This window comes from Solemya pervernicosa gill symbiont (genome assembly GCF_002020875.1).
In the GTDB taxonomy this organism is placed as follows: Bacteria; Pseudomonadota; Gammaproteobacteria.
Genome location: NZ_MPRL01000055.1, coordinates 1 through 53121, shown reverse-complemented (window position 1 = coordinate 53121; position 53121 = coordinate 1). Strand labels below are relative to the sequence as shown.

63 protein-coding genes and 3 pseudogenes are annotated in these 53121 nt (G+C 53.4%); 19 read left to right on the top strand and 47 right to left on the bottom strand.

Annotated elements, in window-relative coordinates:
- A partial coding sequence (locus BOW52_RS17435; RefSeq protein ID WP_236725731.1) for a hypothetical protein occupies positions 1 to 224 on the top strand: 224 nt, incomplete at its 5' end.
- A gap of 324 nt (positions 225 to 548) precedes the next feature.
- Here BOW52_RS17435 and BOW52_RS12305 read toward each other — a convergent pair.
- From BOW52_RS12305 to BOW52_RS12285, 5 genes are read right to left on the bottom strand one after another with little or no spacing between them, the layout of a single operon-like run.
- Entirely contained in the window at positions 549 to 1091 is a 543-nt protein-coding gene (locus BOW52_RS12305) for a hypothetical protein (protein WP_078484373.1), read from the bottom strand.
- A 2-nt stretch (positions 1092 to 1093) separates the two neighbouring features.
- Positions 1094 to 1327: a hypothetical protein gene (locus tag BOW52_RS12300; RefSeq protein WP_078484372.1), complete on the bottom strand. Its 234-nt coding sequence runs from the start codon at positions 1325 to 1327 to the stop codon at positions 1094 to 1096.
- A gap of 34 nt (positions 1328 to 1361) precedes the next feature.
- Positions 1362 to 1703: a TraR/DksA family transcriptional regulator gene (locus BOW52_RS12295; protein ID WP_078484371.1), complete on the bottom strand. Its 342-nt coding sequence runs from the start codon at positions 1701 to 1703 to the stop codon at positions 1362 to 1364.
- Positions 1700 to 2071, bottom strand: coding sequence for a hypothetical protein (locus tag BOW52_RS12290; protein ID WP_078484370.1), 372 nt, complete (start codon positions 2069 to 2071; stop codon positions 1700 to 1702). Before BOW52_RS12290 ends, BOW52_RS12295 begins: the two co-directional genes overlap by 4 nt.
- Positions 2072 to 2130: 59 nt before the next feature.
- Positions 2131 to 3726, bottom strand: a complete 1596-nt coding sequence (locus BOW52_RS12285) for an ABC-F family ATPase (RefSeq protein ID WP_078484369.1) — start codon at positions 3724 to 3726, stop codon at positions 2131 to 2133.
- Between the two features lie 194 nt (positions 3727 to 3920).
- On the opposite strand from BOW52_RS12285, the gene BOW52_RS12280 reads away from it, so the two are divergent.
- The 3 genes from BOW52_RS12280 to BOW52_RS12270 are packed head-to-tail and all read left to right on the top strand — an operon-like array spanning position 3921 to position 5241.
- Positions 3921 to 4496 (top strand): TetR/AcrR family transcriptional regulator, encoded by a 576-nt coding sequence (locus tag BOW52_RS12280; protein WP_078484368.1) that lies wholly within the window; start codon positions 3921 to 3923, stop codon positions 4494 to 4496.
- A gap of 30 nt (positions 4497 to 4526) precedes the next feature.
- Positions 4527 to 4727, top strand: a complete 201-nt coding sequence (locus BOW52_RS12275; protein WP_078484367.1) for a hypothetical protein — start codon at positions 4527 to 4529, stop codon at positions 4725 to 4727.
- Between the two features lie 16 nt (positions 4728 to 4743).
- A complete protein-coding gene (locus BOW52_RS12270) occupies positions 4744 to 5241 on the top strand; it encodes a DsrE family protein (RefSeq protein ID WP_078484366.1) in 498 nt (165 codons plus the stop codon).
- Positions 5242 to 5258: 17 nt separating this feature from the next.
- Here BOW52_RS12270 and BOW52_RS12265 read toward each other — a convergent pair whose 3' ends face one another.
- Together BOW52_RS12265 and BOW52_RS12260 are read right to left on the bottom strand one after the other, a co-directional pair.
- Positions 5259 to 5624 carry a DUF6164 family protein gene (locus BOW52_RS12265; protein WP_078484365.1) on the bottom strand — a complete coding sequence of 122 codons (366 nt, stop codon included), beginning with the start codon at positions 5622 to 5624 and terminating at the stop codon, positions 5259 to 5261.
- 21 nt (positions 5625 to 5645) lie between these two features.
- Positions 5646 to 6035 (bottom strand): Rossmann-fold NAD(P)-binding domain-containing protein, encoded by a 390-nt coding sequence (locus tag BOW52_RS12260; RefSeq protein WP_078484364.1) that lies wholly within the window; start codon positions 6033 to 6035, stop codon positions 5646 to 5648.
- A gap of 161 nt (positions 6036 to 6196) precedes the next feature.
- Here BOW52_RS12260 and BOW52_RS12255 point away from each other — a divergent pair, with 161 nt between their 5' ends.
- Positions 6197 to 6619, top strand: a complete 423-nt coding sequence (locus tag BOW52_RS12255; protein WP_320416272.1) for a glutathione S-transferase N-terminal domain-containing protein — start codon at positions 6197 to 6199, stop codon at positions 6617 to 6619.
- A 69-nt stretch (positions 6620 to 6688) separates the two neighbouring features.
- Complete coding sequence (locus tag BOW52_RS12250; protein ID WP_078484378.1) at positions 6689 to 7822, top strand: BaiN/RdsA family NAD(P)/FAD-dependent oxidoreductase; 1134 nt, start codon at positions 6689 to 6691, stop codon at positions 7820 to 7822.
- A 163-nt stretch (positions 7823 to 7985) separates the two neighbouring features.
- Here BOW52_RS12250 and BOW52_RS12245 read toward each other — a convergent pair whose 3' ends face one another.
- Positions 7986 to 9689: a glycosyltransferase family 2 protein gene (locus tag BOW52_RS12245; protein WP_078484363.1), complete on the bottom strand. Its 1704-nt coding sequence runs from the start codon at positions 9687 to 9689 to the stop codon at positions 7986 to 7988.
- 65 nt (positions 9690 to 9754) lie between these two features.
- Positions 9755 to 10591, bottom strand: coding sequence for a glycosyltransferase family 2 protein (locus tag BOW52_RS12240; RefSeq protein WP_078484362.1), 837 nt, complete (start codon positions 10589 to 10591; stop codon positions 9755 to 9757).
- A gap of 208 nt (positions 10592 to 10799) precedes the next feature.
- Between BOW52_RS12240 and BOW52_RS12235 the strand changes: the two genes are divergently transcribed.
- Positions 10800 to 11078, top strand: coding sequence for a hypothetical protein (locus BOW52_RS12235; RefSeq protein WP_135622343.1), 279 nt, complete (start codon positions 10800 to 10802; stop codon positions 11076 to 11078).
- Positions 11079 to 11450: 372 nt separating this feature from the next.
- Here the strand turns inward: BOW52_RS12235 and BOW52_RS12230 are convergent, their stop codons facing one another.
- The 3 genes from BOW52_RS12230 to BOW52_RS12220 all read right to left on the bottom strand — a co-directional run bounded on the left by BOW52_RS12230 (position 11451) and on the right by BOW52_RS12220 (position 14096).
- Positions 11451 to 12569, bottom strand: a complete 1119-nt coding sequence (locus BOW52_RS12230; RefSeq protein ID WP_078484360.1) for a DNA alkylation repair protein — start codon at positions 12567 to 12569, stop codon at positions 11451 to 11453.
- A 6-nt stretch (positions 12570 to 12575) separates the two neighbouring features.
- Positions 12576 to 13460 (bottom strand): PDC sensor domain-containing protein, encoded by an 885-nt coding sequence (locus BOW52_RS12225; protein ID WP_078484377.1) that lies wholly within the window; start codon positions 13458 to 13460, stop codon positions 12576 to 12578.
- A gap of 216 nt (positions 13461 to 13676) precedes the next feature.
- On the bottom strand, positions 13677 to 14096 hold the full coding sequence (locus BOW52_RS12220) for an SRPBCC family protein (protein WP_078484359.1): 420 nt from the start codon (positions 14094 to 14096) through the stop codon (positions 13677 to 13679).
- A 181-nt stretch (positions 14097 to 14277) separates the two neighbouring features.
- Here BOW52_RS12220 and BOW52_RS12215 point away from each other — a divergent pair, with 181 nt between their 5' ends.
- On the top strand, positions 14278 to 15225 hold the full coding sequence (locus tag BOW52_RS12215) for a tRNA dihydrouridine synthase (RefSeq protein ID WP_078484358.1): 948 nt from the start codon (positions 14278 to 14280) through the stop codon (positions 15223 to 15225).
- Positions 15226 to 15227: 2 nt separating this feature from the next.
- On the opposite strand, the gene BOW52_RS12210 is transcribed toward BOW52_RS12215, so the two are convergent.
- The 3 genes from BOW52_RS12210 to BOW52_RS12200 form a co-directional block, all read right to left on the bottom strand.
- Positions 15228 to 15989 (bottom strand): sulfotransferase domain-containing protein, encoded by a 762-nt coding sequence (locus BOW52_RS12210; protein ID WP_078484357.1) that lies wholly within the window; start codon positions 15987 to 15989, stop codon positions 15228 to 15230.
- A 68-nt stretch (positions 15990 to 16057) separates the two neighbouring features.
- Complete coding sequence (locus tag BOW52_RS12205; RefSeq protein WP_078484356.1) at positions 16058 to 17632, bottom strand: bifunctional aminoglycoside phosphotransferase/ATP-binding protein; 1575 nt, start codon at positions 17630 to 17632, stop codon at positions 16058 to 16060.
- Between the two features lie 40 nt (positions 17633 to 17672).
- Complete coding sequence (locus BOW52_RS12200) at positions 17673 to 17948, bottom strand: hypothetical protein (protein WP_078484355.1); 276 nt, start codon at positions 17946 to 17948, stop codon at positions 17673 to 17675.
- Between the two features lie 279 nt (positions 17949 to 18227).
- Between BOW52_RS12200 and BOW52_RS12195 the strand changes: the two genes are divergently transcribed.
- Positions 18228 to 18806: a DUF302 domain-containing protein gene (locus BOW52_RS12195; protein WP_078484354.1), complete on the top strand. Its 579-nt coding sequence runs from the start codon at positions 18228 to 18230 to the stop codon at positions 18804 to 18806.
- A 61-nt stretch (positions 18807 to 18867) separates the two neighbouring features.
- Here BOW52_RS12195 and BOW52_RS12190 read toward each other — a convergent pair whose 3' ends face one another.
- The 3 genes from BOW52_RS12190 to BOW52_RS12180 form a co-directional block, all read right to left on the bottom strand.
- Positions 18868 to 19266: a DUF3617 domain-containing protein gene (locus tag BOW52_RS12190; RefSeq protein ID WP_172840330.1), complete on the bottom strand. Its 399-nt coding sequence runs from the start codon at positions 19264 to 19266 to the stop codon at positions 18868 to 18870.
- Between the two features lie 366 nt (positions 19267 to 19632).
- The gene (gene trpB / locus BOW52_RS12185; RefSeq protein WP_078484352.1) at positions 19633 to 20856 is read right to left on the bottom strand and encodes a tryptophan synthase subunit beta; all 1224 of its coding nucleotides are present in this window, start codon (positions 20854 to 20856) and stop codon (positions 19633 to 19635) included.
- Between the two features lie 117 nt (positions 20857 to 20973).
- Positions 20974 to 21168, bottom strand: coding sequence for a hypothetical protein (locus BOW52_RS12180; RefSeq protein ID WP_078484376.1), 195 nt, complete (start codon positions 21166 to 21168; stop codon positions 20974 to 20976).
- Between the two features lie 97 nt (positions 21169 to 21265).
- Here BOW52_RS12180 and BOW52_RS12175 point away from each other — a divergent pair, with 97 nt between their 5' ends.
- A complete protein-coding gene (locus BOW52_RS12175) occupies positions 21266 to 21829 on the top strand; it encodes a thiamine phosphate synthase (RefSeq protein ID WP_172840329.1) in 564 nt (187 codons plus the stop codon).
- A 6-nt stretch (positions 21830 to 21835) separates the two neighbouring features.
- On the opposite strand, the gene BOW52_RS12170 is transcribed toward BOW52_RS12175, so the two are convergent.
- The 3 genes from BOW52_RS12170 to BOW52_RS12160 form a co-directional block, all read right to left on the bottom strand.
- On the bottom strand, positions 21836 to 22618 hold the full coding sequence (locus tag BOW52_RS12170) for a methyltransferase domain-containing protein (protein WP_078484350.1): 783 nt from the start codon (positions 22616 to 22618) through the stop codon (positions 21836 to 21838).
- 121 nt (positions 22619 to 22739) lie between these two features.
- Entirely contained in the window at positions 22740 to 23327 is a 588-nt protein-coding gene (locus tag BOW52_RS12165) for a pentapeptide repeat-containing protein (RefSeq protein WP_078484349.1), read from the bottom strand.
- A gap of 305 nt (positions 23328 to 23632) precedes the next feature.
- Positions 23633 to 23977, bottom strand: coding sequence for a hypothetical protein (locus tag BOW52_RS12160; RefSeq protein ID WP_078484348.1), 345 nt, complete (start codon positions 23975 to 23977; stop codon positions 23633 to 23635).
- Between the two features lie 132 nt (positions 23978 to 24109).
- On the opposite strand from BOW52_RS12160, the gene BOW52_RS12155 reads away from it, so the two are divergent.
- On the top strand, positions 24110 to 24310 hold the full coding sequence (locus BOW52_RS12155; RefSeq protein WP_078484347.1) for a YgaP family membrane protein: 201 nt from the start codon (positions 24110 to 24112) through the stop codon (positions 24308 to 24310).
- A gap of 25 nt (positions 24311 to 24335) precedes the next feature.
- Here BOW52_RS12155 and BOW52_RS12150 read toward each other — a convergent pair whose 3' ends face one another.
- The 24 genes and pseudogenes from BOW52_RS12150 to BOW52_RS17430 form a co-directional block, all read right to left on the bottom strand.
- On the bottom strand, positions 24336 to 24695 hold the full coding sequence (locus BOW52_RS12150; RefSeq protein ID WP_078484346.1) for a VOC family protein: 360 nt from the start codon (positions 24693 to 24695) through the stop codon (positions 24336 to 24338).
- A gap of 386 nt (positions 24696 to 25081) precedes the next feature.
- Positions 25082 to 25549 (bottom strand): Cys-tRNA(Pro) deacylase, encoded by a 468-nt coding sequence (ybaK, locus tag BOW52_RS12145; protein WP_078484345.1) that lies wholly within the window; start codon positions 25547 to 25549, stop codon positions 25082 to 25084.
- Between the two features lies 1 nt (position 25550).
- The gene (locus tag BOW52_RS12140) at positions 25551 to 26105 is read right to left on the bottom strand and encodes a carboxymuconolactone decarboxylase family protein (RefSeq protein ID WP_078484344.1); all 555 of its coding nucleotides are present in this window, start codon (positions 26103 to 26105) and stop codon (positions 25551 to 25553) included.
- 154 nt (positions 26106 to 26259) lie between these two features.
- A complete protein-coding gene (locus BOW52_RS12135; protein ID WP_269087655.1) occupies positions 26260 to 27498 on the bottom strand; it encodes a sensor domain-containing diguanylate cyclase in 1239 nt (412 codons plus the stop codon).
- Between the two features lie 15 nt (positions 27499 to 27513).
- Entirely contained in the window at positions 27514 to 27822 is a 309-nt protein-coding gene (locus BOW52_RS12130; protein WP_078484342.1) for a PAS domain-containing protein, read from the bottom strand.
- Between the two features lie 296 nt (positions 27823 to 28118).
- Positions 28119 to 28460 (bottom strand): hypothetical protein, encoded by a 342-nt coding sequence (locus BOW52_RS12125; RefSeq protein WP_135622339.1) that lies wholly within the window; start codon positions 28458 to 28460, stop codon positions 28119 to 28121.
- Positions 28461 to 28610: 150 nt separating this feature from the next.
- Positions 28611 to 29048, bottom strand: a complete 438-nt coding sequence (locus tag BOW52_RS12120) for a hypothetical protein (RefSeq protein ID WP_135622338.1) — start codon at positions 29046 to 29048, stop codon at positions 28611 to 28613.
- 164 nt (positions 29049 to 29212) lie between these two features.
- Positions 29213 to 30379 (bottom strand): Na+/H+ antiporter NhaA, encoded by a 1167-nt coding sequence (nhaA, locus tag BOW52_RS12115; RefSeq protein WP_078484339.1) that lies wholly within the window; start codon positions 30377 to 30379, stop codon positions 29213 to 29215.
- Positions 30380 to 30545: 166 nt separating this feature from the next.
- Complete coding sequence (locus BOW52_RS12110) at positions 30546 to 30881, bottom strand: YkgJ family cysteine cluster protein (protein ID WP_078484338.1); 336 nt, start codon at positions 30879 to 30881, stop codon at positions 30546 to 30548.
- Between the two features lie 314 nt (positions 30882 to 31195).
- Positions 31196 to 31693 carry a DUF2938 family protein gene (locus BOW52_RS12105; protein ID WP_078484337.1) on the bottom strand — a complete coding sequence of 166 codons (498 nt, stop codon included), beginning with the start codon at positions 31691 to 31693 and terminating at the stop codon, positions 31196 to 31198.
- A 39-nt stretch (positions 31694 to 31732) separates the two neighbouring features.
- Positions 31733 to 32080, bottom strand: a complete 348-nt coding sequence (locus BOW52_RS12100; protein ID WP_078484336.1) for a hypothetical protein — start codon at positions 32078 to 32080, stop codon at positions 31733 to 31735.
- Between the two features lie 152 nt (positions 32081 to 32232).
- A pseudogene (locus BOW52_RS12095) lies at positions 32233 to 33795 on the bottom strand (glutamate synthase-related protein).
- Positions 33796 to 33979: 184 nt separating this feature from the next.
- The gene (locus BOW52_RS12090; RefSeq protein ID WP_078484375.1) at positions 33980 to 34504 is read right to left on the bottom strand and encodes an REP-associated tyrosine transposase; all 525 of its coding nucleotides are present in this window, start codon (positions 34502 to 34504) and stop codon (positions 33980 to 33982) included.
- Between the two features lie 254 nt (positions 34505 to 34758).
- Positions 34759 to 35301 (bottom strand): DUF6624 domain-containing protein, encoded by a 543-nt coding sequence (locus BOW52_RS12085; protein WP_078484335.1) that lies wholly within the window; start codon positions 35299 to 35301, stop codon positions 34759 to 34761.
- Positions 35302 to 35386: 85 nt separating this feature from the next.
- Positions 35387 to 36259 carry a tetratricopeptide repeat protein gene (locus tag BOW52_RS12080; RefSeq protein WP_078484334.1) on the bottom strand — a complete coding sequence of 291 codons (873 nt, stop codon included), beginning with the start codon at positions 36257 to 36259 and terminating at the stop codon, positions 35387 to 35389.
- 247 nt (positions 36260 to 36506) lie between these two features.
- On the bottom strand, positions 36507 to 36896 hold the full coding sequence (locus tag BOW52_RS12075) for a YbaN family protein (RefSeq protein ID WP_078484333.1): 390 nt from the start codon (positions 36894 to 36896) through the stop codon (positions 36507 to 36509).
- Between the two features lie 187 nt (positions 36897 to 37083).
- Entirely contained in the window at positions 37084 to 38322 is a 1239-nt protein-coding gene (locus BOW52_RS12070) for a hypothetical protein (RefSeq protein ID WP_078484332.1), read from the bottom strand.
- A gap of 164 nt (positions 38323 to 38486) precedes the next feature.
- Positions 38487 to 38996, bottom strand: coding sequence for an REP-associated tyrosine transposase (locus tag BOW52_RS12065; protein WP_078484331.1), 510 nt, complete (start codon positions 38994 to 38996; stop codon positions 38487 to 38489).
- A gap of 214 nt (positions 38997 to 39210) precedes the next feature.
- Positions 39211 to 39399, bottom strand: a pseudogene (locus BOW52_RS12060) (REP-associated tyrosine transposase); the annotation flags it as partial.
- Between the two features lie 195 nt (positions 39400 to 39594).
- On the bottom strand, positions 39595 to 41388 hold the full coding sequence (locus BOW52_RS12055; RefSeq protein WP_135622334.1) for an AAA family ATPase: 1794 nt from the start codon (positions 41386 to 41388) through the stop codon (positions 39595 to 39597).
- A 98-nt stretch (positions 41389 to 41486) separates the two neighbouring features.
- Positions 41487 to 42881 (bottom strand): argininosuccinate lyase, encoded by a 1395-nt coding sequence (gene argH, locus BOW52_RS12050; protein ID WP_078484328.1) that lies wholly within the window; start codon positions 42879 to 42881, stop codon positions 41487 to 41489.
- A gap of 99 nt (positions 42882 to 42980) precedes the next feature.
- Entirely contained in the window at positions 42981 to 43208 is a 228-nt protein-coding gene (locus tag BOW52_RS12045) for a hypothetical protein (protein ID WP_078484327.1), read from the bottom strand.
- Positions 43209 to 43515: 307 nt separating this feature from the next.
- Complete coding sequence (locus tag BOW52_RS12040) at positions 43516 to 43935, bottom strand: thioesterase family protein (protein ID WP_078484326.1); 420 nt, start codon at positions 43933 to 43935, stop codon at positions 43516 to 43518.
- Positions 43936 to 44168: 233 nt separating this feature from the next.
- Positions 44169 to 45098, bottom strand: a pseudogene (locus BOW52_RS17430) (LysR family transcriptional regulator).
- A gap of 111 nt (positions 45099 to 45209) precedes the next feature.
- Between BOW52_RS17430 and BOW52_RS12025 the strand changes: the two are divergent.
- The 6 genes from BOW52_RS12025 (at position 45210) to BOW52_RS12000 (ending at position 49801) form a co-directional block, all read left to right on the top strand.
- Complete coding sequence (locus BOW52_RS12025; RefSeq protein ID WP_078484323.1) at positions 45210 to 46085, top strand: pirin family protein; 876 nt, start codon at positions 45210 to 45212, stop codon at positions 46083 to 46085.
- 3 nt (positions 46086 to 46088) lie between these two features.
- Entirely contained in the window at positions 46089 to 46664 is a 576-nt protein-coding gene (locus BOW52_RS12020; RefSeq protein ID WP_078484322.1) for a cytochrome b, read from the top strand.
- A complete protein-coding gene (locus BOW52_RS12015) occupies positions 46661 to 47257 on the top strand; it encodes a flavodoxin family protein (protein WP_078484321.1) in 597 nt (198 codons plus the stop codon). The genes BOW52_RS12020 and BOW52_RS12015 overlap by 4 nt, the downstream gene beginning before the upstream one ends.
- 22 nt (positions 47258 to 47279) lie before the next feature.
- On the top strand, positions 47280 to 47855 hold the full coding sequence (locus BOW52_RS12010; protein WP_172840328.1) for a YceI family protein: 576 nt from the start codon (positions 47280 to 47282) through the stop codon (positions 47853 to 47855).
- 159 nt (positions 47856 to 48014) lie between these two features.
- Positions 48015 to 49067, top strand: coding sequence for a sensor histidine kinase (locus tag BOW52_RS12005; protein ID WP_078484320.1), 1053 nt, complete (start codon positions 48015 to 48017; stop codon positions 49065 to 49067).
- On the top strand, positions 49067 to 49801 hold the full coding sequence (locus tag BOW52_RS12000; protein ID WP_078484319.1) for a LytR/AlgR family response regulator transcription factor: 735 nt from the start codon (positions 49067 to 49069) through the stop codon (positions 49799 to 49801). Before BOW52_RS12005 ends, BOW52_RS12000 begins: the two co-directional genes overlap by 1 nt.
- On the opposite strand, the gene BOW52_RS11995 is transcribed toward BOW52_RS12000, so the two are convergent.
- Positions 49785 to 50276, bottom strand: coding sequence for a thioredoxin family protein (locus BOW52_RS11995; RefSeq protein WP_078484318.1), 492 nt, complete (start codon positions 50274 to 50276; stop codon positions 49785 to 49787). The genes BOW52_RS12000 and BOW52_RS11995 overlap by 17 nt on opposite strands.
- Before the next feature lie 123 nt (positions 50277 to 50399).
- Between BOW52_RS11995 and hemC the strand changes: the two genes are divergently transcribed.
- Together hemC and BOW52_RS11985 are read left to right on the top strand one after the other, a co-directional pair.
- Positions 50400 to 51329, top strand: a complete 930-nt coding sequence (gene hemC, locus BOW52_RS11990; protein WP_078484317.1) for a hydroxymethylbilane synthase — start codon at positions 50400 to 50402, stop codon at positions 51327 to 51329.
- Positions 51329 to 52093, top strand: a complete 765-nt coding sequence (locus tag BOW52_RS11985) for a uroporphyrinogen-III synthase (protein WP_078484316.1) — start codon at positions 51329 to 51331, stop codon at positions 52091 to 52093. The genes hemC and BOW52_RS11985 overlap by 1 nt, the downstream gene beginning before the upstream one ends.
- Here BOW52_RS11985 and BOW52_RS11980 read toward each other — a convergent pair.
- Positions 52073 to 52837, bottom strand: coding sequence for a DUF6901 family protein (locus BOW52_RS11980; protein ID WP_135622331.1), 765 nt, complete (start codon positions 52835 to 52837; stop codon positions 52073 to 52075). The genes BOW52_RS11985 and BOW52_RS11980 overlap by 21 nt on opposite strands.
- Between the last annotated feature and the right edge of the window lie 284 nt (positions 52838 to 53121).

Sequence of the window (53121 nt, the reverse complement as noted above, 5' to 3'; positions counted from 1 at the left end):
GGGGCGCCGTAGGCATAAACGGTCGCGTTAAGTATTTGCCGCTTGCTTGGGCTTGGACGCCCAAAACAAGCTTCCGCAAAAATAGCGACTCCCCGATGTGCATCCACTTTTTACACATGACTATTATTAGACACCCTAAAAGCTCCATTACAAACGGAGCATTTAGGGTGTATAAATCTGGGTTGTTTGAAAACAAGGGGTTGACTCCAGAAAACGGAGCCTAAATGAAAAGGCTAACGGAGCATCCATTTTGATGCTGGGTGTGGTTGTTTCGAGTTGGGTGGTTCTGGATGGATTCGTCTTCATTGGGCTTCCTGCCTCTTCGTTTATTGTTATAGCGTGGGTAATGTTGACGTGATCTGTTTGCTCAGAATCTACCACAGGCCATATAAAATCAAGTGGATGTAAGAGGACTCAAGGCTGTATTACGGCAAGTAGCCCGTATGGAGTGAAAACTATCCGAGGAAGTGATTTATCTAATTCCCGGATTGCCCTAAAGGACTCGAACCTCCGGTACATTTCGCGTTGCTTCATCCGGGCTACGGTTTTTATTGGTTGACCAGGTTCTGCAGGAAGTTGTTGAGATCGCCCATGGCCGTGTACTCGGCGATATCAATGTCGGCACCCTTGAAGTTGATGGCATCGGGGTAGGGGCTGGCGGCTTCGCCCCGCTGTTTTGTTTCTGTGCACCATTGTTTGCACCAGCTTGCTGCATTCTCTAGCGTAGGTTTCTCAGTGCTCTCTGCCAACTGTTCCATTACTTTCCAGAAACCGCTGCGTGAGAGTGGGGTGTAGATGTGAGCGATAGAAGCTACATCTCGCTTCGCCACAGCCACCTTCAAGGCTTCGCCCTGTTCAACCATCAGTGTTCGGCGGGCACGTTCGGTGTGGTCGTCGATGATGTTACGGATGGTGGTGTAGTTCTCTCCGCCGTGTATTGCGCTGTCGCTGGTGGCTGAGATGAAGGTCTGCAGGGTGACGAGCGCGGCGACTCTCTGTGCAGCACTGTTGGTGCTCGTCTCGATCTGTTGGCAAAGTTTGTTGGTCTGCGCGGTATCGAGCGTAAGAGTGAGCGGTTCGAGAGTGTCCATAGTTAATCGGTAGAAGAGCGTAAATGTTTGAGTCCCCACCTTACTGAGCGGGTGCCGAATAAGAGCGCGATAATACCGAGGAAGAGTATCGGTAGATACCAGAATAGAAGTGATTGGTCGGGTTCTCCGATCCTGTAGACGAACGCCTCCAGACTATAGAGTACTATGAATACAATGCCGATGACGGCCGCCAGCCCACCAAGCAGAAGTGCAGTCCACGATAGCGCTCTGTTCATCGGTTCTGCTCCTGATGGTAGTCGATGAGTCTGGTTATGATTTCTCGGCGCACTGGATGCAGAGTGTGGCGGAAGGGTCGATTTCAAGTCGGTGTGGGTTGATTGGTTCATCGCAGCGTAGGCAGTAGCCGTAGTCGCCGCTCTCGATGCGTGCCAATGCCGCTTTGATACGTTGTAGCTCGAGGGTACGGCGTTGTTCCATCTCCTGTGAGACGGCCTGTGCCTGCATCGCGTCCATTCGAGAGAGGCGTCCAACGGCGCTCTGGTCGAGTTCCACGGTGGCGGCCGCTTCATGGCCGATCTCCTCAACACTCTGCAGCTCTGCCTGTCGTTCTAGTAGTCGCTGACGGAAGTGGTCGAGGTCGATCTTGGTCATGTCAGGAGCGGTTTGAGCTGGTCGGGTGTGACGGGAAGGGTGAGCACACTGTGCAACGGTACGATCTCGTTGAGCTTGTCGACATACTGTCGCTGATCCTTCGCCACAAGCACAATCACTTTTGTATCGGGCGAGTACTTCACCAGCGAGTTAAGCAGCACATCGAGGTTGCTGATGTTGACTGCCTGGTAGTAGGTGTTAAAGCCGTAGAAGAACTCGGCGACGATGTAGTCGGGCTGGTTCTTCTTTAGCTGGCTGATCGCCTTACGCTGTGAGTTGAGCGTGATCACCTCCAGCCCCAGCTCGTGGTAGAGCGACGAGAAGTTGGGGTGGGTGGGTGATTCGACGATGGAGAAGAGTGTGTTCATCTTGATGCAGTGTAGGTGAAGGGGCCGGAGTTAATGCCGACTCCGGCACCTGCCTCCTGCTAGCCCTCGATGCCCTGGCTGCTCAGGTACTCGTCGTAATTTCCACGGAAGTCGACGATGCCATCGGGGGTCATTTCGAGAATGCGGGTGGCGAGTGAGGAGACGAACTCACGATCGTGGCTGACGAAGAGCAGTGTGCCGGGGTAGTTCTCCAGTGCCAGGTTGAGTGATTCGATCGACTCCATGTCGAGGTGGTTGGTCGGCTCATCCATCAACATGATGTTGGGTTTCTGCAGGATCAGCTTGCCGAATAACATGCGGCCCTGCTCACCACCGGAGATCACCTTCACCGACTTGTCGATCTCCTTCTGCGAGAAGAGCAGGCGGCCAAGGGTGCCGCGAATCACCTGCTCGTCATCACCCTCGCGTCCCCATAGCCCCATCCAGTCGATCAGGCTCATGTCGTTGGCGAAATCGTCGGAATGATCCTGACCGAAGTAACCGATGTTGGAGTTCTCCGACCACTTCACATGTCCGTCGTCGGGCTCGAGATCATTAAAGAGGGTGCGTAGCAAGGTGGTCTTGCCGATACCGTTGGGACCGATAATGGCGATGCGTTCACCGACCTCAACACTCATGTCGAAATCCTTGAGCAGCGGCCCTTCATCGTAGCCCTTGGTGAGACCCTCAACCTCGAAGGCGAGACGGTAGAGCTTCTTCTCCTGCTCAAAGCGGATGAAGGGGTTTACGCGGCTGGAGGGTTTCACATCCTCGAGCTGGATCTTATCGATCTGCTTGGCACGCGAGGTCGCCTGTTTTGCCTTCGAGGCGTTGGCAGAGAAGCGGCTGACAAACGATTGCAGCTCGGCAATCTGCGCCTTCTTCTTGGCATTATCGGAGAGCAGACGATCACGGGCCTGGGTTGAGGCGGTCATGTACTCGTCGTAGTTGCCGGGGTAGATGCGCAGCTCACCGTAGTCGAGATCGGCCATGTGGGTGCAGACGCTGTTCAGGAAGTGGCGGTCATGCGAGATGATGATCATGGTCGAGTTGCGTGAGTTGATAACTCCCTCGAGCCAACGGATGGCGTTGATATCGAGGTTATTGGTCGGCTCATCGAGCAGCAGGATATCGGGATCGGCGAAGAGCGCCTGTACCAGCAGCACACGCAGCTTCCAACCGGGAGCGACGGCGCTCATCGGGCCGTTGTGCTGCTCAAGTGGAATGCCCACACCGAGCAGCAGCTCACCGGCTCGCGATTCAGCGGTGTAGCCATCAAGCTCGGCAAACTCCACCTCCAGCTCGGCGACCTTCATCCCCTCTTCCTCGCTCATCTCAGGCAGGGAGTAGATGCGGTCGCGCTCCTCTTTCACTGCCCATAGCTCTTTGTGGCCCATGATCACGGTATCGATCACCGTGTGCTCCTCAAAGGCAAACTGATCCTGGCCCAGTTTGCCGAGACGCTCATTGGGGTCGTAGCTGATGTTTCCGGCACTCGACTCCAGCTCCCCGGTGAGGATCTTCATAAAGGTCGACTTGCCGCAGCCGTTAGCGCCGATCAGGCCGTAGCGGTTGCCCTCGCCGAATTTGACCGAGATGTTTTCAAAGAGGGGCTTGGGCCCGAACTGCATGGTGATATTGGCTGTGGTGATCAAGGTGTTGTTCCAGTCTGTCTGTTGCGGGTGGTAACGGTGCGCAATCGAAGCGACGCGACGCCGGGAATAAAATCGGCGGCCATTCTCTCACACCTTGGCGGATGACGGCAGAGTAACGCAGTGATCTTGCCGCTTAGCGACAGATCACCCTCTGTCTGATTGACTAGATCGAATGTTCGTTATAGTATCGATCCATGAGTGAAACGAAGCTGACAACCCGAGAGCGGATCCTCGCCGCAGCGCTTGAGTTATTTAGTGAGCGTGGTTATTTCAATACTGCCGTGCCCGATATTGTGAAGGCGTCGGGTGTGAGTACCGGTTCGATCTACCACCACTTCAAGGATAAGGAGGGAGTGGCAAGGGCGCTGTTTAGTGACTTATTGGCGCAGATGGACGATAAGTTGGCGCATATCGATGCCAATAACGAGGGTGCTGAGGCGCAGTGTCGTGCCGTTGTAGCGCTGCTGTTCCAGATGGCGAGCGAACAACCGCGAGTAATGGCCTTCATGCTCTCGGCCCGTCACCGCGAGTTCATGCCCAATGAGCCGCCGATCTGCTCATCACGACCCTTCAACAAGATGCGCGAACTGGTGGCCAGTGGCATCGAAGAGGGCGTGGTGCGATCGGGTGACCCGATGGTGCTCTCGGCAATGCTGTTTGGCGGACCGCTGCGAATGATCTCGCTGCATCTGGACGGCATCCTGGAGCGACCGTTGGCGGAGTACCTCGATGAGTCCTGGCAGAGTGCGTGGCGGGCAGTCGCCGTATGAGAGGTGTAAAGAGTGGGTGAATTAGCAGAGATGACAGACGCGCAGGAGCAGTGGTGTTTTGGCTGCGTCTTCTATCCGCAGAACCTGCCCCGCTTCGCCTATGGCGATGAGGATTGGGTCGAGTTGCAGCAGATGGCGTGCGCCTACGAGTGCGTACCGGGTGAGGTGGATTGCCTCTCATTCAGAAAAACGAGCTGTTCGGTGGTCGACCTGCAGCCGGTGGCGAAGTGAGATGAGGTTACAAGATATGGTTAAGACAAAGTTTGTAGTGATGCTGTTTGCGCTGTTGATGATGGCGATTCCCTTTGCACAGGCGGCAAAAATCGACGATGCGGCGGCGCTTGCTGAGATGAAGACGGGCAAAGGGGTCTTTCTGGTCGACATCGGCGATGCAAAGAAGCTCGCCTTCTACCTCGATGTGATTCGCGGTACCCACGCGGGGATGGTCAAGCAGGGGGTAGAGCCCGACTTCATCCTCGTCTACATCGGCCCGAGCGTGAAGTATCTCACCAGCCAGCCGAATGAGGATGACTACTTTGACAACAACGTTAGCTACGACAAGATTGCCGAGAACGTTGCTGAGCTGGGTAAGCTGGGCGTTCGTCAGGAGATCTGTGCGGTGGCTACCCGTGTGTTTGGGGTGAAGAATGAGACGGTACTACCGGCGTTAACCCTGGTGGGTGATGGTTTTATCTCACTGATCGGCTGGCAGGCACAGGGGTATCATCTCGTCCCCGTGTTTTAACGGGCACTGAAGATGCCTTAGCTACCGAGCGAAAGGAACGGCATCACTGAGAGGTAGAGAACCAGCAAGATACCGGCAAGATAGAGTATGAACTTCATCGGATCGTCGATGATAAGGTCAATTAGACGCCGTTGACGTCCCTCGCTACGCAGCTGCTGATACTCGGCTTGCATCTGTTCACCCCGTTCAACCTCGTAGTCGGCGATCAGTGATTTTGCCTTTTCTACGACGTCACCATCATGGGTCCAGATACCGGGCATCGAGATACCCCAGTTACCGGCAGATGTCTCGTAGAAGTCGATGGCGTGTTCGTGCAGCAGACGACGGATATCCTCCGCCTCATCCTCGGGAACACCGCGAAGTCTGAAGAGTAGGTGGGGCATGGTGAGTAGTCGCGTGCCCGATCAGGCGACGCGGTTGTGCTCCTGACCCTTGACCAACGCATTGATCGTCTCAATCACGCTGTCACAGATCTGCTGTGATTCGGCAGAATTGGCCGGGTCGAGTCCTGGTACGTTACAGATTTTGATGCCGCGCGCCTGAGCCGTTTCGATATCGATGTGGTCGAACTTCTCACCGGCAGCGATGATCATCTTCAGCTTGAACGCCTTATCGATCGTCTCTTTATCAACAGGAGTCGAGACCGAAACGATCACATCACCGCGCCAGCAGCGCTCGGAGGTCTCTTCACTGGGGGTATGGGTGTACTGCAGCCAGCCAAATTTTGGCAGGTCGACCTCGGGAAAGTCGGGTTCGCCGGCGAGCTGGTCGCTATCGAGCATTACAATGTTCATGGATAGAGCCTGTATCGGATTGAGCCGCCATTATAGGGGGGGCTGAGGCTGGAAAGACAGTCAATCAACGCTGAATAGGCGCGTAATGTGTGTGGTCTTTTCTCATTGTAGTGACAAATCATTTATCATTGCCGCCGCTCCTGAGGGCTTTGGATTTTTTTGTGCAGAGTGCGTTGGCACTCGAGGTGGTTATCGATATGCGTCTATTTTTCAGATATTTCTTCAAGCTGGTTCACCTGATCGTCGGCCCAATGCTACTTGCCTGGGACTGGGCGACGACGCCGAAGGGCATCGACCGTGAGCGGGAGCAGCAGCAGCGCATCGACGAAGAGACGCAAAACTTTACCCTCTACCAGTTTCGTACCTGTCCCTTCTGTATTAAGGTGCGCCGGGCGATTAAGCGCCTCTCGCTTAATATCGATCAGTGCGATGCACAGCGCAATGGCCCCTGCCGCGAGGCGTTGCTTGAGGGCGGCGGCGCGGTGAAGGTGCCGTGCCTGAAGATTGCACGTGCAGATGGCACCACCGAATGGCTCTACGAGTCGAACGATATTATCGCCTATCTGCAGCAGAACTACGCCTGATCACGGCCATAGCCGGTGGCGACCGAGGCGTGTGATGTCCTGATAGTCGGTGCCAGCGCCTCGGGCCTGATGTGCGCTATCGAAGCGGGTAAACGCGGCCGTTCGGTGGTGGTGCTTGATCACTCGGCCAAGCCGGGTAACAAGATTCGCATGGCCGGTGGCGGACGCTGCAACTTCACCAACTACGATGTCTCGGCCGATAATTATCTCTCGCACAATCCTCACTTCTGCAAATCGGCGCTGAGTCGCTATACCCAGTGGGATTTCATCGACCTTGTGCAACGCTACGAGATCCCCTACCACGAACGTTCCCACGGCCAGCTCTTCTGTAATGAGAGTGCCAGGGATATTCTCGAAATGCTGCTGGCCGAGTGTGATAAGGCGAGTGTCGATGTTCGACTCAAATGCACAGTGGATAATATTACTTCGCGTGCCGAGGGTGGTTTTGCGCTTCAGACCAGCAGTGGTGCGATGCAGTGTCAGTCACTGGTGATCGCAACCGGTGGTCTATCAATCCCGACCAGTGGTGCAACTCCCTTCGGCTACAAGGTTGCCGAGCAGTTCGGTCTCAAGGTGTGGCCGACCCGTGCCGGACTGGTCCCCTTCACCCTGCAGCCCGCCGACAAGGCGGAGCTCTCTACCCTGTCGGGCATTGCCGTCGATAGCGTGGTGAGCTGTCACAATCAGTCGTTCAGGGAGCAGCTGCTCTTTACCCATCGTGGTCTGAGCGGCCCGGTGATCCTGCAGATATCCTCATTCTGGAGTGCGGGTAATGAGATCGAAATCGATCTGCTACCCGATACCGATCTTGCTGCGTCATTAGAGGGGGCGCTGGTTGAACATCCACAGCAGCAGCTGAAGACCTATCTGAGTACGCATTTACCGAAACGACTGGTGGCGATTCGCCTTGGAGAAGCGTTGGCAGAGTGCCCCCTGAAGTCGCTGACGACAGCACAGATTGAAGAGACCATCAGGCGTTTTAAACAGTGGGTTATAAAACCTAATGGAACCGAGGGTTACCGTACTGCGGAAGTGACGCTCGGTGGTGTCGATTGCGATGCGCTCTCATCTAAAACGATGGTTGCACGTAAGGTCGAAGGACTCTACTTCATCGGTGAGGTGGTCGATGTCACAGGCTGGTTAGGTGGATATAACCTGCAGTGGGCCTGGTCGTCGGGCTGGTGTACCGGGCAGTATGTTTGAGTTAAAGGTTACAGGCAGTAGAAGTGGATTTTTGGTGTCTACATGTTCTGGTTAATAATCGACATTTACCGGGGCGCCGCAGGCATAAACGGTCGCGTGAAGTTTTTGCTGTTTGCTTGGGCTTGGATGCCCAAAACAAACTCTCGCAAAAATAGCGACTCCCCTATGGCTTTTCACTATGCTGATTTAGCGAGGGGTGTGGTCCACGTTTGATAACATCAGTGAATGCGTTGATGTAGGGTTGCAAGTCCTGATCTGAATTAATGGCAATGGAATCTTCCGTTTTCATCTCAATTTCAAATATATTGTTTGCCTTGTACTGCCTGTACTCAGATGCATTATTCCAGTGTTTGTTTTCAATAATGGCTTTATCGCATTTCTCTTCAAAGTCAGAAAGAAATTTAAAGTGTAATAGCGGTGCCACCAGTGGTGAGGGACGGGGGTCTGTCAAGGCGTGTGGATTGGCAAATTTGAGTGGGCCATCAGAGTAGAAAAATAGCGCCTGTTTTGTCATTAGTGGACCAAGCCCCTCATCAGGATTGTGGCGCATGCGTGGGCCGCCGAAAATACGTAGGTAACCATTCGTTTGCCACTTGGCGACATAGGTGTCGACCGGGTCGGCAAGGTGACAACTCTTCTGAAATGGTTGGCCCGACTGATATCGGGCGGAAGAGGATATCGACTGTTCTGCATAGAGATCGATCATCGGGGTGAAAAAGCTTGTGATTCCGCGCTGTTCAGCCTTTTTAGTCAGGCCGCTTAACCCTTCGTTTAACGAGTTTGGCCAGCAGAGTAGTTCGTCGGCATCGACTTTTATCACCCAGCGGTTTTTTGCGTGAATCGGCAATATGGCATTTATCCAATCGGTACCAAAGTGACTGCTCTGATCATACTTAAGATTGTTGACATGATAGATGATGGTGTCGTTGCGTGGCCGTACTATTTCAAGAGAACCATCTGTTGATCCGTCATCAATAACAATAAAGCCGGCACAGTTGAGTTGGGTGTAGTACTCCAGAATCCATGGCAGACGTAGTGCTTCATCGCGAATAACCAGAATTATGATTACACCCTCTTTAAGTCTCTTATCAGCCATTTTTGTTTCGAGTACCAGTGATCCTTTTATTGTTGGGGTAGTTTGCGATTCCTGTTGTCGGGAGAGTGTCTCCTGACTGATATGTCTTGATTGAGCAAGAGTGCTCTGTTTGGCGCCATAGCTATGCACAGTGTTTAGAACTTTTAACGTCTCATGCTCAGAGAAGGGTGCGCCAAGAAAGGAGAAGAGCTGCTTGATGTGGTCAAGGTCGCTGATGATTTCCTCATACTTGACGAGAAAGGTGTTCGAATGATTTAGACAATAGTTTGCAAATAACTTTGTTGCCTGTTCGATAAGTGGTGTGCTGACATCCGCCTTTGATTGCCACCATTGGCTAGAGATTACATCTGAGATGTTGCGTGTATTAAAGATAATCGCAGGCTGTGGAAATATACGGTTAAGAAATTGAAGATAGTCCTCGAGATCATCGAGATGGTTCATGTAGCGAATCTCTTTGAATCCGTAGACGGTGTCCGTTGATGCATCGGCTGGCAGGAGCTGCGTACGAACGATCGATTTTGCCTGTGCAATGAATGCGTGCTGATCGAAATTTTCTGCGCCGTACCAGGGGTTATTCGGTGAACTGGCAGGTGTGTGATTGCCGTAGTGATCCACGGTGCTATTGATGGCCTGCCAGGATTTGTAGAGCCCATAACAGAAATCGTAGTTCTCACCGCGAATAATGGTGTCGTCGATTGAGTTCAGCAGCCCCTGCAGCAGGGTAGAGCCGCTACGTCCATAGGTGACGATGAGGATGCTCTTGTAGTTCATGATGAGTAATTATATTTCGAGGTGATGAGCGTTAGGGGGAGTGTATTTTGAATCAGCAATAGCAGTTACTGCTCTGCTGCAAGCAGGGTACTGATTTCCTCTCTACTAAACTGGTAGATCAGTGTGCGGTTTCGTTTAATGTCGCGATAGGTTTCGGCATCTAGTGCGATCTCGATTCTGGATGGTTTACCAAATTCTATGGTTTTACTGATGTTGTCGATGAGTGCCTTGTAAAGGTTCGATCGTTCCTGCTTTGGTAGGGCTTTGCGTAACAGGGTTTCGATATCCAGTTTGATCCTGGCGTAGTATCTATTGATGCCTCGACTGAGATTGACGTCCTTCCATTTGTAGTTGTCTGTGCGGATCTTGTCGCTGTGGGTGATGGTGTCGATCAACTCATCGGACATGATATAGAGAAGATGACCCGCTCTCTCCATTCTCAGGTAGAGGTCAATATCCTCATATCCCCAACCCTGCATAACATCATCATAGCCGCCGATTTTATCGAAGAGTTTTCGTTTGATGAGAAATGTGCCCATTTTCTCTTTGTCGGCGTTGACTGGGTCTGTTCGAAGAGCACTTTCGGTCGTGATGCGACTAAAAATCGTGCTGATGAACTTGGGTGCGAGTAGTGCATCTGCATCTATGAACAGCAGCCACTCCCCGGTGGCGTGGTCAATGGCGGCATTTCTAGCGGCTGAAAGATTAAATTGATTCTGTCCAGGAACTCTGACTACGGTAACGTCTGGGTGATTATTTTCTACCCAGTCGCCACTGTTTTCGGGGCATGAGTAGTCAACGACGATGCAGTGACTATTCTGCTGTGTGATGGCTAACGGTAGGGATTGCTGCAGGTGTTCCAGCCTACCCATGCAGGTAATGATGATGTCTGTGGTGTGCAATGGCTGGCCTTTGTGATCTCACTTTATGTGTGGGTATGGTATCAGAAGAGTCAGATAACAAAGAAGTGTCCCGTGGTGTTTGTCATCTGGTGATTGCATAAATAGATCACAAAAAGTTGAGTGCACCTCCATTGTCGATAGTCACAACAATCATTGTGGATAGCGAGTGTTATGATCCTGGTCTACTGATGGAATGCAGGTGTTCGAGATGAAAAAAAAGTTACTAATATCCGTGGCGGCCTTGCTACTGGTCGCGTGCAGCGAAGAGCAGCAGAACAAACTATCCCGTCTCGGTGTGACCTGGTTGGAGGGCAACTACCGAGTGACCTATGCCGACGGCTCGCATGTGAAGAGCTGGGAGGTGAGAGATGGCAAGGTAACGGCCGAACCTGATAAGGGTTACTACTACTTCTGGATCAAGGTCGATGGCAAGAAGCGTTATGTGCAGACACCTATCGGCCGGAGTTACATTGAAGAGATTCAGTAGCGATAGACAGACTATTTTGATGTCCGGTTTGAAAATGGTGTTACATCGCTCGGTGATGATATTTCCACGTGTTGATCAGGTGGGCATTCAGGAGCGAATGGATGGTATATGTAAATAAGGACTATGTTGATGCCAGGAATTGGGATTACAAAAGTAGACAGCATTAAGAAGGTCGAGAGTTAGGCTGGCAAGAAAAAGGGTAGTTGGTTTCAGTACGCCATCACCAATGAAATTACCGAGATCAACGGCACCCGACAGGGTGGTCGTGATGAGGTCGCCTCTTTTGTCAGCGCTCGTAGTGAGCGTATTAATAGACGTTATCATGTTTCACAACCGACCAAACAGCTATCGTTTGAGCATTAAAGTGCGTAACTAGTATTGCAGCTCAAAGTTAACCAGGTTGAAACGTTTGCCGTTGATCAATAGTTCTACGGCGTGCTGGCCGGGGTAGTAGCGGCGGGTGGTGATCGGTTTGATGGGGTGGCGCCGCTCTATAATCAACCGTTCGCCTGGCTGAAGCTTGACGGTTTTGAGTTTGAACACCTTGGGTTTCAGCTTGCCATTGGCCTTCATGAAATGAATGGCGTAGTCGATGACCAGACTCTGATCGTCATGGCTGGACGATTCGATCTCGACTCTGAATGACAGCGAATCTCCAAGGGCGATGTTGGTGTTTTCGACTAGCAGTGTTGCCGTTGAGAACGCTGGTTCCACGGTGTGACCGAGCAGTGCAAAGCTGCCGGGATGACCCGCCTTGACCAGACTGCGAGTGGCGTGGCGAATGATCCAGTTTCGTTCTGCGCTCGCATCTGTTTTCCAGTTTCGGCAGGTGTCGATAACCGTGTCGGGGTGGTCCTTGGAAATATCATTAAGAGTGTTAGCGACAGAGCGACGTACATACTCGCTATGATCATCTTTGAGTCTTTCCAGCAGTGCTATCACGGGGTTTGGGTCTGCGATAAAGCGGGGCAGCTGTGGTGCCCATGGGAGTCGTGGACGACTCCCTTCGGAGACGAGTCGGCGTACATGGTGGTTGTCGTCATCACACCAGTTCTGCAGGGTGCGATAGGTCAGTTTGTAGTGGTGTTCTATAAAGGGACGGATCGCCATCTCAGCAGAGAAGAGTGGGGTGAGCTGTCTTAACAGCGAGAGTGAGATTTCGGGATGGTTGAGGCCGTGCACCCCTACGTAATCAATCAACGGCCAGGCAGCGAAGCCACCGAGTGGATCACCCTCAGTGCCGTGGTCCCACACACTGGGAACCCGTTCAAGCAGTTTGGCCACGTCCTGGTAGTGATCAGGGAGATGGCGATGCAGCACCTCTATCAGATGGTGAACGCGCGCCTTTAGCTCCAGATCACTTAATCCAGTGAGTGCATCGTCGGTAAACGTATCAACAGGAAAATGGGGTTCAACCGTTGAGAGTGCTAGAGCAATTCGTTCGATGGCAGGACGCTCAAGCCCCGACTTCATCTCACGCTGTTTGCCCATTGCTGATTAGCTGGCGGTTGCGCCGAACCAGAAGTCCGAGCTCTTCTCCAGGAACTCATCGAAACGCATGTAGTGGGAGCCGTCGCAGGAGAAGTTGAGGCCGACCATGCCGTTGATGACGTTTAAGGAGCCGGCACGTAGATAGATGTTCTCGTCGGCAAAACGCAGGGTGCGGAACATCTCGAATACCGGGGCGATCTGATCGGTCGGCACGATAGCGCGCTCATGGTAGGGACGGCGCGGGTAGGCGAGCACGATGTTGGGATCGGTCAGTTCATCAATGCTGAGGATGCGGTAGCTGAAGGGATCGTCGACCATCCAGATAGTGGCGCGGCTGCTGGAGAAATGGAGCTTTCCGTGGAAGACGCCGTGCTCGCTCATCAGTTCAGTCATGATCGGTAGCACCTCATCGAGTTGCTGATCCATCACGCTATCGACACGGCACTGTTGGAACAGCCCACCGCGGATTGCAGGGTCACCCTTTACCTGACGCCAGTTGTCTGGCTCCTGGTAGATGCGTTCTGTGTGTGGCAGCTCGCGCAGGTCGTAGTCGGCACCGAGGAAGCCGATCAACTCGCCCGCATCGTTGCGGATGGCGTGGATGGCGGTGAGTGAGGGGCGTTTTTTGTTACGGCTGATGTAGGAGTTGGAGAGTTTGAAGTCGGTAATGCCGACGATCCCTTCCATATAGGGACGGCCCATACGGTTGCGGCCGAAGTGGTCGGGGTCGGGGCTGGTGCTACGAATATTATCGGTGAGCTGATTACCCGCGACATCCATCACATAGAGGTGTTTGCAGTAGGAGAGTTTGGGTAGCTCCTCGGTGAGCAGCGCCTCAAGTTTGTCGCGTTCACCGATGACTGCCGCGCACTGGTTGGCCAGTTCGAGCATCGATACCCCGAGTAGTCCCTTTAGCGCATCACGCTGTAGGCGAATGCTCTCTTTGAGTGTGGTGGCGGTCAACAATCGGCTCCTTCGGAATTGTGATTCTGTTGGAGCCATTATATGGAACTGTGTGCGGCAGGTGCAGCGCAATGTGGGTAGCGCGTGCCGATTCGGTGCAGAGCAGTGGGCACCGCCCCCTTCTGGGGGCGATGGCTAGCAGGGTTACTGTTGGGCGAGCTCTTTTAGCAGAGCCACATAGATGCCGTGACAGAACGACTCCGCTTCATCATTGGCTGACTCCCATGAGGAGGCCCATTCGACCAGGGTGGTGTTATTGATGGTATCGGCAACCAGGTGGATAGTGCCGATATAGTTACGCACATCGGCGGATGAAACGGGCGAGGGGCCGTCGTCGATAGAGTAGCGGAGCTGATGACCGACCGGATCGACCTCGAGCAGCGTTTCGTGGAACGCCTCATTAAGCACCCGTTGGGCGCCGGGTTCGGTCCCCGTCTTATCGCCGACCGCATCGCAGCGCTCGACGACGTGGGGTGCCCAGGACATATCGTGGAAGTTACTGAGCTGCCCCCATACACGCTCAATGGGTGCGTTGACGGTAATCGACTGGTAGGTTTGAGGCATCTTCACTCTCCTCTGAGGTGTTGTTGAAGCTATGAGTACAGATGGTGCTCTATACCCAACAAGCGTAGTCGACTACTGTCGCTTTGCCAGAGACTGGTTGTGGTGCAGCGGCGGGCATAGAATAGCGGCCCGAACCCAATTGATGGACTGAATCGTTGTCGATTCAAATAGATGTGAAGCGATGAAACTGCTGCTCGCCCCGATGGAGGGGCTAATCGACCCCTACCTGCGCAAGATCCTGACCCGTATCGGTCACTACGATTGGTGTGTGAGTGAGTTTATTCGGGTTACCGATCGGGTGTTTCCGCGGCGCGTCTTCCATCGTTCTGTACCTGAGTTGAAGCAGGGTGGCCGTACCGATTCAGGTACACCGGTGGTGGTGCAGCTGATGGGTAACGATCCGTCAGTGCTGGCCGGTAACGCAGTGCGTGTGGTTGAACATGGCGCACTGGGTATCGATCTCAACTTTGGTTGCCCTTCGAAGACGGTTAACAAAAAGCGTGTTGGTGCATCACTGCTGGAGGAGCCGGAGCGTATCAATGAGATCACGGCTGAGGTCCGCCGTGCGGTGGCCGCCGAGATACCGGTGACGGCCAAGATTCGCCTCGGTTATGACCATCCCGACCATGCAGTGGAGATCGCGCAGGGAATCGAGGCGGCAGGTGCCGATCTGATCACCGTACATGCACGCACCCGTGCCGACGGCTACCGTGCTCCGGCGCGCTGGGAGTGGCTGGCAAAGATCAGAGAGGCGGTCAGCTTCCCGGTGGTGGCCAACGGTGATATCAACGATGTTGAGAGCTTCCGCCAGTGTCGTGAGATCAGTGGTTGCGATCACTTCATGGTCGGACGTGGTGCGGTGCACAACCCCTATCTGGCGCAGCATCTGCACCAGAGTGAGGCGGGTGAAGAGGTCTCTGAAGTCGCGTGGTCTGAGCAGCGTGCACTGGTGATTGAGCTGGCCGAAATGATGGCCGATGCCGAGAATCAACGTGGTGCGGCAACTCGCATCAAGCAGTGGCTCGGTATGTGGAGTGAGCAGCAGGGTGGCGAGGCGAGCCTGTTGTTTGAGCAGGTTCGTAAAGAACGTGAGCTGTCGACCATTACCGCGCTTCTACAGGCGGCCTAGTCTTACCAGTCGTACCGCTCACCGAGCAGCTCAAATAGTGCCTCGTTGTGGGGCGCAAAATAGCGGTTAAGGTAATCGTAGACCTCCGCATTCACTACAGTACGTCGGGTTCCGACATTGCGCGGTTTCAGGTCAGGAATCTTGTAGCCATCATCGACGTCCAGGAATTGGTAGACCTCTCGAAGAGTCTCTTCCGGTTGAGTAAAGAGGCGCTCACTGTTGAGAATCAGTAGCTGCTCGCGGTCAAAGAACTGGAGATATCGCTCAATCTGTTTACGGTAGTGGCCGCGTAGTTTATAGGCGTGACATCGATATTCGTTTGACTGAAAGTTGTTCGTATTTAGGCTTTTCTCAAGTCGACTATCTTCAGCTTCAAGTGCCTCCATGATAGGGAGTACCTCGCAATCCCGATTTATCTCATGGAAGTAGTGTGAGATTGCACGTTCGGTGGAGTTTCTCAGTAGCAGGATCAGCTTGGTGTCGGGTTTCGTCTGATGGATACGTGCTGGGACGTGGGGATAGAGCAGGTACATCGGTGTCGCCTCCCCACAAATTTTTCCCCTCATCTCCATGCGTAGCGGAAAGTGGCTGCGGTACCATTTCTCGCCCAGTTTGTAGGTATCCCCAGCGTTGATACGACCACTATTGAAATAGTGAACCTCCTTACGCTGAGCCCGCTTTATCTGGGGGTGTTGAATCAGATATTGATAGAGGCTGGTGGTGCCCGACTTCATCGCGCCGATAATGAGGAAATCGGGGAGCACGCAGATACTCTGCCGTCCAGTGGCGAAAGGGATGACGGATCGGATTGATAAAAAACTTGGCGATCTTTTTAAGGCTCAATGGCATTGATGATCGTTTCGCTAATAGTCGTTGCACAGTGGAGCTTACCGGTCTCGATGACGATGGTTGCATCGAGTTCATCGTCTTCTAGCGGTTGGTAGCTGTGCAGTTGGGCGTCAAGCACCTCGACACCGGCCTCCGAGGGGTCGTTACCTAGTGCAGAACGTTCTGTGACCCACTTTCTCAATAACTCGGGTGGAGCCTGGAAGCTGATGATATGGAAGGGCAGTTTGAGTTGTGTAGCGAGTGAGCGGAAGCGCTCACGCTGCTCGCGTTTGAGGAAGGTCGCATCGACAACAACCGTGTAACCACCGGCAAGAATAGCCGTTGTGAGGCTGGCAAGCTGAGTGTAGGTCTGCCCGGTTGCGTCACGACTGTAGATCGCTGTACCGATATTGCTACCGCTGTGCGCCAGTGCGTCGAGTCCAAAGAGCCGTTTACGCTCAACATCGGAGCGAATGCGAATCGCATTGAGCTTCGCCAGTAGCGGTTTGGTCAGGGTGCTTTTTCCTGAACCCGAGAGGCCGTGGGTAATGATTAGCTGAGGTGTGGTGTTTTTACTGTAGCGTTCTGCAAGGCTGAGATAGGCGCTGAAGTCGTCAATGATGGCTTGCCGTTCACTGCAATCGAGTCCGGGTTGATCGACTCGTAGCGTGGCGACCTTGGCACGCACCATGGCGCGGTAGCTGAGGTAGAAGGGGAGCAGGCGCACGCCCTCATAGTCACCACTGAGTTCGAGGTAGCGGTTGAGGAATTGGTTGGCCAGATGGTCAGCACCGTGCTCCTGAAGATCCATTACCAGAAAGGCGATCTCGCTTATGACATCGATAATGCGCAGCCGCGCGTTGAACTCAATGCAGTCGAACAGCTGCGGTTTTTCATCCAGCAGGATGATGTTGTTGAGATGCAGGTCGCCGTGGCAGTCGCGGATAAAGCTATCGGCCTTACGTTGAGTAAAGAGTGGCTGGTGGGTTTCGAAGAACTCGCGGCTTTGTTGTTCAACGCTTTGCAGTCGTTGTAACAACTCGAGGTCATCAATACGTTCACGAATCTGTTCGAAATTCTCACTAATGGGGTGGAAGAGCGTCTTGGGGGTGCCGAACTCAGAGTCTTCGGCTGCACGCTCAGTGGTGCGATGGAATTCGGCGACCTGCTCGGCGAGTAAATCGATGTGGTTTGGTTTGAGCCGCTTCTGCTTAAGCTGTTGGCTGAAGAGCGCATGTTGTGGGAAGCGGTGCATCTTTACCATGTATTCAATGGCGGGTTGTTGATCAATCAACGGTGCATCGGTTTGGCCACCGATTGCGACCACATCGAGATAGATATTGGCGGCAGTACGGTTGTTTAGGCGCAGCTCGGCCTCGCACTGGCGACGACGCTTTTCGAGTGTGGAGTAGTCTAGAAATCCGAAGTCGATCGATTTTTTCAGTTTATAGGCGTAGTCACCTGCCAGGATCACCCAGGAGATGTGGGTCTCGATTAGCTCGGCCTCTTCACCACTCGCCAGCTGACTATGCAGATGGTTGATCAGGGTACGTTGTTGGCTGAGATCGAGTTCGGACATGTGGCGAGTATAAACCTATCATCAGGTAGGAATGTGGGCTTCAGGAGACCTTAATGCGCACTACATTCATCACTTCGAATTCGATGCCTGAAACAGTCACGGTGGCTGGGTAGTAAGTCATATTGACGCGCTGGCCCTTGAGATCCTTGTAGCGCTGTTTGCGTTTGTACTTGAAGGGGACGTCATATCCCTCAATCATCACGGTGTTGATGATCCACTCTCCCGATTCACGCTGCACATGTGAGGTGACCTTAAGCATCTCAGAGTGTGTCAGCTCTTGATGACGTTTGGTGAGTTGTTCAGCTTCTCGGTTCATGGGGTCATCCGTTGCAGGGTTTGAATGGGGTGGGCAGTATAGCGGAATAGAGTGATTTGGCTGATGGAGCGGGTTGCTCGGGTTTTCCCCAGCTACCAAAATAGTGCAGATCACACCATAATAACCGCCTGATTTGGTCGGAATAGTGACCGCTGGCAGTCGTGAGCGTCAGTTATTGTCACTGGTCTGACCCGGAAAATAGGTCAACAATAAGAAGATTGTGCCCTTGAATGGTGCGCTGCATCGGACGGCGTGTCACCACCTAACTGAGGAGTAGTCATGAGATTAATCATCAACCTGTTTGCACTGGTCGGACTGGCCGCTGTCATCGTTGCTGTTGTTGGAACGAATCGCGTCAATCAGGAGCTGGAGCAGTTCGACCCGAAGGCGCTTGATACCTACATGGCGATGGGTGAGAAGATCATCGAGACGCGCAATGCTGCTGAGGCGACGATCTGGAAGGTGCCGGTGGCGGAAGGCATGAGCGCCGATGAGGTTGAGGAGACGATGAAATTTGTCGCTAATGAGCACAACATCTCAAATGTCGGTGAGTTGCCACTCTATAAAGATGTTGAGGCGAAGAGCGGAAAGCCCTACCGATACGCCAAGATTTTCATGTTCTGTAACTCACTGACGGCGGCAATGATGCTCGACTACAGTGATGCCTTCTCCGCTTATCTACCCTGTCGCATCACCATGATTGAGGACAAGCAGGGCAAGCTGTGGCTCTACGCGCTCGATATGGATCTGATGATTCACGGTGGCGAGCCACTGCCGGCAGAGCTGAAGGCAGAGGCGATTAAGGTTAAGGAGATCATCCTCGATATCATGAAGCGAGGCGCTGAAGGCGATTTCTAATTAAATCGGAACAATAAAAAAGCCCGGCATTGCCGGGCTTTTTTATTGTTTAAGAGAAAGATTAGTTGGCGCAGCCACCTGTCCGCTCTCCGGAGATGGTTGAATTCATGGTCATCCCCTGCGCGATGACATTCATAGTTCCCTGTGCCGTATCGCCGCTGTAGTTCATTACACCGTTCATCGTTGAGCTGCCCTGTGGTGATGAACAGTTCACGGTCCAGGTCACCTGACTATTGCTGATGGTCTGGTCGGTAATGGTGCAATCGCCGTGCTGATTTTGATTGGTGGGGACAAGGTCTTCACGGTTGATGCAGCCACTGTGCACAACCGGAGGAACCTGCATCGTCATACCGGGTATCTCCATCTTGGTTGTCCACTGCCACATGCCAGGTTGTAAATTAATCTCATCGGCCTGTAACGGTGTAATTATGCAGGCAGTAAGAAAGAGTGTGGGAACCACCGTCGCTGACCGCCATGGAGGGGCGCCGTAGGCATAAACGGTCGCGTTAAGTATTTGCCGCTTGCTTGGGCTTGGATGCCCAAAACAAGCTTCCGCAAAAATAGCGACTCCCCGATTTCAATAAATAGCTGACCATTATTCAACCTTATGTATTTGTTGCCGCAATCTTCTCAAGTAGAGAGTCGAGTGTGAGGTGATTATATATTTATGAAGTTGTAACGAGATTGGTTATAGACCGGATCGGTGATTGGGACAAGTTACCGGAGTTGGTTTGGTTCAGTTAAATAGATGCGATAATAATTTCGCCTTGATGGTGGTGAAGAGGTCCATCTGATGTGAATCCAATCAGATGGACCTGCATATTAACTACATACGATTGGTAATACCGTAATCCTTGCCGTAGTTCTCAACAACAAAGTCGATATCCTTGTCACCGCGACCCGAGAGGTTGATCAGGATCGAACCCTTCTCGCCACGCTGTGCCAGCTTGATGGCAAAGGCGATAGCGTGTGCTGACTCGATTGCCGGGATAATGCCCTCTTCACGGGCCAGTTCGAAAAAGGCATCGATCGCCTCCTTGTCGTCGATGTGCTCATAGTTGCAGCGATCGATATCCTTCAGGTAGCTATGCTGCGGACCGACCGAGGGGTAGTCGAGTCCGCTGGCGACCGAGTAGACCTCCTGCGGTTCACCTGCCTCATCCTGCAGCATGTACGATTTAAAACCGTGCATGACACCGGGCTTTCCCTTGGTGATGGTGGCGGCGTGGTCACCATCCTTCTCCACACCGTGGCCGGCAGGTTCAACGCCGTGTAGTTTGACCGAATCATCATCGAGGAAGGCGGTGAAGATACCCATCGCGTTACTGCCACCACCGACACAGGCGACGATGTTGTCGGGTAGGCCGCCGGTCAGCTCCTGCATCTGCTCCTTCGCCTCGTTACCGACGATCGACTGGAAGTCGCGTACCATCATCGGGAAGGGGTGGGGACCAACGACTGAGCCGATCGCATAGAACTGATTGACGGGATCCTGCATGTAGCCTTCGAATGCAGCGTCGACCGCCTCCTTGAGCGTCTTGCGGCCGTGGGTAGCGGGAATCACCTTGGCGCCGAGTATCTGCATGCGCACCACGTTGGGGTGCTCCTTGGCGATGTCGACCTCACCCATGTAGATGTCGCACTCCAGTCCGACCAATGCAGCAGCGGTGGCCAGAGCCACGCCGTGCTGTCCGGCACCGGTCTCTGCAATCAGCTTCTTCTTGCCCATCTTCTTACAGAGCAGTGCCTCGCCGAGGCAGTGGTTAATCTTGTGCGCGCCGGTGTGGTTGAGATCTTCACGCTTGAGGTAGATATCAGCGCCGTACTTCTCTGAGAGGCTGGCGGCATGGAAGATCGGGCTGGGGCGGCCGACATAGTGGCGATAGAGACGCGCCAGCTCCTTCTGAAACCCGGGGTCCTTGCGAATCTCAAGATAGGCCTCGGTGATCTCATCCATGATGGTCTGTAGCTGCGGTGGAATGAAGCTACCACCATACTCGCCAAAAAAACCGTTGCTATCGGGAAGGGGAGAATCGAAGGTGTTTTTCATGTCGGCTCCAGCATCTGTTGGTCTAGTTGTGAACACCAGACGATAACACAATGTCAGCCGACGAATAGTGCGAATAACCCCTGAATTTTGTGGACGATACGGGGTCTGAGATTGGACTCATTCCGGCATGTTGGGGCCGCCTCCGCCCTTGCCTGATAGCAGGTAGACCCCGGCGATCACCAGTGCGATCCAGAGTCCCATCGCGGCACCCCCCATTGCCTCCCAGATAGCACCCATGAAGAGCAGCATGATCAGTGCGACGGCGAGTACGGCGTTGCCGAGCCAGAACTTGGTGGAGTTTGAATTGTTCATCTCTGGTGTTCCATCTATCGACTTGGGTTGGGTGCTTTATATGGGCATGATAACTCAATACTATGCAGCAGAATTTGTTAATAGAGAGCACTCAATCATGACACTACCCACTCACTACCTGATCACACCGAGCCCGGAGGATGAAGCGGCATTTATCGAGGGCGTCGAGAAGAGCCTTCAGGCGGGAACGCGACTGATGCAGCTTAAGGCGAAGGGTTACAGTGAAGAGGCCTACGCATCGTTGGCCGAACGGGTTGTTGTGCTGGCACGCAGTTACGACTGTAAGGTACTGCTGACGGGTAATGCTGAACTGGTTGAGAAGCTGGGTGCAGATGGATTACACCTCGATAGCAAGGCGCTTAAGCAGTGCAAACAAAGACCACTGAGTAAACGATACCTGATCGCAGTATCGGCACATACGTTAGAAGGTCTGCAGCAGGGTGAGGCGATTGGGGCCAGCTTTGGCGTGCTCTCACCGGTCCGATACACCAAGGCGCACCCCGATATAGAACCGATCGGTTGGCAGGGTCTTAAACAGATTGCGGCAGCAACAACACTACCGCTATACGCACTGGGTGGTGTCAGTAGTCGTGATGAGGCAGAGGCGATAGCCGCTGATGCACAGGGTGTGGCAGGTAATAAGGGTTACTGGAAGGATTAGTTTTATCTATTCGTTTGCTGGGGGCTTTTTACAGACAAATATATAATCCTCCAACAGAGAGAGTCGATCGAATTCGCTCTCCGAGAAGGTATCTGTAAATTTGTGACTCTGGATAACAAATTCCTGTGGGATCCGGGAAGAAAAATCTAGTCCGTAGTGATAAAAGTGCTCATTTTCAAGTGGATTGGCTTCGCCATATTCGATGCTCTCCTGCATGTCCAGGTTGATTGGCACAGAAATTACGGCGATTCCACCAGGTTTGAGAATTCTATAGAACTCCTTCATGCCGTACCTGTCATCGGGTAGGTGTTCGATTACGCGGTGACAGATGATGTAGTCGAAGGAGTTATCAGGAATCGACATATTCATTATGTCTAGGTGGAGATCGGCCTCACCGTCCGGGTAATTTGATGTCTTTATCTCGAGTCCGTCATTGGTTTGCAGATAGTCGATGTTACTTTCTGGTGCAAAATAGAGAAGTTTTCCCTTCTGATGCATAAGGTCCAAGTTCTTTTCGTAAAAGATTCGATGCGCACGGTGTCGGGGCGCACTTTGGCACTTTGGACAGCGTCTGTTGAATGAGATGTAGCCCGTTGCGAGAAATGGCATGAATCTGGCGCCTTGCCAACCGCAGCAGGGGCAGTGTTTGCCGCGAGAACCGAGTTGAGATGCAATTGGCACGAGTGCCATTATGAGTAGCGCAAAGGTAGTGCGAATAACGCCAAGCACTCCGTGGTTGGCAAAGTTACCTCGGTAAAAAGCAGATATGCGTCGCAGGTAATATTTCATTATTGTTGTTTCGTTTGGTGTCTGCTCTAAAAGGTTTAGGGTCTATATATCACTGTGTAAGAAAGTGAATGCTTACAATGTTATTGATATTACGACCGTGTAGTTCACATGAGCAGAGTGGTTATCGAGTGCGTGATTCTAACATTAATCTAAGATGTTCAGGCATGTTCCGGGCACTGGTGAAATCGGTGTTTAGCAAGACTGAATTTACAAAGCGCGCATTGAGCAGGTCGGTATCAACAAGCAGGGCGTGATCGAGGCGTACGCCGTTAATGAGTGCGCGAGTTAGATCGGCGTTGGTGAAGTTACTCCCCTCCAGGGCACCGCCAGTCAGGACTGCGGTAAAGAAGTTGGTATTGGTGAGCTGTGCATTGATCAATACGGCGCGTTGCATGAAACAACCTTTGAATTTACTGCCGCTGAGATCGCTCTCCTCCATCGCAATATCCTTCATGTAGGCATTGCTGAAATCGACATTACGTGCCGTGACCAGATTCAGGTTGGCACCAAACATATTGGCACGGGTGAATTTACTGCCATCAAGTACGCCCTCATCAAAGGTGGTGTGGAATAGATCGGCATCTGTGAAGTCGGCACCGATGATGGTGCAACCATCTAACGCTGCCCATTTGAGATTGGCATGCTGCAGACTTGCGCCAGAGAGATTGCAGTTGAAGAGGCGAGCGTTGGCGAAATCGACGCCATCCAGCCGTTCGGGGCGCCGTAGGCATAAACGGTCGCGTTAAGTATTTGCCGCTTGCTTGGGCTTGGATGCCCAAAACAAGCTTCCGCAAAAATAGCGACTCCCCGAACCGCTCAGGTCACGTCCATTGAAGTTACAGTGGCGTAGATCGGTGTTCGCGCTGGGTGTATGACAAGCACCCGTTTCAAGCTCGCCAGCAGTGATATTTCCACCAAGAGCGAACAGTAATACAGCGGTGGTAATTAGTGGCCAAGGTCTCAGCATGTCCATCCCTCGCGTAGCGATAGAATCATATGAGTGTAGACGAGCAGTTAATCGTCGAGCAACGTGACGCTGGTTTCACCGCTATGACGATCGATGATGAATTGAATTTCACAATACTCGTTCTGCTTGTCATTGGGTGTAGGGTCATCGGAGCAGCTGCAGCCGGCAATGATGCCCGAGTAGAAGATCCCGGATTTTACCGTAATAACATCAGCTTCTTCGTTCACTGAGAGTGGTACGGCACTGAACGGCTCTTCGCTCACGTAGGAGCTGAGTGACAAACCCTCCTGCAGTGGTAGTAACTTTGCGTCGAGCTGCTCAACCTCCTGTTTGAAGGTCTGTTTAAAGTCGGATTGGCCAATGGCAGAAAGGGTGTTGATAAGTGTAATCATATCTCGATGTTTTAAATTTCAAGTTTGTTGGTGAGTAAATAAGTACAGGAATTACAGGGGTATTTTGAAGTTTGAACCAAGTCATTCAGCTATATTCACGTTACATGGTACCCGCACGAGGAGGTGGTTGTCATGAAGATGAATGTAGGCTCACTCGACAAGGTGGCCAGACTGGCTATTGGTATCATCCTGATCGCACTGGCGATGAGCGGAACAATCGGCATCTGGGGTTGGATTGGTGTTGTACCGATCATCACAGCGCTGGTGGGTTGGTGCCCGTTCTACCATATTGTCGGTATAAACAGCTGCCCACATGGAGGTCACTGCACATAGCTCGTTATCTCGAGTTGATGGGCTGCTAGCTATTGATCTCAGACCAGACGGCAAACTCATTGCCGTTGGGGTCGGCGAAATGAAATCTCCGCCCGCCGGGGAAGAGGAAGATTGGTTTAATCGTTGAGCCCCCAGCCTTTTCAATCTTTGCCTGGGTCTGCTCCAGGTCGTCGCTATAGAAGACAATCAGTGAGCTGCCGTTCTCAGTAGACGATGAAAGATCAGCACGATAGAAACCACCCGCTATACCCGCATTTGAGAAGGCGACGTAATCTGGACCGTAATCGACAAATGACCAGTCGAAGACATTTGTGAAAAAGTGCTTGGTAGACTCGATGTCTCTAGCGGGTAGTTCCACGTAATTGATCTTCTCATGTTCATTCATATTTCAATCTCGAAACAGGTTGATTGGCAGGGAAGTGTTGATGAATATAGTCCAATCGAGATGGGTCGACTAGAAATATACGACTAATTTCTTGGTGTTATTAAATGGTGACGTGTAGAGACGGCTTGACGAAGAGAGTGTTGGTGCTACGTTTATATCTTCTACTCACTCGTGTGCATGATTGTTTTTGATTGTTAGTCACTATCGAGTGGAGGTGTTGGCAATATAAAGGTTTTGTTAGTGCACTACTGGTTATGCTTATAGCTGATGAGTGTTTGATTGTGGTGAGTTGTAGTTTTATTGGGGCTGGTGGTGCTGAGCTGTCAGTCCCTTTTTTTAACTGAAAGTAGTCACGTTAAAGAGATGTCTGTTTTTTTGGGCTGGTTTCATTGTGTGATTGCAGCGAATGAGGCACTTGCGAGTCTGCAGAGATCATTTGGTGCAAGCTCAATCTCAAGACCCCTGCGACCCGCGCTTACGTAGATGGTCTGATATTGCTGTGCACTCTGATCGATAACGCTCTTCAAACGACGCTTTTGTCCCAATGGACTGATGCCACCGAGTAGATAGCCCGTTGCGCGCTCAGCATCGGACTGACTGGCCATCTCGGCACGTTTAGCACCCAGGGATTTAGCCACGGTCTTCATGCTCAATAGGGTGGAGACGGGTAAAACACCAATGGCCAGATCACAGTTGTCGAGTTTGACTACCAGTGTTTTAAAAACACGCTGCTGATCGACGCCTAGCTTCTCCGCGGCCTCCAGACCAAAGGATTCATGCTTTGGGTCGTGTTGATACTCATGAATCGTAAACGCGTTCTTGGCGTCTTTGGCGATATTGATAGCGGGTGTCATATCAAGAAGTTAATTTATCGATCTGGTTGACCAGGTGTGGGATTTGAGAGAGCGCAGGCGCGCCGTCCATCAGGAGCGCGATCGGCATCACCTCAAAGATCGCCTCGGGAGTTACACCAATCTTGTAGGCGGCCTTGGTATGCAGTTCAATGTGTCGCTTCTGCTGACGTACGATACCGATGCCAAGTCCAATCAGTTCACGATGTTTGCGGTTAATCGCACCCTTGGAGGCGGAAAAGACCGCCCACGAATCCTTCCACTCTCGCCAAAGGTCTTCATTTTTGTCGGCAGGACTGGCGTTAAGAAACAGCAGTACCTTGTTGACCTCACGCAGCTCCTTGTTTTTTGCACCGAGCTGCTTCGCTGCCTGGGTATGAATCGTGATGCAGCGGTTACACCCCTTGGCCAGTGCAATACCCAGTGTAATCAGTTCTTTGGTTTTTCGTTCAAGCTTTCCTTTGCGTTGTGACTCTTGAGAGAGTTCTCCAAGAAGTTCCAGATATTCGCCAATACCGTACTGGCGTGCCTTGGTCATAGCTGCTGCGAGATCACTCATTGCTTATTAACTCTTGTTGGAGAACATTGAATATATCGCCTCGTACGTTACGAGCCGATGTCATGGTGGAAGTTTGAAATACTGTTAGGAGGTAGAGCGTAACGGCTTGGCGATTAAACACAATAGTGTTTGGCGACGAAGCTATTGAAGAGCACTAAATAGAGGCAAGAGCGATGCAGTGTCGACCAGTCTCCTTGGCGCTATACATGGCTGAGTCGGCAGCGGTTATGAGTTCAATATCGCTGGTGCCGTGCTCGGGGTAGATTGCGATACCTATGCTGGCGCTGGTGATAATCTCCTGATCACCGAGTTGATAGGGAGCGGAAATTGCCTCGGAGAGTTTTTTACCAACCTTAAACGCCTCATGTTCATCATTGATAGTGGGCAGTATTACAGTGAACTCATCGCCGCCGAGTCGTGCCACAGTATCGCTCTCACGTAAAACCGAACCGATGCGCTGTGCGACCTCCTGTAGCAGCTGATCACCTATCGTATGTCCGTAGGTATCGTTGATCGGTTTGAAACGATCCAGATCGAGGAACATCAGTGCAAAGGTGCCTTTTTCACGTTTTGTCAGTGAGATGGTGTGTTCGAGTCGGTCGTAGAAGAGTGCACGGTTAGGAATACCGGTGAGCCCATCGTGGTGAGCGAGATACTCGATCCGCTCCTGTGCCTCTTTCTGTGCAGTAATGTCTTCGTGGATGGCGATGAAGTGGCTGATTTCACCTGCATTATCGAAGATGGGAGTGATTGTCTGGCTGACGATGTAGTGGGAGCCGTCAATATGACGCTCCACTGTTTCAGAGGCCCAGCGTTTACCATTCAATATCGTATTCCACAGCTCTGCGTAGTAGTCGTTGTCATGTTGATGTGATTTTAGAATGCGTGGTGTCTGGCCGATTGCCTGACTCTCACTGTAGCCACTCTGTTTACAGAACGACTCATTTACCCAGACGATTTTGCCGTCACGCTCAGTGATGATGACACCGCTACCCGCCGCCGAGAGTGCAGCACCTAACAGACGCTGATGCTGCTGATTAATCGAGGTGTCGGAGGCGATGCGGAGGCGGTTGGCAATACTGGTGATACGTGTGATTTCAGCCTCATTGTCGAAAACCTGTTCCAGATTGGAGTAGAGCGTGAGTGCACCATATACCTCACCCTTGATGGTGAGTGGCAACGAATAGACCGACGCTAGACCATACTTTTGTGCAGCGCACTGCCACGGCTTAAAGCGCAGATCACTGATCTTGTAGAGCTGCGCCTCACCGGTACGAATGGCCGTGCCGACCGGACCACGTCCTTGTGGAGACTCATCCCAACGCACACCAACGCTGACCGCCATGGATAGCGAAGCGAAGGCGGTTAGTCCGCGATAGTCGGGGCGCCGCAGGCATAAACGGTCGCGTTAAGTATTTGCCGCTTGCTTGGGCTTGGATGCCCAAAACAAGCTTCCGCAAAAATAGCGACTCCCCGGATAGGGTTCTCCGCTCTTGATAACGCGGCGGAATATTGCCTCATTCTCTGCATGAGGATAGAGCTCGAAATGATTCTTGCCGATGAAAAAGGAGGGTTCGTGTCCATCGGCTTCAGCGTAGGCCTTATTAACTTTGATGAAATTACAGTCACAGTCGAGATAGGCGACCAGTCCGTAGATACTGGAGAGCAGCTTCTCCAATGACTGGTCTGTCTCTGCGGATTGAGTCTCACTGCTCATAATTGGCTACGCCAGATGGTGTTATTAAAGTGTAACCTGAATGGTTCTTTAAATAGTCATGCCTCATTATGTCGCAATCTGGGAGAGCGTCCAATATCGAAAAAGTGGTATAGGTTGTTGAAAATTCTGCGATATACCTTATAAAAAACAAGCTATATGGTCGATTGAGGTGGCTTGAGAGAAGTTCCGCGCCAGCTGTGGGTCCGAGAGTTCGGGCAAGAGAAGTGTTGAGCAGGTGTGGCCGATAACCCATCTGTTATCGGCCACACAGAATTACTGAATAGCTCTACGTCGGTTTACTCAAAGAGATCAAGGAACGACTGCCAGAGACTCTTGGACTCCTTCTCGGTGCTCTTAGCGACGTCTTTAGAGGCTTCAGTGGTTGCTTTCCAACCCTCCTTCGAGCCCTCCTTTACATCCTCCCATACCTTGCCAGATCCCTCTTTAGTCGCCTCCCAGCCCTCTTTAGACTCCTCTTTAACCTCTTCCCATACTTCGCCAGAGCCCTGCTTCACCCCTTCCCACGCCTGCTTGCTGCCATCTTTGGTCTTCTCCCAGGCACTCTCCTCTGCGTGAGAGAGGGCGGGGATGGATGAGAGTGAAAGTGAGAGAAGGGTGATTGTGATTAGTTTGCGCATCTGTTTGGTCCACATGTATTTATAAAGTCGTGAATGTAGATGCCATGTTAGCAAATAAGTTTCATTGAGCTATCGATGTGATTTGCGTCCCCTTCCACGCAGTGGTGGAAGGGAGGCGAATCGGTTGCCGTGGGAGAGTTTGGTGCCCTCTTACCCTTTCACTACATAGAGGTGTTTGAACATAAACATAAAGCCGAGCATCAGGGTGAAGAGACCGTGCTCTTCATCACTCCGGGCGCCGCAGGCATAAACGGTCGCGTGAAGTTTTTGCTGTTTGCTTGGGCTTGGATGCCCAAAACAAACTCTCGCAAAAATAGCGACTCCCCTATCATGTTTAGGTAGCTGCTCAAGCGTGCGTCGCATGGTGCAGCAGCTTTCGGCTGCAGCGTAGGCAAACGAAGAGGGCGTAGTGGTACGTGCCTCTGTGCCCATGAACTGATCGTAGAGTTCCAGGTAGGCGCTCATTAGCAGGGCGGAACCCTCATCATCAAGTGAGCGTTCGGAGTGCTCCTTGTTGTGCAGGTAGTTGACGTTGGCCTGAGCGATGCAGGCAACCCGGTCGAGAAATTCTCGAGTATCTGGACTCATCTCTGCCTCCTGTGCCGACGTCAAAAAATGGTCGGCTCTGTCTGCTTATATTGATCACAGCAAATAGTGTTCCAATTTGCTCGGTTATATAAACAGATAGCTCATGATGAGAGAGAGTGGTGTGATTGGTTGCACAAATTTGTAAATCGAAAAATAGAGCCACCCTATTTAGGAAGTGTATGACGAAGTACAAAGTAACCGCATACCGCAGAGAGCAGTGAGCCGATGATGATACCGAGGCGCTCATCGAAGAGCATATTTATGCCGGTCTCCTCAAAAGCGAGTGAGCCGACGAAGAGGCTCATGGTGAAACCGATACCGGTGATCAGCGAGACACCATAGAGCATGCCCCAGCTGATGTCGCTGGGCAGGCGTGCCAGCCCCAGCTTGATCCCCAGCCAGCAGAAGAGAAACACACCAATCTGTTTGCCAAAGAAGAGTCCGGTGGCAATACCTAGCGGCACGGGATGGAGTAGCTGGGAGAGGCCGATACCCTCGAGTGATATACCCGCGTTGGCAAAGGCAAACAGCGGCAGGATAAAGAATGCGACGGCCCCGTGTAGATCGTGTTCCATCTGTTTGAGTAGTGATTGGCCGGGATTGTGACGGCTCTTCATCGGGATGAAGAGTGCCAATGCGACACCGGCCAGAGTGGCATGAACCCCAGATTTAAGTACAGCAACCCACATAATGGTGCCGAGCAGAATATAGGGTGTCATCTCGCTGGTGCCACGGCGGTTGAGAATAAAGAGGCCAACCAGGCAGGAAGCAGCAATCATCATCGAGAGCAGAGAGATATCGGCGGTATAGAAGATAGCGATAATAATGATCGCACCCATATCATCAAAGATCGCCAGGCTAACGAGAAAGATCTTCAGGGAGATCGGTACACGTTTTCCCAGCAGCGAGAGCACGCCGAGTGCGAAGGCGATATCGGTCGCGGTGGGAATGGCCCAGCCCTGCATGGCGGTGGTGTTGTCCTGATTAAAGAGTAGATAGAAGAGAGCGGGCACTACCATTCCGCCAACGGCGGCAAGGCCGGGTAGCACGACGTTACCAATCTGTTTGAGCTCACCTTCGAGCAGTTCGCGTTTTAGCTCCAGGCCGACAAGGAAAAAGAAGACCGCCATCAGGCCATCGTTAATCCACAGCAGCAGTGGCTTGGCGAGTTCGAGTGGTCCAACACGAACCTCAACCGGCATCTCGATCAACATGTTGTAGTAGATTGCCAACGGTGAGTTGGCCATGATCATCGCTAAGATGGCAGCGACGACAAGGATGATGCCGCTGGAAGATTCGAGCTTAAAAAATTCACGCATTGACGACATCATTTCTGTATCAAGTCCCTGTTCGTATTGATGGATTCACTATGTCTGTTCAGTGCTTGATAAGCGCAAGCCTGGATAGGCTTGGAGGCGGAAAAGAGTCAAAAAGTTCCGCACAAATATGCGGTTCAATCTGATGGTTCGTAACGGATTTTAGTGTGTCGTATGAATGCTATAGCAGGGAGAAGGAGGCATCACGTTCGTTGATGCACTCGACGCTGCCCATCTCGAAGTCACGACAGATCTGTGGGCGATCATCATAGATTGTGCAGAGCATGGTGGTACGATCGAGCGCAGTACACCAGCCGTCGTCTCTTCGTAGCATTACCTCACCACCCCAGCTGCTCTGCTCGGTCATCGTCTCAGGCACCCGGTTGTCATCAACCAGAATGACCTGAAGGCGACAGCAGGCAGCATCACAGCTGTCGCAGGTTATCTCGGTAGTAGTGATAGCCGTGACCCTATAAACAGGCGAACGATCGGAGTGAGATCCAGATCGTCGTAGCAAGCTGAGGGAGAAGAAGAGCGGTAGTGAGCTGTCTCATTATCAAACCCTGGGTGGCGATGATACGAACGAACCCCAATCATATATCCGATATCAGAGGGGTGAAAGCGGTTCTGTTTCAACGAGGAAGGGATGATTAAATCAACATCTTGTTACAGGCGATTTCGATTTGGGGTTGATATTGGTAAGCCCAATGAGGGCATGCAAGCAGGCGGGTAGTCGATGTAGAGAGCAAGAACCTTCGCGCCTGTCAGGTGTGCGATCGAGCTGAAAATAAAACAGAGTGGGGCTGTCTGAGTATGTGGTCTGTTAGCTTTTTAACTCAACAGTTCATAGTAGATGAGGAGTGTTGCGCCAATGCCAAATCCATATGGAATGTGAGATAGCAGGGGCGAGAGAATAGGTCTCGAACTAAAAGGCGTTTTAAAACCAAAGAGCCCCCAGCCAAACGAGGGCATCAGAATAAACCAGGGAAGTGCGCTCGTGAGCAGACCGAAGATTGATGCCATCAGCAGATGATTAGTAGAGAGGCCAATCCCGGTGATCATCAGCAGCAAAGGGTAGAAGAGCGCAACTACACCGCCACCGATAATAAAATGGAACAGCTGCCCAATTCGAAGCTCATTCGCTACGGGATCGGTGGTGGCAATATCTCGATGAAAAAACAGACCAGATAACAGGCTGTGAGCCCAGCGACCAACGTAGGCACCCGTTACACCGCTACTGATACCAACCTTACTGAGCTGTGCCTCGGTGATATCCATCAGTACCGAGCCGACGAGTCCGCCGATAAAAGCAACCAACCAGATTTCCAATGTAACGCTCCCTGTCGATCGGTAGTGTGGTGTGGATGGTTAGCTCGCTCTTAATGCCAGGTAGTCGTCGATCAGCAGGGCGAGTTTGTCATGAATGTGCGCTTCAAATTCGTTCAGGCTTTTATCAAAGATCCCTAAATATTTGTCCGCCTTATCGTGTGTCAGGGATTTTTCATTAACCATGTACTGCATCTCAGGAAGCGTCTTATCATGGCGCGGCGAAAGCTCCCAGTGGACAAAGTCGGAGTCGAGATCTTCAACCTCAAGCTGTGCGAAATTGCAGAACTCCTCGACGGTCTCTCGGCCCTCCGGCCCAAGACAGCCCGGCTCGATTCGCACGACAACATTGAGTTTCTTCTCTTGTGGTAAAGGCAGGCTGTTTTTCATCTCGTTTTGTCAGTTCTGTCAGTTGGTTGCGATAAATTAGGGCTACCGAATGTAGATAGTTACAGGGCGATTTACAAGCGCTGTGGTCGATTCGGATTCGAACTGAATCGTTAGCAGGTGTCGAAGCAGCGTTCGTAAAGCTGCTGGGTTGCTCAAAGTGATACGCCACCATAGGCGACGCCCGCGAGGTGGGCCATCTCACGCTGCCAGCTAGTCAGGTCGTCAATGCAGAATTGATTCAGGTGGTCGTGGCCGCAGGCGCGCGCCATCACCTGCATCAGCTCGGTTGAGGCGCGAAAGAAGTTGTTCAGCTGCTCCGCCCCCTTCTCGATCTTCAGCCGTTGGCGCAGGTGCGGTTGCTGGGTGGCGATACCCACCGGGCAGTTATTGGTATGGCAGGCGCGCATACCGAGACAGCCGATCGCCTGAATGGCCGAGTTGGAGAGGGCGATGGCATCGGCACCCAGCGCCAGCGCCTTGATAAAATCGACCGGAAGTCGCAGTCCACCGGTAATGATCAGTGATACATCGCCGCGTCCCTGCTGGTCGAGATAGCGACGGGCACGCGCCAGTGCCGGGATGGTCGGTACCGAGATATTGTCGCGAAACAGCAGTGGGGCGGCACCGGTGCCACCGCCGCGACCATCGAGAATGATGTAGTCGACACCGATCTGTAGCGCCGCCTCGATATCGCGCTCGATATGTTGTGCCGAGAGCTTTACCCCGATCGGAATACCGTCGGTCGCCTCGCGCACCTCCTCGGCAAAGGCGCGGTAATCTTCCACATGTTCCCAGTCGGGAAAGCGTGGTGGAGAGATCGCCGCCTCACCCTCGACCAGTCCGCGTACCTCGGCAATCTTGCCCTTCACCTTGCAACCCGGCAGATGGCCGCCGGTGCCGGTCTTCGCCCCCTGCCCGCACTTGAAGTGGAACGCCTGACAGCGCTGAACCTTCTCCATCGAATAACCGAAGCGCGCCGAGGCGAGCTCATAGAGATAGCGTGAGTTGGCCGCCTGTTCACTCGGCAGCATGCCGCCCTCACCGGAGCAGATGCCGGTGCCCGCCAGCTCTGCACCCATCGCCAGTGCAACCTTCGCCTCCTCGGAGAGGGCACCAAAGCTCATGTCGGAGACCAGTAGGGGTCGTTCAAGTATCAATGGTCGATTGGCGTTGGGGCCGATCACAGCCTCTGTGGCCACCGCGGCCTCATCGAGCAGCGGAACCCGGTGCAGCTGTGCGGTGAGAATCTGAATATCCTCCCACTTCGGCAATTGGTCGCGAGGCACACCCATGGCGCTAATGCGACCATGGTGGCCGGCCTTCGACAGGCCGTGCTCTGCCAGGTGCTGGATATATTGGGTGTGGGGTTCGTCTACGGTGCCGTGCAGATCCTTGTAGAGACCCTGATAAGCGTCGCGGTCGTAGGGGTGCGGATGGTCGCAGGCCCACGCCTCGATCTCATCCTCATCCACCCAGGACGCGAAGCGTGCCAGTTTCTCTGATGGGTTATAGGCGCTGACACCGGTTTTATAGTCGTAATCCCAGCCGTGCAGACCACAGACAAGATCGTTACCACTCACATGGCCGTCAGACATCAGTGCGCCGCGGTGGAGACAGCGCCCAAAGAGAACAGAAGCCGCATCCTCATGCTCCTAGCGAATGATGACCAGATCGACAGTGGCGATCAGCGCGTAGTGAGGCTTAAGGGGAACCAGCTCATCCGCTGACCGCCATGGATAGCGAAGCGAAGGCGGTTAGTCCGCGATATCGGGGCGCCGTAGGCATAAACGGTCGCGTTAAGTATTTGCCGCTTGCTTGGGCTTGGATGCCCAAAACAAGCTTCCGCAAAAATAGCGACTCCCCGGCCATTTGGCGATCGCGATCCTCTTCATAACCCCATCACTCATACTCAACATCAGCTACCCCTGCCGGAATTTCCATCCCCCAATCCGGTTCGTACAACCCATCGCCTACAGCTCGCATAAATGAACTGTAGGGCCAATCCCTGGGTGCCTGCACGTAACCGTGTTTGACCGGGTTGTAGTGGATGTAATCGAGATGGTGGCGCCAATCTCTCTCATCACGGATAGTGTGCTCCCAGTAGCGACGCTGCCAGACCCCTTTCTCACGTTTTCGACGCTGAGACCTGTTCAATGTTGCAGAAGAGAGCGGTGAAGAAAATTTCCGTTTCAGCACCATCCAGCGGCGTGCATAGTCATCATCCCCTCTCGGGAGATTCCAGATTGTGTGCAGGTGATCGGGGAGAACAACAACGGCATCGATTTCGAAGGGGTAGCGTTTGCGGGTGTGCACGAAGGCGGCACGCAGCAGATCGATATTATCGATGAGGATGGGTTGTCGTGATTGCGTGACGACGGTGAAGAAATAGGTACCACCGGCTTCGAAGTTACGACGATATTCCATATCGAGCATCCTCATCCTGAGGGTTGATGTGATGGGCACGCTACGCTTTGCCCATCCTACCTTGGTTTGAAACTACGAAGCTTTAACCAACCAATCACACCGTAGGATGGGCAATGCGCGGCGCGCCCATCAATGAGCCAGCACCGAGATATCCAACAATATCCAATGCACACACATACGTAGGATGGGCAAAGCGCAGCGTGCCCATCTTAACGTACTGAACAGATATTAGCCGTGGCAGCACGGCTTGGTAGTTACGATGAGCTCTCCTGCTCACGTCGTCGCCTCTCGGCGGAAACCATCTCCTGCAGCCGCTCCTCCAGAGTGTTGAGGCCAAGCGCCCTGCGGCGTTTATCTACACCCTCCGGGTCTGCAATGGGAAAAGGGATTGGCCAGCCATCAGCATCAACGTCGAATTGGGTTCCGTAGATCTGATCTTTGCCTGAGAGTGTCTGCAGTCGATCTTCAAGAAAAGCCAGTTGCCAGCCTTCGATATCATCATTGGCGTGTGCGTTGCTCATAAGCAGTGCGGCATCAGACATAAATTGGGTGTTGGATACTGAGTGTTGCGTAATTAACCATGCCGCCTTGGCAGCATCGGGGCCCACAAGAGAGATTCCGGGCCAGCCGTGTTTGTCGATGATGCTCTTAAGTGACGCAACGTTTTTTTCATGCAGGGACTGCATTGCAGGGTGGTAGTGCTCGGAAGGGAGCTCGCCCGACTCAAACAGCCGCTTGAGTTGGCGCTGATCCTCCTCGGCCATTCCAATCAGCTGTTTGGCCAGCTCGCTGTCCATGATCTCTTCCTGAGTGGTTTGTTGGTATTGAGTGGCTAATACGTAGGATGGGCAAAGCAAAGCGTGCCCATCATAACTGAACAGACTAACCGTTCAGCAGGCTCGCAAGTCGCTGCCGGTACTTACCGGCCAGCTCGGCATTGTTGGGGTCGAGCATATTGGTGACGGTGATGATCATCTCCTTCGCCGCACCGTTCTTGTAGTCGGGATCGGCCTGCAGCACGGTGAAGAGCTGATCGATAGCGCTGTCGTAGTCGTGGGCGGCGACATGGCAGATGGCCAGATCGAAGCGGGCGTCGAGGTCGTCGCTATTGTCGGAGAGCCGCTGCTGCAGCGCCTCGGCACCCTCGGTATTCGATGCGAGGTCGGCGAAGGTGAGCTGGCCGGTGAGCGACTTGCTCATCTCGCTCTCCTTGTCGCTGTCGGGCAGCTTGTTGAAGAGGCCGGTGGCCTGCTCCATCTCGCCGATGTCGATGAAGATCTGCACCATATCCATCGCCACGCGGGTATTGGCCGGGTCCATCTGGATCGCCTGCGACATCATCACGATCGCCTCGCTGGTCTCACCGGCCATGTGCTTGGCACGCGCTTGCTCCCTGAGCTCCTCAGACCTGCTGAAGATGCCCATTCCCTTGAGTAGCATCCGAAGCTCCTCCTCCTGAAACTGCCCCTGCTCAGAGAAGGTCACCTCGCCCTTGTTGAAGACTCGTAGCGCGGGCACGTTCTCCACGCCGAACTGCTCCACCAGCTCCGGCTGCTCGTCGATATCGACCTTGGCAAAGACGAACTGACCGGCAAACTCGGTGGCTAGATCGTGCAGTGTATCGGCCATCGCCATGCACGGCCCCGACCACATCGCCATGAACTCCACCACCACCGGAAGCTGGTGGGAGTTCTGAATCACGTATTTATCGAAGCCGGATGCACCGACCTCTACAATTAACGGTTCGTTTGCCATATTCGTCTCTCTCGGATCTGTTGTTGTCTGTAATCACCCATAGATGGCATCCACATCGTGAATTTCAACTCTGCTACCTGTTGCTCTCCATCCGTAGGGTGGGTTGAGCATGGCCTGAGTGAAGCGAGTAAGTACCCTTGGGGTGGAGCGAACCCACCCAATGCCGATGCGGTTGGGGAATTTGGTGTTTGTTGGGTTTCCCTAAAGGACGTGAACCTACGGTTCATCGCGCTAAGCTCAACCCACCCTACATCTCCCCCCGTTCGCCGTCGCTGGGCTCAGGCCGACTCAGCAAAAAGCCGATGATGGTGATAAAGAGCAGCGCCAGCCCAGTCGATACCCAGCGGTTCTCGATCTGCAGATACATGATGATCCAGCTTGCCGTGAGCAGGATCACGGCAATCACCTTGCTGGTGCGCGAGACAGCCCCCTGCTGCTCCCAGTCGATCAGAAGTTTCCCAAAGTGCGGATGGGCGTAGAGCCAGCGGTGTAGCCGCTCGGAACCTCGGGCTGCAAACCATGCAGTCAGCAGCAGGAAGGGGACGGTCGGTAGGCCGGGCAGCACAATCCCTATGATCGCCAGCGCCAGAAAGAGGTAGGCCAGTATCAGTGCGGCCCAGCGGGTCACTCTCTGCATCGGAAAAGTCTCTCAATACTCCACGGTAGATTAGGGTAGGTTGGGCCAGGCGCGATGTACCGGAGGTACGCGCCCTTTAGGGCAATCCGGGAAATAACTGGAGACATCCACTGGATTGGTGACGCCCTCGGATTGCGATTCACTCCATCCGGGCTACCTACTTAATTGCCTTCATTACACATAGCACCTACTCCGCCGGAATAGCAAAGAAGACCACTGCCAGCAGCAGCACCGCCAGCGTCAGGAACAGAATGCGCATCCATATCGTCATACGCTTCCCCGGCTCACAGTCGTGATAGCAGAAATTGAGCGCCAGCACCGCTTGCAGGAAGTAGTAGATGGCGAATGCCTGTGAGGCGAGGGTGATGATGTGTAGCAGGTCGGTCGACCAGACCAGCACGATGGCGGCGATTGAGATGGCAACGTAGCTGATCTCGGTTGAGAAGCGGCTGCCGCTGTTCTGGTACATCAGCCCACCGGCGCCTCCGGTATCGGCCACTGCGGCGCTGAACTGGCTCATGATCGCCGCGGCGATCAGCATCACCGGTAGCACCACCGCCACCAGCCCGGTCACGTGGACGATGTTGGCCAGCTTCACGTTCATCAGATCGAGGTGCTGTACCACCGGCAGCAGCGCCACCACCGCCAGCACGTAGAGCACACCGGAGATGATCTGCGCCCGGCGCATCGTAATCACCCTTACCTCGGGTGAGTACTTGGTGCCGAGAAAACGGGAGGTCTCAAACCCCTGCACCACCAGCAGCGCACCGGCCATGATGCGTAGCTGCGTCGTCCACTCACGCTCCTGGTAGTTGAGTTCAAGCGCCTCATCGGAGTTCATGAAATTGAGGCCGTAAACAAACAGCCCGAGCAGCAGCGCCCCGACGATGGCGAGTTGTATCGTCATTGAGACCGCCTCCAACTTCTCCAGCCCGCCCAGCCCCTTGATATAACCGACCACTGCGATGAAGGCGATAATGGAGGAGGTCAGCATTCGTTCGGCGAAGAGGTTCTGGATCTCAAGATAGTTGAGCAGGAATGAGGAGAGCAGTGAGAGGTAGAAGGCGACCGCCACCATGTAGGCCATGCAGAGGGCGATGTTGCCGATCATCTCGATCTTATGGGTGATCGCGCAGAGACTCCCCTCGAGCATGCGTGGTTCGACATGGAGGATATTGAAGCGAATTACCGTACCGATTGAGTAGGCGAGTATCACGATGGCCACTACAGCGAGTGGGGACAACGGCCCCACCACGCTGGCGAGCAGCGGCGCCATGATCAGAAAACCGCTACCGATAATCGAAGAGAGCGGAGTGAGCGTTGCCTGCCACGATTCGCTCTTCGAGAGGCGAGGGTGGCGGAGGAAGTAGATGACGATCATCGCCATTACGATGAGGGTGCCGTTCAGAAGGTAGCCTGCTGCCATGGGTTTCCTGCGTTGTAATTATAGGTATCCCCCAAGTATAGACGCAGAGAGGGAATCAATGCGTAGGGTGAATCAAATTCATGTAGCCCGGATGAAGCAACGCGCAATCCGGGAATTGAATAGAGTTCTCCCCGGATTACGTTTCACTTCATCCGGGCTACCTGTCATTCAATCGACATTCTTTGAATCGAAGACGGTATCTCTCGTCCCCAATCCTCATGATAGAGCCCGTCACGCACGGCCTTGGCGAATGAGCTATAGGGCCAATCCAGGGGTGAGGTGACGTAACCGTGTTTCACCGGGTTGTAGTGGATGTAATCGAAATGCCGTTGCCAATCGTCGTTATCGCGGATCGTGTGCTCCCAATAGCGAGATTGCCAGGGTGATGATTGGAAGCGTGATTGTTGCCGAAGTGTGCGTGTAAAACGTGCCTTGATCGCCTTCCATCGGCCAGGGTAGTCCGATTCACCCTCTGGTAATGTCCAGATCGTGTGAAGGTGATCAGGGAGTATAACCATGGCATCAATCGTAAAGGGTCGCTTTAGAAGCGTGGTTGAAAATGCATCTCTTAACAGATCGACATGGCGAACCAGTAGCTCAGAAGATCGATCTCTCAGTGTGGCGGTAAAGAAGTAACTCCCACCATCAACGCGGTTACGCCGATAAAGAACCATCCATGTTCTCCAGATTATGTTTAAACAAAAGTAAAAGTATCCCGGATGAAGTGAAACGCAATCCGGGTGATTGTTGGTGGTCTCTGTTTATAGCCGTTGGGTAGGAGTGCAGAATGTAGCCCGGATGGAGCAACGTGCAATCCGGGAAATTATTGGAGGTCTCCCCGGATTGCGTTTCACTTCATCCGGGCTACATGGCGCGACGAAAAGATTCCATTGCATGCAGATGTTCGGGCAGCACCACCCAGGCATCGATCGTGAAAGGGTGGCACAGCTTCACATAACAGACAGCATCACGCAGCCGATCAATATGGCCGGTCAGTAACGAAGAGGAGCGGTCAGCCAAAGTGACGGTAAAGAAGTAACAACCACACGGCACAAAATTACGAATAGTTTCAGGCATCGACATTCTTGTCGTTTGAGGTTTGGTTTTACGTAGGGCGGGTTGAGCGCAGCGCGATGAACCAGAGGATCGATTCCTTTAGGGAAACCCGCCAAGGGTGAAGTGGTTAGAGTGCAGGCATTTGTTGGGTGTCGCTTCACCCCAAGGGTACTCCCTCGCTTCGCGGATGCGCGCTCAACCCAACCTACGGACTATTTAAAGTGAATTAATTTCTTTAATAATCATTCTTATATCAACGTGAATTTCATCTTTATGCATTTCTTTTGCGATATCATATTTTGTTATTCCATGCTTCACTGTCAGGCAGGTACATCCCTCTGTTAGAAGAGGTTTGGATGGTAATTCGCGTAGTGCAAGTGGTATTTTTGTAACATCGAAGTCGGATAGCTCAACGGAAAATTCGCGCGCATGATCTACAATTATATCTTTCGTTGTTTTGGCGGCTCTTGCTATCGCTGATGGTCTCAATAGGTAGGTTTCAATATATCTAAACCTCCATGTTCTCACTATCAATCCTTGGGATTCCCATCCCGTATTTGATTTGTCCACTAATGATTCCGTGATTGTTGCAAAGTCTTGATTGTCACGGTCTCTTATGCTCAAGCCTTTAAGTTCTGGGATCTGTTGCTTCAATTGGGTGAATAACTTCCCCCTTTCTCCATGTTTTCCTGGCCATGGCCAAATTACAATGTCTTTTGATATTGGGGTGCCTAAGGTTTCTGAAAATAGTTTGATTGCTGATGAATCAGATTCATTTTCAACAAATAATATTTTTTTGGATTTTTGAAGTTGGTGAAGTTTTGGTGAGTACTCGCTACCTAGGCCAGTTATTAAAGTTGTTTTTTGGCTTTCGTCTGTTAAAACTTTCACCTTTCCCTTTTCAAACTTCATTATTCTCTGAGGGGGGACTGAAGAAATTAGTTCGGTGGAATGGGTGGCGAATAATATTTGTTTATTGTATTTGGTTGCCAAGTGTTCTAGCTCTTCTAAAAGAGAGAATTGAAGTGAAGAGTGTAAATGCGCGTCAGGTTCATCTAAAAATATAACGTGGTAAGAAGGATCTAGAGCGAGTGAAATGACATTAAGGAGTTGTAAAAAACAACTTCCCTCGACCATTATGTCTCGCTTATTGAAGCCTTTATGTTTTTCAAATTTTGTTTTTGTGTTGTTATATTTACCTTTCCAGTATTCAACTCGGATATAGCTGTGATAATCTTCATTGAAATCATGGACCATCAATTCAACGCCAAACATACCTCGTATGATTTCAAGTAAATGCTCCCAGTGATCTGTTTCCCTGAGCTCTTTAAGTGATTTCTTGGGTATGCGATCTAATTCACCTTTGAGTTCTACGCGTTTATCCTGGTTGCGTTTATAGAGTTCAAGTAATGTGTTTCTCATGACCGAGCCGCTCAAGCCTTGACCAATTAGTCTCGCTCGCATGGCTTTTGTATGGAATGGCTCTCTATTTAATATTCCTGCGAATGGCGGAATGTATGCGATTTTTGGGATGCTTTCATTGTTTGCTATATTTGATAGCGTTGTTTTTACAAATAGCCGTTCATTGGCAAGAGATAAGGAAAACCTTAATAACCTGTCTTCTTCGAAGCTTGAATTCGTCCATCTAACTTCAATCCAAAGAGTGTAACCATCCAACTCCTTATTCCCTTTTGAATCTTGTTCTGGGCTAACTCTAAGATTTGTCCAAAGATGTTTTAAAGAAGGGATGTTTATTGGAAGAAAGTCTTCACTGCTGATTCCAACGCCTTGTTTTTTTCCGATAAAGTCATTTATCAGGCCATCGGAACCAAATTCGTATTCGATTACGGACTTACAATATTCCCATAAAGCAAAAGCCTGCATAAAAGATGATTTGCCTGAATTGTTTGAACCTGCAAGAAGGCAAAAGCTATCAGGAGGAGAGATCTTTTTATCTCGATACTGTTTAAAACGATGTAATACAATTTCTTTTACTATGATGGTATCCAAAATATACCCTTGTCATTGTCGCTCTATGATGCTTGTATTCCAAGTTAATGATTAAAATATATAAAAGATCCTCAATAGAGGTGTATTAATTCCTGTAACTAGTTAATTAGTAGCTCCGCTGCCATCTTTGCAGCGCATCTAACCCTCTCTGGCGCCGTTCCACCAATATGATCCCTGGCCCCCACCGACCCCTCCAACGTCAAGTAATCAAACACATCATCCTTAATCGCATCACTGAATCCCTGCAGCTCCTCCAGTGACATCTCGGAGAGATCGCGTTTGGTCTCCACGCCGAGGGCAACGGCCTTTCCGACGACTTCGTGGGCATCACGGAACGGTACGCCGTTACGAACCAGGTAGTCGGCCAGATCGGTGGCGGTGGAGAAGCCGCGCAGGGCCGCTTCGCGCATGTTCTCTCGTTTGAGCTCGATCTGCGCCATCATGTCGGCGTAGACCTTGAGACAACCCTTCACTGTATCGATGGCGTCGAAGAGCGGCTCTTTGTCCTCCTGGTTGTCCTTGTTATAGGCGAGTGGCTGCCCCTTCATGATCATCAGCATTGAAGAGAGGCTACCGAAGATGCGGCCGGTCTTGCCGCGTACCAGTTCGGGGACGTCGGGATTCTTCTTCTGCGGCATGATGGAGGAGCCGGTGCAGAAGGAGTCGCCGAGGTCGACCCAGTCGAACTGGCTGGAGGTCCAGAGGATCAGCTCTTCGGAGAAGCGCGACATGTGCATCAGCATGATCGAGGCCCAGCTGAGGAATTCGATGGCGAAGTCGCGATCTGATACACCGTCGAGCGAGTTGCGGCACGGCATGTCGAAGCCGAGCTCCCTGGCGGTGAAGTCGCGGTCGATCGGGTAGGTGGTGCCAGCCAGCGCGGCGGAGCCGAGCGGCATGATGTTGACCCGTTTGCGGCAGTCGGCGAGACGTTCAGAGTCGCGCTGCAGCATCTCGTTCCACGCCAGCATGTGGTGGCCGAAGGTGATCGGCTGGGCGGTCTGCAGGTGGGTGAAGCCGGGCATGATGGTCTCGGCCTCGCGCTCGGCCAGCTCGATTAGGGCAAGCTGTAGTCGTTTCAGTTCGGGGGCGATCGCCGTGTCGATCTCGGCACGCAGGTAGAGGCGCACGTCGGTGGCGACCTGGTCGTTGCGCGAACGGCCGGTGTGCAGCTTTTTGCCTGCCATACCGATCTTGTCGGTGAGGCGCTTCTCGATGTTCATGTGCACATCTTCGAGTGCGATCGACCACTCGAACTCACCGCGCTCGATCTCGCCCTCGATCTCGGTGAGCCCCTCAAGAATGGTGTCGCGCTCCTCATCGGTGAGCACACCGACCGAGGCGAGCATCTTGGCGTGTGCGACGGAACCGGCGATGTCCTGCTTGTACATGCGCTGGTCGAATCCGACCGAGGCGCCAAAGGCCTCAACAAAGGCATTGGTCGGCTCGTTGAAACGTCCGGTCCACGGTTTCTCTACGGTTGTGTCGCTCATAAGGGTTGTTCGCTGCTGTTATTTGGAATTGGCGCAGTATATCAGCAGCCATGCGTGGGCAGCCACGCACCTGATCAGTTCATGAAGATCGGGCGATGTTTATGCGTGAGAACGTTTTTTCCAGCGAAAGAGAGTGAGCGAAAGAGTCGCTATGGTGCCGACGATAATGCCGCCGCCGCAGATGATATACATCACGGCGGCCATGCCGATGCCACAACCCGATCCGCATTCATCACCACTTAGATAGAGATAGTAGAAGATGAGGTCGCTAAATAGCGCCAGTAACAGCGCACCACCCCACCCCACCCCATAGAAGGGCGTGTGCACGCAGACTGGCTACCCAGATACTGATCATTCCCAGTGTGACGGTCAGCATCACCAATGGGGTGATTGTCATTCGAATGAACTCTACTGCAGTACTTAATACCATGATGTTCTCTGTTCCTTCAGGATTTGTCTTCGGTATCTAAGTTAAACGGATCTGTCTGGGGTGCCGGACAGCATGTAGCCCGGATGTAGCGCTGCGCGATGCGCTGTAGGTTCGAGTCCTTTAGGGTGGCCCGGAAGATAGCGATCCCCGGATTCCGCGCTGCTCCATCCGTGCTTCATCTGCTAACAGCCGTAGGTTGCCTCTCTACTTCGAGGTCTTGCTGGCCACCCCGGCGTCGAACTTCTCACGGTTGATGATAAAGCGTTCGTGTCTGCCTATAGAGATAAGGTCGATGCCATCGTGAGCCTCGACTGAGAAGGCGAGCTTGCGACCCTCAACCCCGATCAGCTCCACGTCTACTGTTACCTCCAGCCCTGGCGGGGTGGCCGCATGGTGGCTGACATCGATGTGGGTGCCGACGCTCTGCTCGGCGGGCCAGTCGAGGTGGGGCTTGAGTGCCAGAATGCAGGCCCACTCCAACAATCCAACCAGAAAGCCGGTGGCAAAGACCTCGGGCATCTCGACGAACTCGGCCGACTCCGGGTAGAGCGACGGCACGGTTTTGTTCGCCGGTACGGTGAATCTGTGCTGGTAGTGCAGACCGACCTTTAGGCCATCATTCATGATAAATCCTTATGATCTATTAACTATCTGGTCTCTTTTTCGGAAGATGCGGTAAAAAGCTATCAGAATATTCGATCAGATGCCTGTTCCCGACTCCGCATAGGAGATGTAGGGTGTTCTGAAGAGGTGCTAAATGGTGGTCAAATGTAGCCCGGATGGAGCAGCGCGCAATCCGGGGGATCGAAGCTCACTCCTCAGCTGTCACTCCCGGATTGCACTTCGTTTCATCCGGGCTACTTCGGTAGATATTCACCCAGCTCCTGATCCCACGGTGGGGTGCCGCTGAGCTGCTCGGCAATGAAGTCGATGAAGGTGCGTACCCGTACCGGCAGATGGCGGCGTGAGAGGTAGAGTGCGTAGAGGTTGAGCTGGATGATGCTGTGATCGAGCATGATCGGAACCAGTTCGCCGCTCGAGATTGCCGCATGACATTCGAACGTTGGCAGCAGTGAAATACCACGACCGGCGATGGTGGCGTTGAGGATCATGTTGCCGTTATTGGAGAGCATGCGCAGACGGGGAGTCGCCTTCACCTGCTCACCGTTGGGGGTGGTGAGCGGTCAGCTGCGACCCTCAGGGCTGAGGGTGTAACCGATTGCATCGTGATCGGCGAGCGCGACGGCACAGGTCGGTTCGCCATGCTTTTCAAGGTAGGCGGGTGCGGCACAGAGCAGGAAGTTGATCGGCGCGATGCGCTTGGCGATCAGGCTCGAATCCTCCAGCCGACCGACCCGCAGGGTGACGTCGATCCCCTCTTCAACCATGTTGATCTCACGATCATCGAGCTGCAGGTCGAACTCTACATTGGGGTGTTGGGCGAGAAAGGTGTTGATCATCGAACCGAGGTGGTTAACGCTGAAGGCGATCGGTGCGCTGATACGCAGTGGCCCCTGCAGCGCCTGCTGGCCGCTGATGATCTGCTGCTCGGTTTCCTCCAGATCGTGCAGCAGCCGTAGCCCGCGCTGGTAGAGCTCCTGTCCCGGATCGGTGAGATGGAGGCGGCGCGTGGTGCGCTGTAGCAGCTGCACTCCAAGACGGTTCTCCAGCTCCTGCAGGCGGCGGCTGACAGCCGACTTGGCAATGTTGAGCTGGTTGGCGGCAGCGGTGATGCTGCCCGTCTCAACGATGCGTACGAAGGTCTCGATCTCATCGAATCGGTCCACTCTTATCGTTCTCCAATCAGCGACAGTGATTTCCTGATTATCGTCTTTATCCCTTGTTTGGCAACTATATACTTTAACCCATCAAGTTAATCGGGAATCTGGAGCGGGACGATGGGTGATAGCGCAAAGAGATTTGAAACCAGGCAGCTTCGCAGTGTGGTGCAGCGGGTGGTCGGTCATGAGACCTCCGATGGGGCGGGTGTAAATCTGCGCCGGGTGATCGGCTCGCCCGAGCTCAATATGCTCGATCCCTTCCTGTTGCTCGACCAGTTTCGTAGTGACGATCCCGACGACTACATCGCCGGTTTTCCACCCCATCCGCATCGAGGCTTTGAGACGGTCACCTACCTGCTGCACGGCAACATGCGCCACAAAGATAGCGCCGGTCACGAGGGTCTGATCCGCAGCGGCGGGGTGCAGTGGATGACCGCCGGTAGCGGTATCGAACACTCAGAGATGCCGGAGCAGATAGACGGGCTGATGGATGGCTTCCAGCTGTGGGTCAATCTTCCCGCTGATCAAAAGATGATGACGCCACGTTACCAGGAGATCGAGCCTGAAGCGGTCCCAGTCGAGCAACATGATGATGGCACGGTGATCCGTGTAATCGCTGGCACCACCCTGCAGGGAACCGAGGGCGCGGTGCACCAGATCGCCGCCCAGCCGCTCTATCTCGATGTGTCACTACCCGCCGGAAGCCACTACGAGGAGCAGATTCCACTGGGTCATAACGCCTTTGTCTATGTGATGGCGGGGCCGCTTGAGGTGGCCGGGACCGAGCTGGCTGCCGGAAGTCTGGCCGTGTTGGGCGAGGGAGACGGCGTGGTGCTGGAGAGTACTGCAGACTCACGTTTTCTACTGGTTGCTGGCAAGCCGTTCAATGAGCCGGTGGCCCGTCATGGCCCCTTTGTGATGAATGCCGAGGCGGAGATTCAGCAGGCCTTTGCCGACTACCGCGCCGGTCACTTCGGCACGGTGGAGGGGTAATCGATGGCTTGGCGCAACAGCTTTAACGATTGGGGTTGGCTGGCGATCGGCTTCCATTGGCTCACCGCCGTGGCGGTCTTCGGTCTGTTCGGGCTGGGGCTCTATATGACCGGTCTCACCTACTACGACCCCGGTTATCGCAGCTGGCCCGATCTGCACCGCAGTATCGGTGTGCTGCTCTTTGTGCTTATCGTGGCGCGGCTGATCTGGCGCCGGATCGACCGACACCCCGAGCCGCTGGCGAGCCATGCGCCGTGGGAGCGCGTGCTCGCCAAACGGGTCCATGCAGTGATCTATCTGCTGCTCTTCGCAGTGATGGTGAGCGGCTACCTGATCTCGACCGCTGATGGGCGCGGGGTGGAGGTGTTCGGTCTCTTCACCATCCCGGCGACGATCAGCGGCATCGACAAGCAGGAGGATATCGCCGGATTAATCCACCTCTGGCTTGCATCTATTTTGATTGGTACCGCCCTGCTGCACGCAGCGGCGGCACTGAAACACCACTTTATCGACCGTGACCGAACCCTGCGTCGCATGCTGGGACTCGGCACCAAACAACAGACTGGAGAAGAGAGATGAGCAGAGTAGTTATCGTCTATCACAGCGGCTTCGGCCACACCAAGCTACAGGCCGAGGCGGTCCACCGCGGCGCGGCTAGCGTCGAGGGGATCGAGGCGCTGTTGATGACCGCCGAGGAGGCGAGTGATCGGCTCGATGAGCTCGACAGTGCCGAGGCGATTATCCTCGGTTCGCCGACCTATATGGGCACCGTCTCAGCGGGCATGAAGCAGTTCATGGAGACGGCAGCGAAGAAGTGGTTCACGCTGGCGTGGAAGGACAAAATCGCTGGCTCCTTCACCAACTCCAGCTCCTACTCAGGTGACAAGTTCAACACTCTGCTGGCGCTGACGGTTAACGCGATGCAGCACGGCATGATCTACGTCAGCCTCGGTCTCCACCCCGCCTCAAGTGGTCCCGAATCGATGAATAACATTGAGGGTCCGGGGCCGGAGGTGATCAATCGTCTAGGCTCCTACATGGGCCCGATGGCCGCCAGCTTCCAGGTGGCACCGGGCGATGCCCCATCCACAGGCGATATCGCCACCGCCGAGGCATACGGTGAGCGAGTCGCCAATATCACCCAGCAGTTTGTCCGTGGGCGTGCAGCCTAGTTATCTAAATAGAGAGGAATAGATGATGAAAAAGTCACTTTTTAGCAGTCTGGTTCTGGCCCTCGCCGTGGTGGCAACACCGGTAGCGGCAGAGGATTATGTGATTGACACCAAGGGGGCGCACGCCTCGGTGCAGTTCAAGATCAAACACCTCGGTTACAGCTGGCTCTATGGCCGTTTCAACACCTTCGTCGGTGAATTCAGCTATGACGAGAAGCAACCAAACAGTGCCAAGATTTCGGTAACGATAGATACCGCCAGTCTCGACTCCAACCATGCCGAGCGTGATAAACATCTACGTGGTAGCGACTTCTTCGATGTGAAGAAGTATCCCAGGGCGAAGTTTGTCAGTACCTCCTATAAGGAGATGGGTGAGAAGGGGGAGCTGAAGGGTATTCTCACCCTGCGCGGTGTCACTAAACCAGTCACGATCGCAGTCAATCAGATCGGTGCCGGTGATGATCCGTGGGGTGGTTTCCGCCGTGGCTTTGCCGGCAGCACCACGATCACGCTGGCCGACTTCGGATTTACCTACAATCTCGGCCCCGCCTCACGCGAGGCTGAGATCATGCTCTCGATCGAGGGGATTCGGAAGTAACGATTACTTCGTATCAGATGCCGGAGTCGAAAACGCCTCGGCATCTGTCGAATACGGGTGCTGTTGGCAGAAGGGTCGCGCACGGTCCAATCTCATCACCGTGAAGTAGCGCTATACTCGGCAGGGTTATCGCCATGAGCGCACCGCTCAAGGGAAGTGATGAGAACGGATAATAATGACGGCAGCTTTCTGCCCGACTTCTGCGAACGTGGCCGTGTGCTGGCGGTGGTGGTAGCGGCTGAGCTGTTTGCAATTGTACTAGCGCTGATGCTCCCATCGTTGAGCGGTGACCGTTGGAATGAGTTGGCACTGCTCTCGCTCTACATTCAGTGGATTGCACTCAGTAGTGCAGGGCTGCTCTGTCTGCTGCGTGGTTTAATCTCCAGGCTCGGTAATCGTCTTGCAGCCACTGCCAGCTATCTAGTGCTGCTGGTGGTAGTGGCGCTCTTTAGTGAGATCGCCTTTCAGGGGCTGCGTTTCTTCACCATTGGGCTCTCACTGACAGTCCCCGACCATTTCGACTTCTGGAGTCGAAACTTCATTATTGGTGCGTTGCTGAGTGGCGCGATCCTGCGCTACTTCTACGTGCAGCATCAGCTGCGGCAGAAACACCGCGCTGAGGCAGAGGCACGGCTCGAGGCGTTACAGGCACGCATTCGTCCCCACTTTCTCTTTAACAGCCTTAACACCGTTGCGGCATTGACTCGTACCCACCCTGCCGAGGCGGAGGCGGCGGTCCACGACCTGGCTGATCTGTTTCGCGCCACCCTCAAGGAGGGGCGTACCCTGATCAATTTCGATGATGAGCTGGCGCTGGTGCGCAGTTATCTCGATATCGAACAGCTGCGTCTTGGCGATCGATTGCAGGTGGAGTGGTCGGTCGATGGCTTGCCGGAGGGGCTACAGATTCCGCTGCTGACCCTGCAGCCGCTGGTGGAGAACGCCGTCTATCACGGCGTCGAGCCCCGTACCGATGGGGGCACGGTGGTGATTGCTGCGCGTGATGATGGCGAGGTGCTGGTTGTCGAGATCTGTAACCCGTTGCCAGAGGTTGAGGTTGATCGGCGTGATGGAAATCAGATTGCATTAGCCAACATCAAGGAGCGTATTGCTTCGATCTACGGTGAAAATGGCCACATCGATATCCACGATAGTGAAGGGCGTTACTGTGTGATTCTGCGTCTGCCTCACCGTCCTGAGGGGAGTCGCTAGTGCGCATCGTGATTGTTGATGATGAACCACTGGCACGCGGTCGCCTGCGAACGCTGATTGATGAGCTGGGAGATCACGAGGTGGTGGGTGAGGCTGCCAACGGTGCCGAGGCGCTGGAGACGGTCAGTTCATGTAACCCCGACCTGATGCTGCTCGATATCCGTATGCCGGGCATTAACGGTCTGGAAGCGGCGCGCCACATTGCGCTGCTCGACAACCCACCGGCGGTGATCTTCACCACCGCCTATGGGGAGCACGCGCTGGAGGCGTTTGATGCCCAGGCGGTCGATTATCTGCTCAAGCCGATCCGTCCAGAGCGGCTCGAACAGGCGCTGGCCCGGGTGCAGAAACTGAGCGGTGACCAGATTGGTGCGTTACAGGAGGCCGCAGGTGATGAGTCGCGACGCCATATCGCCAGCCGTATTGGAGATCGGCTGGAGCTGATTGATGTCGCTGCCATTGGCTGTTTTGTCGCCGAGCACAAATACGTCAGCCTCTACCACACCGGCGGTGAGGTGCTGATCGAGGAGCCGCTAAAGGCGTTGGAGTCGGAGTTTAGTGAGCGCTTTGTCCGGGTGCACCGCAACAGCCTGGTGTCGAAGGAGAGAATTGCCGGGATGGAGCCCGATGGTGAAGGGGGGCATCGGCTGTTGCTGCGAGATGTAGAGTTCAAACCGCCGGTGAGCCGACGACACCTGGCGGAGATACGCAAGCTGCTTAAGGCAATGGGCTAACGGCCGCCTCGCGACTGCGAAGTTTCTTGCGCGCCTTGTCGATCTCAATGTCGAGATCGGCGCCGAAGTACTCGATAGCACCACCGATACCGCGTATCCGCTTCACCAGCTCACGACCGCGCGGGTCGAGCAGCAGCATGGTGGGCGTCATGTTGATATCGTACTGCTGCGCGAGGCTTGCGGGGTCGCTCTTTCGACCTTCAAAGTCGGTTATGGTGTCGTACTCATCGAGATCGACATTACGCAGGATCACCTTGTCGGTATAATCGCCGCTGATCATCATCGGCTTGAGGATCTCTTCATCGAGCAGATCACAGAAGGGGCAGTGCGCCGCACTGAAGACCAGCAGGATAGGCAGCCCCTGGGCGCGAGCATTAGCGGCATCGGCCTGTAGGTTCTGCGCCGGCGTCAGTTCAACGGCGGCGGCCTGCAGAGAGATCAGTAACGATAGGATCGGTATCAGTAACAGCCGCACGTGTAGGCTCCATTGCCAGTTCGGTGGTTGAGATTAGTGTATTAATGGTGGTCGGATAGCGGTGCGCTGTCCATAGAGAAAAACCCGAATATTCACATTTACTAACAGAGCGGAACGAGACGAATGAGCGACATCCTGCGTATTGCCACCCGAAAGAGCCCACTTGCCCTCTGGCAGGCCTACTATGTGCGCGACCGCCTGCAGGAGGCGCACCCCGGTATTGAGATCGAGCTGGTGAAGATGAGCACCCAGGGCGACAAGATTCTCGACACACCGCTTGCCAAGGTGGGCGGCAAGGGGCTGTTTGTGAAGGAGCTGGAGCAGGGGATGATGGAGGGCAGTGCCGATATCGCCGTCCACTCGATGAAGGATGTGCCGGTTGAGCTACCCGAGGGGCTGCACATCTCCACCATCTGCCCGCGTGAAGATCCTCGCGATGCCTTCGTCTCAAACAAATTTAATAGCCTCAATGAGCTTCCGCAGGGGGCGTGTGTCGGCACCTCCAGCCTGCGCCGACAGGCCCAGTTGCGAGAGCTGCGTCCAGATCTGGAACTGCGCGACCTGCGCGGTAACGTCAACACCCGCTTGAAGAAGCTCGATGATGGTGAATACGATGCCATCATCCTCGCCTGTGCCGGTCTGATCCGTCTGGAGATGGGTGAGCGCATTAAAGAGGCGCTGGAGCCGGAGCAGATGCTACCTGCCGTCGCACAGGGTGCGGTCGGTATCGAGTGTCGTGTCGACGATGAGCGGGTTAATGCCCTGCTGGCACCGCTGCACGATGAGAAGACTGCGATCCGTGTCACCGCCGAGCGTGCCATGAATGCCCGCCTTGAGGGGGGGTGTCAGGTGCCGATCGGTGGTCACGCCGTACTCGATCACGGTGTGATCGTGATGCACGCGCTGGTTGGTCGCCCCGACGGCTCCGAGGTGGTACGCGGTAATATCAGCGGCCGTCCCGAGGACGCCGAGGAGTTGGGTCAGGTGCTGGCTGATGATCTGCTCTCACGTGGTGCCGGTGAGATTCTCAAAGAGGTCTACGCGCAATCGTAATGGGCAACGAACTCGAAGGGCGCACCATCGTCGTCACCCGTCCCGTCAATCAGGCGGAGGGGCTTTGCAAGTTGATCGAGGTACATGGCGGTACCGCCTTCCGCTTCCCAACGCAGCAGATCCTGCCGCCAGAGGATAGCGGTGAGATTGATGAAGCACTGATGGATTTCCCAGAGACCGATATCGCGCTGTTCGTCAGCCCCAATGCGGTTGAGTACACTATGCTGCTAGCAGAGGCCCACGACGAACTCCTCGAAGGCCCGGTTTTCGGTGCTGTAGGCCGCACTACCAAAAAGGCACTCGAGGCCCACGGTATCGAAGTCGCTATTCTCCCCGAAGAGCGTTTCGACAGTGAAGGTATGCTCGCCACGCCTGAGCTGAACGATGTTGAAGGAAAGACCATCACTATCTTCCGTGGCAATAGTGGTCGCGAACTGCTCGCTGAAACCCTTGAAGCGCGTGGTGCGGAGGTGAGTTACGTTGAGTGCTATCGTCGTGTAAAACCGAAGAGCGATCCATCGGAACTACTCGAAAAACTGAATAGCGGCGAGATCGATACCATTACCGTCACCAGTGGTGAGGGATTGGAGAATCTGGTTGAGATGGCGGGTGATGAAGGACGCGATGCACTGACAAAAACAGAGCTGACTGTGGTCAGCCCGCGGATTGCAGAGATCGCAAAAGAGTTGGGTTTTGCTTCGATCACCACGGCTGAAGGTGCAGCGGATGAGCGGGTATTGATCTCACTGGTGAATGCAGGCTAATCCGTTTAGCTCAATAACAGAGAGGCTACAGCACTCACCTCTCGCATCGTTGGGTGCGTGGCTGAACAGGTAGTGGATCTCCTCCAGTGAGTCTTCAATAACCAGCGGCATGTTCTTCGCGTAAATGCTGAGCAGTATCACCCCGTTGATGGTGGAGTCTGTTTCAGATGCACCTCTCAGGCGTCGGGTAATGGCGGTGTTTACAGTTTGCAGATTTTTATACAAAGCGTGCAGATTGTTGAGAGTAAAGTCCGGCTCGTCTCCCTCTCTGGATTTGAAATATTGCGACAGCAGATAGGCAGAGGTTGCTCTGTAGATAGTCTCCTCTTCGGTGGCTAGTGGGAGATGAAAGCGCGCCATAGGCCGTAGAAACAGGGTGTGTGGACAGCCGCTGGTGGCCATTAACAAACCGGCCAGAGATCCTATCCCCCTCTGAAATGTTGTCTCCTGAGAATATCTTCTCTCACTCGTTGTGACCTCTAGCTGAACCTCGTCGTATGAGGTTACATTTTCAAAGCGCACCACGGTGCTGGCGATATTAGCGGTCAGCGGACAGTAGGGGTGTGTCTCTGCAGTGAGGGGACAGTTCGGGCACTGTTCATAATCGAGTTTGGCCCACACTGGTAATGGCTCGGGGTCGTCACCGTTTGCTATCGGCTCAAGGGTTTCCGCATCCAGCTGAAGGTTGAACTCTTCACTGCATTTGTGGGATGAAAACGAGTAGTGAATAGTGATGTTGTTCATTATGTTATAGGCATATGGCTGAAAAAATAGTCTCGAATGATGGCTAACCTGAACAAGCAGCGACACGTGGCATCGCAGGCTCTCTCATCGGAGTATAGCCACTAGATAGTGAATATCCTGATGCAGGCTTACTACTGCTTGGGCCTGGGTGAAGTTGGTGCAGAGATAGAGAGTAGTCGTCTGCGTTCGCTGACCGCCATGGATAGCGAAGCGAAGGCGGTTAGTCCGCGATAGTCGACGCCGTCTGCATATTCGTAGTTGAGAGCGGGAGCGAACGACGAAGA

Coding starts and splice junctions, on each gene's coding strand:
- BOW52_RS12305 (WP_078484373.1), bottom strand. CDS start 1,091: ATGGACACTCTCGAACCGCTCACTCTTACGCTCGATACCGCGCAGACC.
- BOW52_RS12300 (WP_078484372.1), bottom strand. CDS start 1,327: ATGAACAGAGCGCTATCGTGGACTGCACTTCTGCTTGGTGGGCTGGCG.
- BOW52_RS12295 (WP_078484371.1), bottom strand. CDS start 1,703: ATGACCAAGATCGACCTCGACCACTTCCGTCAGCGACTACTAGAACGA.
- BOW52_RS12290 (WP_078484370.1), bottom strand. CDS start 2,071: ATGAACACACTCTTCTCCATCGTCGAATCACCCACCCACCCCAACTTC.
- BOW52_RS12280 (WP_078484368.1), top strand. CDS start 3,921: ATGAGTGAAACGAAGCTGACAACCCGAGAGCGGATCCTCGCCGCAGCG.
- BOW52_RS12275 (WP_078484367.1), top strand. CDS start 4,527: ATGACAGACGCGCAGGAGCAGTGGTGTTTTGGCTGCGTCTTCTATCCG.
- BOW52_RS12270 (WP_078484366.1), top strand. CDS start 4,744: ATGGTTAAGACAAAGTTTGTAGTGATGCTGTTTGCGCTGTTGATGATG.
- BOW52_RS12265 (WP_078484365.1), bottom strand. CDS start 5,624: ATGCCCCACCTACTCTTCAGACTTCGCGGTGTTCCCGAGGATGAGGCG.
- BOW52_RS12260 (WP_078484364.1), bottom strand. CDS start 6,035: ATGAACATTGTAATGCTCGATAGCGACCAGCTCGCCGGCGAACCCGAC.
- BOW52_RS12250 (WP_078484378.1), top strand. CDS start 6,689: ATGTGCGCTATCGAAGCGGGTAAACGCGGCCGTTCGGTGGTGGTGCTT.
- BOW52_RS12245 (WP_078484363.1), bottom strand. CDS start 9,689: ATGAACTACAAGAGCATCCTCATCGTCACCTATGGACGTAGCGGCTCT.
- BOW52_RS12235 (WP_135622343.1), top strand. CDS start 10,800: ATGAAAAAAAAGTTACTAATATCCGTGGCGGCCTTGCTACTGGTCGCG.
- BOW52_RS12230 (WP_078484360.1), bottom strand. CDS start 12,569: ATGGGCAAACAGCGTGAGATGAAGTCGGGGCTTGAGCGTCCTGCCATC.
- BOW52_RS12225 (WP_078484377.1), bottom strand. CDS start 13,460: ATGCTCGAACTGGCCAACCAGTGCGCGGCAGTCATCGGTGAACGCGAC.
- BOW52_RS12220 (WP_078484359.1), bottom strand. CDS start 14,096: ATGCCTCAAACCTACCAGTCGATTACCGTCAACGCACCCATTGAGCGT.
- BOW52_RS12215 (WP_078484358.1), top strand. CDS start 14,278: ATGAAACTGCTGCTCGCCCCGATGGAGGGGCTAATCGACCCCTACCTG.
- BOW52_RS12205 (WP_078484356.1), bottom strand. CDS start 17,632: ATGTCCGAACTCGATCTCAGCCAACAACGTACCCTGATCAACCATCTG.
- BOW52_RS12200 (WP_078484355.1), bottom strand. CDS start 17,948: ATGAACCGAGAAGCTGAACAACTCACCAAACGTCATCAAGAGCTGACA.
- BOW52_RS12195 (WP_078484354.1), top strand. CDS start 18,228: ATGAGATTAATCATCAACCTGTTTGCACTGGTCGGACTGGCCGCTGTC.
- trpB (WP_078484352.1), bottom strand. CDS start 20,856: ATGAAAAACACCTTCGATTCTCCCCTTCCCGATAGCAACGGTTTTTTT.
- BOW52_RS12180 (WP_078484376.1), bottom strand. CDS start 21,168: ATGAACAATTCAAACTCCACCAAGTTCTGGCTCGGCAACGCCGTACTC.
- BOW52_RS12175 (WP_172840329.1), top strand. CDS start 21,266: ATGACACTACCCACTCACTACCTGATCACACCGAGCCCGGAGGATGAA.
- BOW52_RS12170 (WP_078484350.1), bottom strand. CDS start 22,618: ATGAAATATTACCTGCGACGCATATCTGCTTTTTACCGAGGTAACTTT.
- BOW52_RS12160 (WP_078484348.1), bottom strand. CDS start 23,977: ATGATTACACTTATCAACACCCTTTCTGCCATTGGCCAATCCGACTTT.
- BOW52_RS12155 (WP_078484347.1), top strand. CDS start 24,110: ATGAAGATGAATGTAGGCTCACTCGACAAGGTGGCCAGACTGGCTATT.
- BOW52_RS12150 (WP_078484346.1), bottom strand. CDS start 24,695: ATGAATGAACATGAGAAGATCAATTACGTGGAACTACCCGCTAGAGAC.
- ybaK (WP_078484345.1), bottom strand. CDS start 25,549: ATGACACCCGCTATCAATATCGCCAAAGACGCCAAGAACGCGTTTACG.
- BOW52_RS12140 (WP_078484344.1), bottom strand. CDS start 26,105: ATGAGTGATCTCGCAGCAGCTATGACCAAGGCACGCCAGTACGGTATT.
- BOW52_RS12130 (WP_078484342.1), bottom strand. CDS start 27,822: ATGAGCAGTGAGACTCAATCCGCAGAGACAGACCAGTCATTGGAGAAG.
- BOW52_RS12125 (WP_135622339.1), bottom strand. CDS start 28,460: ATGCGCAAACTAATCACAATCACCCTTCTCTCACTTTCACTCTCATCC.
- BOW52_RS12120 (WP_135622338.1), bottom strand. CDS start 29,048: ATGAGTCCAGATACTCGAGAATTTCTCGACCGGGTTGCCTGCATCGCT.
- nhaA (WP_078484339.1), bottom strand. CDS start 30,379: ATGATGTCGTCAATGCGTGAATTTTTTAAGCTCGAATCTTCCAGCGGC.
- BOW52_RS12100 (WP_078484336.1), bottom strand. CDS start 32,080: ATGAAAAACAGCCTGCCTTTACCACAAGAGAAGAAACTCAATGTTGTC.
- BOW52_RS12090 (WP_078484375.1), bottom strand. CDS start 34,504: ATGGAATATCGTCGTAACTTCGAAGCCGGTGGTACCTATTTCTTCACC.
- BOW52_RS12085 (WP_078484335.1), bottom strand. CDS start 35,301: ATGGACAGCGAGCTGGCCAAACAGCTGATTGGAATGGCCGAGGAGGAT.
- BOW52_RS12080 (WP_078484334.1), bottom strand. CDS start 36,259: ATGGCAAACGAACCGTTAATTGTAGAGGTCGGTGCATCCGGCTTCGAT.
- BOW52_RS12075 (WP_078484333.1), bottom strand. CDS start 36,896: ATGCAGAGAGTGACCCGCTGGGCCGCACTGATACTGGCCTACCTCTTT.
- BOW52_RS12070 (WP_078484332.1), bottom strand. CDS start 38,322: ATGGCAGCAGGCTACCTTCTGAACGGCACCCTCATCGTAATGGCGATG.
- BOW52_RS12065 (WP_078484331.1), bottom strand. CDS start 38,996: ATGGTTCTTTATCGGCGTAACCGCGTTGATGGTGGGAGTTACTTCTTT.
- argH (WP_078484328.1), bottom strand. CDS start 42,881: ATGAGCGACACAACCGTAGAGAAACCGTGGACCGGACGTTTCAACGAG.
- BOW52_RS12040 (WP_078484326.1), bottom strand. CDS start 43,935: ATGAATGATGGCCTAAAGGTCGGTCTGCACTACCAGCACAGATTCACC.
- BOW52_RS12025 (WP_078484323.1), top strand. CDS start 45,210: ATGGGTGATAGCGCAAAGAGATTTGAAACCAGGCAGCTTCGCAGTGTG.
- BOW52_RS12020 (WP_078484322.1), top strand. CDS start 46,089: ATGGCTTGGCGCAACAGCTTTAACGATTGGGGTTGGCTGGCGATCGGC.
- BOW52_RS12015 (WP_078484321.1), top strand. CDS start 46,661: ATGAGCAGAGTAGTTATCGTCTATCACAGCGGCTTCGGCCACACCAAG.
- BOW52_RS12010 (WP_172840328.1), top strand. CDS start 47,280: ATGATGAAAAAGTCACTTTTTAGCAGTCTGGTTCTGGCCCTCGCCGTG.
- BOW52_RS12005 (WP_078484320.1), top strand. CDS start 48,015: ATGAGAACGGATAATAATGACGGCAGCTTTCTGCCCGACTTCTGCGAA.
- hemC (WP_078484317.1), top strand. CDS start 50,400: ATGAGCGACATCCTGCGTATTGCCACCCGAAAGAGCCCACTTGCCCTC.
- BOW52_RS11985 (WP_078484316.1), top strand. CDS start 51,329: ATGGGCAACGAACTCGAAGGGCGCACCATCGTCGTCACCCGTCCCGTC.
- BOW52_RS11980 (WP_135622331.1), bottom strand. CDS start 52,837: ATGAACAACATCACTATTCACTACTCGTTTTCATCCCACAAATGCAGT.